General features: G+C 38.0%; 44 protein-coding genes (1 of these 44 cut by a window edge). 16 read left to right on the forward strand and 28 right to left on the reverse strand.

What is annotated here, in order from left to right; all coding sequences use genetic code 11:
• From ACINWC743_RS13445 to ACINWC743_RS13460, 4 genes are all read right to left on the reverse strand, one after another.
• Nucleotides 1-568: the 5' portion of a hypothetical protein gene (locus tag ACINWC743_RS13445; protein ID WP_009585832.1), read on the reverse strand. Its footprint begins 188 nt before the window's first position; the window shows 568 of its 756 coding nt (coding positions 1-568); its start codon is at nt 566-568; its stop codon lies off the left edge, out of view.
• Nucleotides 569-799: 231 nt separating this feature from the next.
• Nucleotides 800-1,585 (reverse strand): hypothetical protein, encoded by a 786-nt coding sequence (locus ACINWC743_RS13450; RefSeq protein WP_009585822.1) that lies wholly within the window; start codon nt 1,583-1,585, stop codon nt 800-802.
• 178 nt (nt 1,586-1,763) lie between these two features.
• The gene (locus tag ACINWC743_RS13455; protein ID WP_004828057.1) at nt 1,764-2,597 is read right to left on the reverse strand and encodes an undecaprenyl-diphosphate phosphatase; all 834 of its coding nucleotides are present in this window, start codon (nt 2,595-2,597) and stop codon (nt 1,764-1,766) included.
• Nucleotides 2,598-2,721: 124 nt separating this feature from the next.
• Entirely contained in the window at nt 2,722-3,414 is a 693-nt protein-coding gene (locus tag ACINWC743_RS13460) for a YggS family pyridoxal phosphate-dependent enzyme (protein WP_009585819.1), read from the reverse strand.
• 445 nt (nt 3,415-3,859) lie between these two features.
• Between ACINWC743_RS13460 and ACINWC743_RS13465 the strand changes: the two genes are divergently transcribed.
• Both ACINWC743_RS13465 and ACINWC743_RS13470 read left to right on the forward strand, forming a co-directional pair.
• Nucleotides 3,860-4,897 carry a type IV pilus twitching motility protein PilT gene (locus ACINWC743_RS13465; RefSeq protein WP_005030845.1) on the forward strand — a complete coding sequence of 346 codons (1,038 nt, stop codon included), beginning with the start codon at nt 3,860-3,862 and terminating at the stop codon, nt 4,895-4,897.
• 27 nt (nt 4,898-4,924) lie between these two features.
• Entirely contained in the window at nt 4,925-6,043 is a 1,119-nt protein-coding gene (locus tag ACINWC743_RS13470) for a PilT/PilU family type 4a pilus ATPase (protein ID WP_004828052.1), read from the forward strand.
• Between the two features lie 74 nt (nt 6,044-6,117).
• Here the strand turns inward: ACINWC743_RS13470 and fur are convergent, their stop codons facing one another.
• Nucleotides 6,118-6,555 (reverse strand): ferric iron uptake transcriptional regulator, encoded by a 438-nt coding sequence (fur, locus tag ACINWC743_RS13475; protein ID WP_009585810.1) that lies wholly within the window; start codon nt 6,553-6,555, stop codon nt 6,118-6,120.
• Between the two features lie 112 nt (nt 6,556-6,667).
• On the opposite strand from fur, the gene ACINWC743_RS13480 reads away from it, so the two are divergent.
• Nucleotides 6,668-7,066, forward strand: coding sequence for an outer membrane protein assembly factor BamE (locus ACINWC743_RS13480; protein ID WP_004828048.1), 399 nt, complete (start codon nt 6,668-6,670; stop codon nt 7,064-7,066).
• Nucleotides 7,067-7,147: 81 nt separating this feature from the next.
• On the opposite strand, the gene ACINWC743_RS13485 is transcribed toward ACINWC743_RS13480, so the two are convergent.
• The 10 genes from ACINWC743_RS13485 to ACINWC743_RS13530 form a co-directional block, all read right to left on the reverse strand.
• Nucleotides 7,148-7,471 (reverse strand): RnfH family protein, encoded by a 324-nt coding sequence (locus ACINWC743_RS13485; protein WP_009585850.1) that lies wholly within the window; start codon nt 7,469-7,471, stop codon nt 7,148-7,150.
• A 17-nt stretch (nt 7,472-7,488) separates the two neighbouring features.
• Nucleotides 7,489-8,571 (reverse strand): membrane protein, encoded by a 1,083-nt coding sequence (locus tag ACINWC743_RS13490; RefSeq protein WP_035301183.1) that lies wholly within the window; start codon nt 8,569-8,571, stop codon nt 7,489-7,491.
• A 201-nt stretch (nt 8,572-8,772) separates the two neighbouring features.
• A complete protein-coding gene (locus ACINWC743_RS13495) occupies nt 8,773-9,228 on the reverse strand; it encodes a bacteriohemerythrin (protein ID WP_004828043.1) in 456 nt (151 codons plus the stop codon).
• A 284-nt stretch (nt 9,229-9,512) separates the two neighbouring features.
• Nucleotides 9,513-10,361, reverse strand: a complete 849-nt coding sequence (locus ACINWC743_RS13500) for a class II glutamine amidotransferase (RefSeq protein ID WP_009585828.1) — start codon at nt 10,359-10,361, stop codon at nt 9,513-9,515.
• 209 nt (nt 10,362-10,570) lie between these two features.
• Complete coding sequence (locus ACINWC743_RS13505) at nt 10,571-11,356, reverse strand: GNAT family N-acetyltransferase (RefSeq protein WP_005030847.1); 786 nt, start codon at nt 11,354-11,356, stop codon at nt 10,571-10,573.
• A gap of 166 nt (nt 11,357-11,522) precedes the next feature.
• Entirely contained in the window at nt 11,523-12,431 is a 909-nt protein-coding gene (gene argB / locus ACINWC743_RS13510; RefSeq protein ID WP_004828038.1) for an acetylglutamate kinase, read from the reverse strand.
• Nucleotides 12,432-12,489: 58 nt separating this feature from the next.
• Nucleotides 12,490-13,929 (reverse strand): phosphomannomutase/phosphoglucomutase, encoded by a 1,440-nt coding sequence (locus tag ACINWC743_RS13515; RefSeq protein ID WP_009585847.1) that lies wholly within the window; start codon nt 13,927-13,929, stop codon nt 12,490-12,492.
• A 231-nt stretch (nt 13,930-14,160) separates the two neighbouring features.
• Nucleotides 14,161-14,613 (reverse strand): dUTP diphosphatase, encoded by a 453-nt coding sequence (dut, locus tag ACINWC743_RS13520; protein WP_005030849.1) that lies wholly within the window; start codon nt 14,611-14,613, stop codon nt 14,161-14,163.
• Between the two features lie 108 nt (nt 14,614-14,721).
• Nucleotides 14,722-16,761: a UvrD-helicase domain-containing protein gene (locus ACINWC743_RS13525; RefSeq protein ID WP_004828034.1), complete on the reverse strand. Its 2,040-nt coding sequence runs from the start codon at nt 16,759-16,761 to the stop codon at nt 14,722-14,724.
• A 432-nt stretch (nt 16,762-17,193) separates the two neighbouring features.
• Nucleotides 17,194-17,844 carry an OmpA family protein gene (locus tag ACINWC743_RS13530; RefSeq protein WP_004828032.1) on the reverse strand — a complete coding sequence of 217 codons (651 nt, stop codon included), beginning with the start codon at nt 17,842-17,844 and terminating at the stop codon, nt 17,194-17,196.
• A gap of 241 nt (nt 17,845-18,085) precedes the next feature.
• Here ACINWC743_RS13530 and ACINWC743_RS13535 point away from each other — a divergent pair, with 241 nt between their 5' ends.
• From ACINWC743_RS13535 to ACINWC743_RS13560, 6 genes are all read left to right on the forward strand, one after another.
• A complete protein-coding gene (locus ACINWC743_RS13535; RefSeq protein WP_009585838.1) occupies nt 18,086-19,003 on the forward strand; it encodes an acyltransferase in 918 nt (305 codons plus the stop codon).
• A 37-nt stretch (nt 19,004-19,040) separates the two neighbouring features.
• Complete coding sequence (locus tag ACINWC743_RS13540; protein WP_009585813.1) at nt 19,041-20,090, forward strand: hypothetical protein; 1,050 nt, start codon at nt 19,041-19,043, stop codon at nt 20,088-20,090.
• 141 nt (nt 20,091-20,231) lie between these two features.
• The gene (minC, locus tag ACINWC743_RS13545; protein ID WP_004828026.1) at nt 20,232-20,951 is read left to right on the forward strand and encodes a septum site-determining protein MinC; all 720 of its coding nucleotides are present in this window, start codon (nt 20,232-20,234) and stop codon (nt 20,949-20,951) included.
• 66 nt (nt 20,952-21,017) lie between these two features.
• A complete protein-coding gene (gene minD, locus ACINWC743_RS13550) occupies nt 21,018-21,830 on the forward strand; it encodes a septum site-determining protein MinD (RefSeq protein ID WP_004722761.1) in 813 nt (270 codons plus the stop codon).
• 2 nt (nt 21,831-21,832) lie between these two features.
• Nucleotides 21,833-22,105 carry a cell division topological specificity factor MinE gene (minE, locus tag ACINWC743_RS13555; RefSeq protein WP_004722763.1) on the forward strand — a complete coding sequence of 91 codons (273 nt, stop codon included), beginning with the start codon at nt 21,833-21,835 and terminating at the stop codon, nt 22,103-22,105.
• Between the two features lie 221 nt (nt 22,106-22,326).
• On the forward strand, nt 22,327-22,614 hold the full coding sequence (locus tag ACINWC743_RS13560; protein WP_004828024.1) for a PA4642 family protein: 288 nt from the start codon (nt 22,327-22,329) through the stop codon (nt 22,612-22,614).
• Nucleotides 22,615-22,989: 375 nt separating this feature from the next.
• On the opposite strand, the gene ACINWC743_RS13565 is transcribed toward ACINWC743_RS13560, so the two are convergent.
• The gene (locus tag ACINWC743_RS13565) at nt 22,990-24,594 is read right to left on the reverse strand and encodes an isocitrate lyase (RefSeq protein ID WP_009585812.1); all 1,605 of its coding nucleotides are present in this window, start codon (nt 24,592-24,594) and stop codon (nt 22,990-22,992) included.
• A 635-nt stretch (nt 24,595-25,229) separates the two neighbouring features.
• Between ACINWC743_RS13565 and ACINWC743_RS13570 the strand changes: the two genes are divergently transcribed.
• The 3 genes from ACINWC743_RS13570 (at nt 25,230) to ACINWC743_RS13580 (ending at nt 29,419) form a co-directional block, all read left to right on the forward strand.
• Nucleotides 25,230-26,219, forward strand: a complete 990-nt coding sequence (locus ACINWC743_RS13570; RefSeq protein WP_004722769.1) for a LysR family transcriptional regulator — start codon at nt 25,230-25,232, stop codon at nt 26,217-26,219.
• Nucleotides 26,220-26,362: 143 nt separating this feature from the next.
• Nucleotides 26,363-27,691: a hemolysin family protein gene (locus ACINWC743_RS13575; RefSeq protein ID WP_009585802.1), complete on the forward strand. Its 1,329-nt coding sequence runs from the start codon at nt 26,363-26,365 to the stop codon at nt 27,689-27,691.
• 387 nt (nt 27,692-28,078) lie between these two features.
• Entirely contained in the window at nt 28,079-29,419 is a 1,341-nt protein-coding gene (locus ACINWC743_RS13580; RefSeq protein WP_009585825.1) for a CitMHS family transporter, read from the forward strand.
• A 207-nt stretch (nt 29,420-29,626) separates the two neighbouring features.
• Here the strand turns inward: ACINWC743_RS13580 and ACINWC743_RS13585 are convergent, their stop codons facing one another.
• From ACINWC743_RS13585 to ACINWC743_RS13600, 5 genes are all read right to left on the reverse strand, one after another.
• Nucleotides 29,627-31,411: a cholesterol oxidase substrate-binding domain-containing protein gene (locus ACINWC743_RS13585; protein ID WP_228129111.1), complete on the reverse strand. Its 1,785-nt coding sequence runs from the start codon at nt 31,409-31,411 to the stop codon at nt 29,627-29,629.
• A gap of 464 nt (nt 31,412-31,875) precedes the next feature.
• Complete coding sequence (gene tatC / locus ACINWC743_RS13590) at nt 31,876-32,628, reverse strand: twin-arginine translocase subunit TatC (protein ID WP_009585818.1); 753 nt, start codon at nt 32,626-32,628, stop codon at nt 31,876-31,878.
• A 14-nt stretch (nt 32,629-32,642) separates the two neighbouring features.
• Entirely contained in the window at nt 32,643-33,017 is a 375-nt protein-coding gene (locus ACINWC743_RS13595; protein ID WP_004828011.1) for a hypothetical protein, read from the reverse strand.
• A 20-nt stretch (nt 33,018-33,037) separates the two neighbouring features.
• On the reverse strand, nt 33,038-33,202 hold the full coding sequence (tatA, locus tag ACINWC743_RS23940) for a twin-arginine translocase TatA/TatE family subunit (RefSeq protein ID WP_004828008.1): 165 nt from the start codon (nt 33,200-33,202) through the stop codon (nt 33,038-33,040).
• A gap of 163 nt (nt 33,203-33,365) precedes the next feature.
• A complete protein-coding gene (locus ACINWC743_RS13600) occupies nt 33,366-33,866 on the reverse strand; it encodes a hypothetical protein (RefSeq protein WP_004828006.1) in 501 nt (166 codons plus the stop codon).
• Between the two features lie 960 nt (nt 33,867-34,826).
• Between ACINWC743_RS13600 and ACINWC743_RS13605 the strand changes: the two genes are divergently transcribed.
• A complete protein-coding gene (locus ACINWC743_RS13605; RefSeq protein ID WP_009585840.1) occupies nt 34,827-35,837 on the forward strand; it encodes a zinc-binding alcohol dehydrogenase family protein in 1,011 nt (336 codons plus the stop codon).
• A 121-nt stretch (nt 35,838-35,958) separates the two neighbouring features.
• On the opposite strand, the gene ACINWC743_RS13610 is transcribed toward ACINWC743_RS13605, so the two are convergent.
• Entirely contained in the window at nt 35,959-36,951 is a 993-nt protein-coding gene (locus ACINWC743_RS13610) for an NAD(P)H-quinone oxidoreductase (RefSeq protein ID WP_009585845.1), read from the reverse strand.
• Between the two features lie 273 nt (nt 36,952-37,224).
• Here ACINWC743_RS13610 and ACINWC743_RS13615 point away from each other — a divergent pair, with 273 nt between their 5' ends.
• Complete coding sequence (locus tag ACINWC743_RS13615; protein ID WP_009585849.1) at nt 37,225-38,727, forward strand: outer membrane protein transport protein; 1,503 nt, start codon at nt 37,225-37,227, stop codon at nt 38,725-38,727.
• A 172-nt stretch (nt 38,728-38,899) separates the two neighbouring features.
• Entirely contained in the window at nt 38,900-39,448 is a 549-nt protein-coding gene (locus ACINWC743_RS13620) for a DUF2239 family protein (RefSeq protein WP_009585848.1), read from the forward strand.
• 110 nt (nt 39,449-39,558) lie between these two features.
• On the opposite strand, the gene ACINWC743_RS13625 is transcribed toward ACINWC743_RS13620, so the two are convergent.
• From ACINWC743_RS13625 to cysD, 3 genes are all read right to left on the reverse strand, one after another.
• Complete coding sequence (locus ACINWC743_RS13625) at nt 39,559-39,741, reverse strand: hypothetical protein (RefSeq protein ID WP_004827996.1); 183 nt, start codon at nt 39,739-39,741, stop codon at nt 39,559-39,561.
• A gap of 462 nt (nt 39,742-40,203) precedes the next feature.
• Nucleotides 40,204-41,817 (reverse strand): sulfate adenylyltransferase subunit CysN, encoded by a 1,614-nt coding sequence (cysN, locus tag ACINWC743_RS13630; protein ID WP_009585805.1) that lies wholly within the window; start codon nt 41,815-41,817, stop codon nt 40,204-40,206.
• Nucleotides 41,818-41,945: 128 nt separating this feature from the next.
• Nucleotides 41,946-42,854 (reverse strand): sulfate adenylyltransferase subunit CysD, encoded by a 909-nt coding sequence (gene cysD / locus ACINWC743_RS13635; protein WP_026040334.1) that lies wholly within the window; start codon nt 42,852-42,854, stop codon nt 41,946-41,948.
• A 149-nt stretch (nt 42,855-43,003) separates the two neighbouring features.
• On the opposite strand from cysD, the gene ACINWC743_RS13640 reads away from it, so the two are divergent.
• Nucleotides 43,004-43,450, forward strand: a complete 447-nt coding sequence (locus ACINWC743_RS13640) for a GNAT family N-acetyltransferase (protein WP_005030864.1) — start codon at nt 43,004-43,006, stop codon at nt 43,448-43,450.
• 76 nt (nt 43,451-43,526) lie between these two features.
• Here the strand turns inward: ACINWC743_RS13640 and ACINWC743_RS13645 are convergent, their stop codons facing one another.
• From ACINWC743_RS13645 to ACINWC743_RS13655, 3 genes are all read right to left on the reverse strand, one after another.
• Nucleotides 43,527-44,984 (reverse strand): capsule assembly Wzi family protein, encoded by a 1,458-nt coding sequence (locus tag ACINWC743_RS13645; RefSeq protein ID WP_035301184.1) that lies wholly within the window; start codon nt 44,982-44,984, stop codon nt 43,527-43,529.
• A 195-nt stretch (nt 44,985-45,179) separates the two neighbouring features.
• Complete coding sequence (locus tag ACINWC743_RS13650; RefSeq protein WP_004827988.1) at nt 45,180-46,805, reverse strand: inorganic phosphate transporter; 1,626 nt, start codon at nt 46,803-46,805, stop codon at nt 45,180-45,182.
• Nucleotides 46,806-47,305: 500 nt separating this feature from the next.
• Nucleotides 47,306-49,101 (reverse strand): YadA family autotransporter adhesin (locus ACINWC743_RS13655; RefSeq protein WP_035301186.1); only part of this gene is annotated, 1,796 nt, incomplete at its 5' end.

Raw genomic sequence — 49,101 nt, forward strand, 5'->3', positions numbered from 1 at the left:
CACTCTTACGGAAACCTTCGATTTTCAAGGTGTCATGCGCATGCAATACATAACCTGCATTGCTCCGAGAAGCTTCACTGCCATTAATTACATCAATACCATCAACACTGGCAACAATTTCAAAGGTCTTACCCGTATTATTTTCATACTGTAATTGATAACTTTGCCCTTCACGCCCTGACAAATAATATTTTTGCCCCACACGATACATGGGAATGAACTGACCATGATCATCGACCACAGAAAAACTAATTTTTCCTGCCGCCATTGAAATAGAATTCACTGATTTTCCTTGATAATTTTTATCAGCATATTGCACCATTGTTTCAGCAAATGATGTTTCAGATTTACGTTTTAACTGCACTTCCGTCACTTTGGAATCAATTTCATCACCCCACTTCGTACCCAGTTTTTCATCAGCGGAGACTTGGTTATTGGCAGCTTCAGCAGCAGCATCGGTACTGGTCGTTTCAGCCGATGAGTTGGATGAACTTTCATCTGTTTTTTTCGCACAAGCAGCAAGAAAAATACACAGCAAAAGGCAGAGAAATATATTTATATTTTTCATTATCAAACCTATTTTAAAGTAATAAGTTACGTTCCAATCATTATAATGTCTTGTATTTATTCAATAACATTGAACAATTAGAAAGATGTTTCAGTTAGATTATTATCAGCCACATCATAACTGAGCAATGCTTGATGTACTATTTTTTAATTATTGCAATTGTGTAACATTATAACATCCTAGCGCATTCTAGGATGTTATAAAACCTATAGTTTGCCTAAACTCAATCACTTAATCTGCTGGAAAAGCATTAGGAGCAGGTGCATAGCCATCCTTTGAATTTTTAGCAGGCTGATATTGAGGTGCTTTTAATTCATACACCACTGTTCCAATCACACCGGTATTTTGAATAGAGCCATTTGCTGAATTAGCTGCATATGCGTCTTTAGGGCGACTAAAAGTAAATGAAGCGACTGAAGAATTACTCTTTCTAAATCCTTCAATTGCAAATGAACTGTATGGTCGTAACACATAACCACTATTTGAACGTGAAGCTCGGCTGCCATCTAAAACATCTAAACCATCCACACTCGCGACAATTTCAAATGTTTGATTGCTGGTATTTGAATAGCGAAGTTGATAGCTTTGCCCATCTATGGCTGAAAGGTAATAATTTTGTCCATCACGATAAAGTGGTAAAATTCGACCACGATCATCTACAACAGAAAAACTTACTTTGCCAGCTGCCAGAGAAATGCTGTTAATATTACGTCCCGAAAATTGCTTATTGGCATAACGAATTTGAGTTTCATCAATTGGACGATTGCTTAAGCGTTTTAAATCTACTTGGGTCACATAAGAATTTAGATCATCGCCCCATTTTGTCCCCAAACGTTCTTCTGATCGCACTTGGTTTTGTTTGGATGTTGTAGTTGCAGGTCTAGGCGCTGGTTTGGCTGAAGGTACAGCTTCTGTCTCTAAACTTATGGCATCGTTTGATGGCGAATATTTTGTTGTACTGCAGGCGCTGATTAAAACACAAAGACACAACCACAATAACATTTTGGATTTATTCATATTCTATTTCCAGTTTCTAAATTTTATTTCACTAAGTATAGTCAACTTAACAAGTGCTGTGCATCGAAAATTGTAGAATATATTTTAAACGAGCTATTCAATTGTTTAGGACAAATATATTGATATAGTTATCCTAAACAAAAAACCTATTTTTTATTTTATCGTGATCAGATCATTGTTAACCTAGTGCCAAAACGACACCTGCAAAGCCAATACAATAAAAACCGAACAGCTGCCAACGTCCATGTTCTAGCCAGCTAGATAACCACTTTAAAGCAGCAAGACCTGCAATAAAGCTAAACACCATTCCCAATACACTCGGAAAAAGGAGTTGAGTTAAATGCATATTTTGAAAGTTCTCCGCATGCATAAGACGATAAAACTCTTTAACAATCACAGCAGGTGTAAGCACTACAGCCAACGCAAAACTAAACTCTTCCGCTTTTTGGCGAGCAACACCTAAAAATAATCCTGTTGAAATGGTGGCACCAGAACGTGAAAAACCTCGAAATGGTAGACATAAAGCTTGTATCGCACCGATCCATGCCGCACTTTTCAAGCTGATTTCACCAGTTTGTCCACGATCTAATCGCGCAGATAAAATAATCAATATCCCTGCTGAAACTAATGCAGCAGCCATTAATTTTGAATTACTAAATAACTGTTCTATTTCAAAGTGATTTGCCCCTGCAAAAAATACATGTTTAATCAAGGCTTGTAGGGTTAATCCAAGTATGCCGGTAATGGCTGTGGCAAGAATAATAAAACCTGCTTGTTTCTTAAAATTAGTGATGGATGAAAAATATGTCTTACGCCAAGATGCCCAGAAATAAACAATGACCGCAAACATTGTACCTGTATGTAGCATGACCAAGAGAAAAGTCATATCAGGTGCAGAAGGATCAAAGCCCATTAATTTTTCAGCCAAAATGACATGGGCAGAACTGGATACAGGAAGCAACTCTGCCAAGCCTTGAATAATGGCAAGAATAAGCACATGAAAAATAGTCATCAATGCTCTCAGGTTTAAAATGATGTTTGCCTTATACGTTTACAGCATTAAAACTAAATTAAAATAAACTTAAACCATTACAAATTCAGAACGCCAATTTCAGTATGAGAGCTTAAATATCTTGTTAGTTTTTATTGGAATAATCTCGTGCGCCAAATAATGCTGTACCAATCCGAACCATGGTTGAGCCTGCAGCAATTGCTTCTGCCAGATCTCCTGACATTCCCATACTCAGGGTATCCCAATCTTCAGGACGAACATGGAACACTTTGACTTGGTCAAATAACTGCTTGGCATCTTGAAATGCTTCAGTGTGATGTGGTGCAGGAATCACCATCAGTCCTCTTAATCTTAAATTCGGCAACAGGCTGATTTGCTTGACCAATTCAACAACTTCTTCAGGCTGACAGCCATCTTTGCTGTCTTGTGCATCAATATTCACTTGTAAACAGATATTTAAAGGGTTTTGAGTTGCATCTCTTTGTTTCGATAAACGTTCAGCAATTATAAAACGATCTACGCCATGCACCCATGCAAACTTTTCGGCAAGATGCTTGGTTTTATTGCGTTGTACATGACCGATAAAATGCCACTCAATATCCAAATCTTTTAAATCTTCAATTTTATCCAAGGCTTCTTGTAAATAGTTTTCCCCAAACGAGCGTTGCCCTGTGCTGTACATTTCTCGTAATAATGGACTTGGATGTGTTTTAGAAACCGCCAATAACTGGACCTGTCCCAGATCTCGATTTGCAGCCAAGCAGGCATCCTGAATTTGTGCTAATACATGATTTCGAGCTTGATTTAGATCATTCATTGACGGGGTTCTCATTTCATAAAAATTTCAGCTTCCAAGCAATTAAATTGTTGGTTATGCTGAGTGAAAAGCCTTATTATTCTACAAAATAATCAGGGTATGTTGATTGTTCATCAATGGCTTGTACGTGGCAGGCAAAAATTAAACAAACCATGAATGAAATATAAAGAATAGCAAAACTATTTTAAAATTTCATAACGCAGTTTGAAATAATTTTAGCCATAACTGTTGCAAGAACAAAGCATTACTTTGTTCTTAATGTATGACAAAACGAGAAACCGAGGTGTTTTTTACTGCTAAAACGTTACTTTGCGAAATATGGTTTCTCATCATTTAGAATAACGCCATTTCGTAGTTTCAGCAGAAGAACCAAAAACACTGAGATCGTCAGCAACATAGATGAACGCTCTTTACCTTAGGCTAAGAGATTTTATTCGGGGACATTATGGATATTACAGAATTATTGGCGTTTTCCGTTAAAAATGGTGCGTCTGACTTACACCTTTCAGCGGGTATGCCACCGATGATTCGTGTTGATGGTGAAGTCCGCCGTATCAATTTACCAGCATTGGAACATAAAGAAGTTCATAGACTGGTCTATGACATCATGAATGATAAACAACGTCGAGATTTTGAAGAACAATTAGAGACTGACTTCTCTTTTGAAGTTCCAGGCGTTGCCCGTTTCCGTGTTAACGCATTTAACCAAAACCGTGGTGCAGGTGCGGTATTCCGTACCATTCCATCCAAAGTCCTGACTATGGAGGATCTTGGTTTAGGACAAATCTTTAAAGACCTTTGTGACTTACCACGCGGTTTAATTTTGGTTACAGGTCCAACAGGTTCTGGTAAATCAACCACTTTGGCTTCGATGATTGACTTCATCAATGACAATCGTTATGACCATATTTTAACTGTCGAAGATCCAATCGAATTTGTACACCAATCTAAAAAGTGCTTGATCAACCAGCGTGAAGTGCACCGTGATACACATGGCTTTAACGAGGCGCTACGTTCTGCACTGCGTGAAGATCCAGACATTATCCTTGTCGGTGAGATGCGTGACCTTGAAACTATCCGCCTTGCACTTACCGCAGCAGAAACAGGTCACTTGGTCTTTGGTACGCTGCATACCACTTCCGCAGCGAAGACCATTGACCGTGTGATTGATGTATTCCCTGCTGAAGAAAAAGACATGGTACGTGCCATGCTTTCTGAATCACTACAAGCTGTTATTTCTCAAACCCTTTTAAAGAAAAATGGTGGTGGACGTGTTGCTGCACATGAAATCATGATCGGTATTCCTGCCATTCGTAACCTGATTCGTGAAAACAAAGTTGCACAGATGTATTCAGCAATTCAGACTGGTGCAAACTATGGTATGACCACCCTGGATCAAAGCTTAAAAGCGCTGGTTGCCAAAGGTGTAATTAGTCCTCAAGTTGCGCGAAATGTCGCAAAACAACCAGAATCATTTCTATAAGTAAGATGGACGATTGAGGCTTAAAAGATGGACTTTAATGACTTGCTCAATATGATGATTGAGCAGAAAGCATCCGACTTGTTTATTACCGCAGATGTAGAACCATCAATGAAAATTAATGGTCAAATCGTCCCTGTGGTAAAAACCAAGTTAAACGGCGAAATCATCATGCAATTACTCAACTCAATCATGAGTGAGAAGCAACGCAAAGAATTTGCAGATACGCGCGAATGTAACTTTGCCATTACCAACAGAGATAAAACTGCCCGTTTCCGTGTCAGCGCTTTTCAACAACGTGATATGCCAGGTATGGTTTTGCGTCGTATCGAAACTAAAATTCCAACCATGGAAGAGTTAAAACTTCCACCTATACTCAAAGATCTTGCCATGACAAAACGTGGCATCATTATCTTTGTTGGTGCGACAGGTACCGGTAAATCCACATCTCTTGCATCGATTATTGGCTATCGCAATCAGAACTCAAAAGGTCATATCATCACCATTGAAGATCCGATTGAATTTGTTCACGAACATGCTGGCTGTATCATTACCCAACGTGAAGTTGGTATTGATACTGACTCTTTTGAAATTGCCTTGAAGAACACCTTGCGTCAAGCACCTGATGTTATTCTGATTGGTGAGATTCGTTCCCGTGAAACAATGGATTATGCGATTGCCTTTGCAGAAACTGGACATCTGGTCTTTGCGACACTACATGCCAACAATGCCAACCAAGCCATTGACCGCATTATTCACTTCTTTGAATCTGACCGTCATAGCCAATTGTTTATGGACTTATCTCTTAACCTTAAAGCTATGGTCGCACAGCAATTAATTCCAACACCAGATGGTAACTCTCGTCGTGCAGCGATTGAGATTCTGATCAACTCACCACTCGTTTCAGATCTCATCCGTAAAGGTGATGTACATGAAATCAAAGATTTGATGAAACGTTCACGCGAATTGGGTATGCAAACTTTTGACCAAGCCTTGTTTGACCTTTATAAAGCTGGTCAGATTACCTACAAAGATGCGTTGAAACATGCAGACTCACCAAATGATTTACGTCTACAAATCAAATTGGATGAAGAAGGTGGCGCGCAGTTATTGAATGCCAACAGCAAATTGACTTTTGATGGGCAATAAAGCAACACAAAATCTTTAAAAATGAAAAGGGAGCTTCTAAAAGCTCCCTTTTCATTTGTTGTATTTATGTGATTTTAACGCTTACGATAAGCTTCCTGACATTCAGGCTCATCACAATAACCATATAGATTTAGAGAATGACCAGTTAACTGGAAACCATGCTTCTCAGCAACTGCATGTTGTTCATGCTCAATGGTATCATTAGTAAATTCAACGACTTTATTACAATTTTGGCAAACCAAATGATCATGATGATCTTCTTGCATAATTTCGAAAACAGAATGATTGTTTTCAAAATGATGACGCTGAATAATTCCAGCAGCCTCAAATTGTGTTAACACACGATATACGGTCGCTAGACCAACATCTTCACCTTGTTCGAGTAATGTTTTATAAATGTCTTCCGCGCTCAAGTGGTGTTGTCTTGAATTTTCTAATAATTCCAAAATCTTGATTCGTGGTAGGGTAACTTTAAGTCCAGCTTTGCGTAAATCTTGATTTGAAATAGGCATATAAAAAGGTCTCTCAACAAATTTTAAGTTGGAATATGCAACAGAGTTGAGATGCAGTATGATCTATCCTTGGATCAATTGCATCATAATTAATTTGGGATAGTGTAGCAAAATGCAAAAAATCATGCTGACGTTATTCGTCGCTTCTTTACTTGGTGGTTGCTCTGTATTTGGAGTATACAAAGTTGATATACCTCAAGGAACACCATTAACCCAAGCTCAAGCTTCAAAAATTCAAGTCGGTATGACCTACCAGCAAGTGAGATTCTTACTGGGTAGCCCAACAATTTCAGATCCAATGAATCCTGGACGTTGGGATTACATTTACAACTATATCCCTGGAACTTATGCAAAAAAAGCAAAAATTCCAGCAGCACATGGTCAACACTTAAAGGTTTATTTTGATCAATCAGGTATTGTAAACAAAATCGAAGGTTTGGAAACCATTCCTGAGTCACAACCCGGTTTACCCGCTTCTAAAGAAGCAATATTGAATGCGCCCCCACTATAGACATTTTGTCATAAAAAGAAACCCCTCTTTGAGGGGTTTTTCATATGCATTCAATTGTTTAAAGCGATTAGCTATAATCGCTTAAGATTTGAAGAGTAATTGCTGATAACGATTTCCACGGCAATAACGCCCAACAGGATTGGCTTTGGCGCGATTACGACGAATGTCTTTGGGATTAATGGTTAAAGCTCTATAGATTTCAACACGATCACCAGCTTCTAACAAATGTGCTTGATCTTTAATCTTGACACCAAAGATGCCAAAACTAAAATTTTCAGGCAATTCTACTTGCTCCGCCAAACCACTTTGGGCAATTGCATCAGCAACGCTCATGCCCGGAGAAAATTGTAACTCAATGTGAAATTGTTGCTTTTCGGTAGCATATGCTACCCAAATTTTATCCACTTGATTCACCAATACCCTTAAATAAATTGTCCGATATACGCAACCAATGCAATTAAAATGGCTAAAGGTAAAATGATACGCACTGCAATACGCCAAATATTATAAAAGCCTTCTGAACTGAAATTAATTGCTTTCCTTAAGTGACTGATTTTCATCATCCAACCCACAAAAATTGAATAAATCAAACAAATCAACAAACCCCAGATCATTAACAATGGATTAAATATCATCGCAATGTTTGGAATCGCCCAAATAAATAATGCCACCAAAAGCACTGCAAATTGAATTACCACAGCCACTTGGCGTTGCACTAGCTGTTCTTTGCTCAATTGTAATAATAGAGCAGCGGAAATGATCGCAGTAAATAACAATGCATAAGCTGGAATTTGTGATGAAACAGCAAAGAAACCAAATGCTATTACTGCAATCAATTGTGCAATCCAGATCGGTAAAGCGGTTTTACTTGCCTCATTGCGCTGTTGGACATTAAGCAAGCTTGTTTGCCAATACAGCCCAAGACCTAACCCTGTTGCAACTAAAGCTAAAATTGTGGCATTACCCCACTCTTTAAACTCAACAGGTGTCACATGCCAAGTCTGCAAACCTGTTCCAAAAAACTGAGCCAAAGCCAATGAAACCAGTACGCCAACTGTTGTTAAACCGACCAAGAACTGACGCGGAACAAAAGATAATGCAAAAGCAACCACAGCACTGCCAACAAAAATCAAATGTGGCGCAACTGGAAGTTGAGCAATATGTACAGCACTAGCACTAATATTTGAAAGTATGCCACCCGCTAAGAATGGAATAAAAATGACTGCCAACCATCCTACAATACGCCAGGATTGTGATGCATCTGCGTCACGAGTTAAGCTAGACAAGGCATTTAATGCGGTTGTTTTAGAGCGTTTTGCTAAAGCAACCTCTAAATAGGTAATCGGCAATGCCAAAATCAGCATTGACACTAACCACAATATCCAAAAATCAATTTGTCGATCAATTTGAATATCCAGACTTGGTGCTAAGCCTGCGATAATCATGAATGATAAACAAAATGCCATGAGCGGCGATAACCATCGTGACATAGAATTATCCTGCATGAGGTGTTTCGTAAAAAGTTCTGCTATTTTGCCTTTGTCGATGCTGAAAATCAAAGCTTAAAAGAAAAAAGCAAATCACCCCTCGATGATTTGCTGCGCTAGACTTTTTTTATAATCGCTCTTATTTCTTTTTATCCCCTCTGAATTTTTTTAATTAGAGAGCTGGTCATTTCCATAACTTAGGCTGAAATCAGCATGAGGTTATGAAAAAAATCGTGCAAACCAATTCTTGCCTTTTTTCTTTTCATTTTCTTTAATGATCCCCATCATATTTAATTTCACAGCTCCAACATAATCAGCGTCATCGTGCTGAATATGATTAATTAACCATTTAGACAAGACTTCATGTAATTCTTTTTCGATTGAATGACCTTGCTCAAAACTTTCACGGTAACTTTCTATACGCTTGATAAATAAATCATGGACACGTTTATGAGGAACACGATATTTATAACCTGCTTCTTCTTGTAAACTTTCTTCAAATGTAAAATGTGATTGCGTATAGTCGATAATATTATCGAGTATTTGTTTAATACGAACACGATCCGTTGCTATACCAATTTCATCAATTTCATTGATGTAATCCAAAATCCTTCTATGTTGATCGTCAATCACATCGATACCAGTATTATATTCTGGAATCCATTTCATCTTCATACGATCACCTTAAAAAATAATGTCTTGACCTTTAAAATCCATATTAACGAGAATCAAGTCAAATAAAAATGAACCGTATTACTCGGGATTCATTAAAAAAACCGTATTATTATTTAAGTTATTGTTTATATTAAATTAATATTATTAATCAAACTAAAAGAGTAAGATATTTTTTAACCAATATTAAAATTCAAATGATTTTATAGATGATTTAATTATCTATTTATAGGTTTAATTCATTAGATTAGATACATAGTAATTTCAACTCATCAATTAATATTAAACTAATGCTGATCTGCCTTGGTTATTCTGACTAAACTCGGGTCAGCTGCTTCACGCACCAAGCGCTCGACATGAGTGGTGGCAGTTTTTATCACCTTCCCCTCTTTAAATAAAATCATTTCACCTGGTTTATAAGCTGTCCACACTTCATTTTGAGTCAACGGTTCTGTTGTTATTACAGCTACACGATCTTCTTTGGTGGTAAATTGACTAAAATCGATATCGACATCAATATCAATTAAACGCGCATATTTAAAAGGATACTCTCTAACAATCCAATGCAGTTTGGTCGTCGCATAACTGAATAATGCTTGTCCATTGGAAAGACAGAAATTAAAAGTCCCGTATTCTGCAATTTTAGGAGAAATTTCTTCAAGTAAAGCAAAAATATCATTTAGACTTGGCTCAAAATAACCAAATCTTAAAACCAGCTGTTCGAGTAAATAGCAAAATGCCAATTCACTGTCTGTACTGCCTACAGGCGTAAAGCGCCCCGACAAATGCGGATGAAAATTAAGTAAGTCGCCATTATGTGCAAAAATCCATTGTCTCCCCCACAATTCACGAATGAAAGGATGCGAGTTTTCTAAAGTGATTTTACCTTGTGTCGCCTTACGAATATGTGCAATCACATTGCGTGATTTAATCGGATAATTACGTACCAACTCAGCAATTGGCGATACGACTGCAGATTGATTATCCACAAATAAGCGACAAGCTTTATCTTCAAAAAAAGCAATACCAAACCCATCAGAATGATCAGAGGTTATTCCTGCACGTTGAGAAAACCCACGAAACGAAAATGTAATATCGGTGGGTGCAGCACAGTTCATTCCAAGCAATTGGCACATAGCGTATTCATACAGCGTTTTATTTATAAGAATATTGTGCATGACTCCGCTTCCGCTTGCAAATCTCAATAACTGAAAATAACAGCATACAAGCGGATATTAGACCAAAGGAGTGAAATTGGGGATTGAAAGAAAAAAGGATATCTTTAGGTTTTCATACTTCATCGGCAAGTATAAAAACTTAGGCAGTACCCTTTGATCATTTAAACTTAGCGATTAACCATTTTATTGAGTACGAATTTTTTTGCGACTTCATTGACATCGAGAAATACAAAATAATCCAAGCAATTGAATGCTTCATCATGATATGCCTGCTTTGATAAGCGAGCATTCATTTTCAAATACACATCAAATAGTTTTGGAATTCTTTCATCTTGTGGAAAACTGTATTCTGGATGGCTGGGTTCAAAAGCGGGTTTAGCCTTAACATCAATTGATTGCTTAGCCGTCATTTTTTTAAGATGTTGGTGAGTATAGTAAGCACGTGCTTTATTGTCTTCCAAACGAATGCTGACACAGCCCATCAGATGTTTGGCTTTCATTTTCCAAAGTACTGTAGGAACTAGATTTAACCAAAGCATCGACAGCGCGCGTCCATTACGATAGCGAGGATGGACACAGGTACGCCCAATTTCAACAATATTTGATAGGTCTGAGAACTGTGAAACATCAAATTCTTGCGCGCTATAACTACGCGCAAGCTCATGACCTTGGATCAATTTTAAACGGGTATAAGCAACAATTTCATTGCTCCACTTATCTCTTAGTACGGCATGTTCACAATCAAGATCGTAAAGATCTTGATCTAAACCATTTTCAAAGTGGATACCAAACTGATCTGCAAATTGCACTGCGCGGAATTTTTGTACTTCTTTAAGCTGTTTAAGGTCTTCAACCCATTCAAATTTATATTGTGACTGTGCTTTTTTAGGTTTAGGCAAAGGTAAATTGAAGTTCTGGAAGTTCTGACGATACTGATTTAATTTTGCGAACATATTTTTAGACTCCTTGAGCTTTTACTTACACTAGGCAATCCACATGACACTTATATGACGAAAAAATGACCATTTCAAAACACACTACAAACGGTCATAGGGGATAAATCCCTCCCCCAATAAAAAACCAGTGTAAAAACACTGGTTTTGATCAGACAAAATAGATTTATGCGTGATTGGACTTTGAGCGGTTGGTAATCAAAGTACCCACACCATGATCAGTAAAGATTTCTAATAATGTTGCATGAGGTACACGACCATCAACAATATGTGCACTGACCACCCCACCTTTTACGGCATCTAAAGCACAGCCTACTTTTGGAATCATGCCACCATAGATCACCCCTGTTTCGATTAGGCGATCAACTTCTTGTGTACTGAGCCCAGTGAGTAGATTTTTATTTTCATCTAAAACACCGCTAATATTGGTCAACAAGATCAGTTTTTCAGCACCTAAAGCTTCTGCAACTTTACCCGCCACTAAATCTGCATTGATATTATAAGTTTGACCATCTTCATCCACACCAAGCGGTGCGATCACTGGGATAAAATCACTTTGTGTAAACATTTCCAAGACATCGGTCTTTACACCAGTCACTTCTCCCACAAGACCTAAGTCAATCTGAGTCACTGTACCATCATCTTGAGTTTTTTCCATCAACAGCTTTTTGGCACGTAATAAATTACCGTCTTTACCTGTTAAACCAATTGCGCGACCACCATGCTTATTGATCAAGTTGACGATTGATTTGTTCACGCTGCCACCTAAAACCATTTCAACCACTTCCATGGTTGCTGGATCAGTTACACGCATTCCATCAATACGATCAGACTCACGTCCTAACTGTTTTAATAATGAATCCACTTGCGGACCACCACCATGTACAACAATTGGATTTAATCCGACGGTCTTCAGCAAGACAATATCGCGCGCAAATGAACTTTCCAATGCAGGATCAGTCATTGCGTTACCACCATACTTCACAACTAGCGTTTTACCTGAAAAGCGTTGAATATACGGCAAAGCTTCTGTCAAAATTTGTGCTTTGTCGATGCCAGTGTGCTGGTGTGGCATTCGTCTCTCCTTAATGAGCTATAGCGGCTTGATCGATGAGTATGGATCGTGCAAAAAATCAATGTGCCTGTAAAATATCTTGGGCGATCATAGGATAGCGATCATGGAGCATAGACGCAAATGTCTGACGAATCTCATCTAAACGATTTTGACAATCGGCATCAAAACGAACGGTAAAATACTCCCCCGTATTGGATGCGCGAATAATGCCGAACCCATGTTCAAAATCAAGTCGAACCCCATCAATTTTACTTAATTCAGCACCATACTGATGACTGAGATGCTCAATTTCATTCAGCACAATTTTTGGATCTGTATGGTGGGTACTGATATAAGTATCTTCAGTATAAAAACGATCAGGATAAGAAGCTAAAATTTCTGACAATGTGGCTTGAGGAAAATGACATAAGTATTCCATCACACGCAAAGCAGCATATAAGCCATCGTCATAGCCAAGCCCACGCCCGTCGTTAAATACATAATGACCCGCATACTCGCCACCAAACACAGCATGTCCTTTCGACTGCGACATATACTTACGTAAAAAACTACTACCTGTACGAATCATTTTCGCTTGTCCACCTAAGTGCTCAACGACCTGACGCACCATAGAGGAACATTTCACATCAAAAACAATTTCATGTTGTGGATGATCTTTTAAACACATTTGTGCAAATAGAGCCAACAGTCGATCAGCCGAAATGATATGCGCATTTTCATCGAGTAAAACAACCCGATCTCCATCACCATCTAAAGCAATCCCTATATCCGCTTGATGATTGAGTACATTCTGACGTAATAATTCTAAATGTGTCGTTTGTGATGGATCTGGTGCATGATCTGGAAAATTACCATCCGCATTACAACGCAAAGCAATTACTTCGCAACCAAGCTTCTTCAATACAAGATTGGCACAAAACCCAGCCGATCCATTTAAACCATCAATCACCACTTTTAAAGGTCTGGTCAATTGAATATCGTTAAGTAGTGTAGATTGATAAGATAAACAGAACTCAGATTTAATGTGATGCGATGTTGTTTTAAACCCTGATACTGGCATACGCTCCACAGACTGGGTATTTTGCAGATATTGTGCGGCTTGAACCCCAATATGTTGGATCATTTCTGGAGATGGTGGCTCAGACTGAATAATCCATTTAATGCCGTTATCCGTTTTAGGGTTGTGGCTGGCGGTCACCATAATGCCATTTCCCTGCGTATTACGTGCGGCAAAATACAATTGTGGTGTGGAACAACACCCTATTTCAGTCACATCGATGTCTTTATGTTGAAATACTTGTTTGATAATTTGAGCAAAAACGGGGCTGCTCAAACGTGCATCATAGCCCAAAGCCACTTGTGATTGACCCTTTTCAATGAGTTGATTTGCCAAGGCATCAGCAATGCCCTGAATTAACTCAGGTTTCATCATTTCAACTTTTCCACGAATATCATATGCACGGAAAATTTGAAAAGGAAAATCATTCATTTTCATCATAAGCAAAAACTTCTATTTGCCAACCCTCTATTACTCAACTTTCATTTTGATCATGATGAGTAAACAATTCATTTATTTAAGAATTTATTCTAGGGCTCAATGCAATTTATCAACAAATTCTTCATAATATATTCAGTTTTCTACTTGGCTTTATACATACTTTTTGTTACATATCAAAAAAATACTTTAAAAAGCCTGATAACTCAGGCTTTTTAAACAAGTCTTAAACGATTAGTTTTTGCCTGTATGACCAAAGCCACCAGCACCGCGTTCTGTCGCCTCAAACTCATCCACAATATCAAATTGCGCTTGAATTACAGGTACCAACACATATTGTGCCAAGCGCTCACCAGGTTCTAAAGTGAACGTTGTTTGACCACGATTCCACACAGAAACCATCAATTCACCTTGATAGTCTGAATCTATCAATCCAACTAAATTACCCAACACGATACCATGCTTATGACCTAAGCCCGAACGCGGTAAAATTAAGCCTGCAAATTGAGGATCTTCGATATAAATCGCCATCCCTGTTTTTACTAAAACGGTTTGACCTGGTTCAATTTGAATCGCCTCATCAACACATGCGCGCAAATCCAAACCTGCAGAACCTGTAGTTGCATATGTAGGCATTGGCCATGCTTGACCTAAACGTCGATCAAGAACCTTTACTTGAACTTTCATATTGAAATCCTTGCTTAAATAAAAAAATTAAATGCACTTTGCGCTCTTGCTAAATTGCCTGTGTATCAACAGTCAGGCTACAGAACAAGCAAAGTGCATATTTCAAAATTAGCGTTTTAATAACGCTTTTAGATTCTGTAAATACTGTTGAGCCTGTTGTTTTGGATCAACATTTTCAGCAAGTTTTTTCTTACGCCCCAACCAATCCAGCTCATCCTGTGGCAGTTCATCTAAAAAGCGACTCGGCGTCATTTGCTTCATTTGCCCACCGTTTTTACGCTGCTCAGCCAAAGTTAAAGTTAAGCCTTGTTGTGCACGGGTAATGCCCACATACATGAGACGGCGTTCTTCTTCAATGGTTTCCGCGGCAATCGAGTTCTTATGTGGTAAAAGTTCTTCTTCCAAGCCCATAATATAAACAAATGGAAATTCCAAACCTTTGGATGCATGCAGTGTCAAAAGATTAACTTTGTCAGTGTCTTCATCTTCCTGTTGCTGCTCTAACATATCCAGTAAGACCATTTTACGAATTACACTTTCAATGTTCTTTTCATCCACATCTTCTGCACGATTGATTAAACTCTGGATGCTGGTATAAAGCATTTCGACATTATCCAGTTTGGTTTTTTCTTGTGCCGGCGTCGCCGCAGTTTCACGAAGATAATCAATATAGCCAGCTTCATTCATCATCTGACGAATTTTAGGAACAGGTTCATCGTCATCCAACAATTCACGAGTAAAATCATTGATAAAGCCTGCAAACTCAGCCAACTGTGTGGTTGCCTTTTTCGGCATCACCATTGTCAAACGCTGATCACTGGCTGCTGCCAATAAAGATAAATGGTTTTCCTGCGCAAATAGCCCCAATTTTTCCAATGTCACTGGACCAATGGCACGTTTAGGCGTATTGATGATGCGTAGGAATGCACTATCGTCTTCAGGGTTAATAATGACACGCAAATAGCTCATGACATCCTTGATTTCAGCGCGTCCAAAGAATGATTGTCCACCCGATAACTTATAAGGAATCTGCATTTGTCGAAGTTGAGTTTCCAGTACGCGAGCTTGGAAGTTACCACGATAAAGCACCGCATAATCCTTCCAATTCTTACCATTCATTAATTTATGCGTAAGCAAGTCTTTAACGACACGTTCTGACTCATCATCATCATTTCGGCAAGTAATCACTCGAATCACTTCACCATGCCCTTTATCACTCCACAATTTTTTATCAAAAATATGCGGATTGTTTTCGATTACATGGTTGGCTGCTTTTAAGATACGACTGGTTGATCGGTAGTTTTGCTCAAGCTTGATGACTTTTAAATTGCGGAAATCCTCTTTAAGTAACGCCATATTCTCAGGCTTGGCACCACGCCATGCATAAATGGACTGGTCATCGTCGCCTACAGCAGTGAATTGCCCCATGACCCCGACCAATAATTTTACCAAAATATATTGGGCTGTATTGGTATCCTGATATTCGTCTACCAACAAATAACGCACACGGTTCTGCCAACGATCACGCACTTCGGCATTCTCTTGTAACAGCCGTGTTGGCATCACAATAAGATCATCAAAATCTACTGCATTATAAGCACGCAGGTTTCGCTCATATAGCTGATACAAATGGGCAAATTGGACATCTTCGGGTGTTTCACAGGTGGTATGTGCTTGCTCAGGCACAATCAGATCATTTTTCCAATCAGAGATCTTCTTCATGGCTTTGGCAATCAAATCTTTACTTTCAGCACCTGACAAATTATCACGATGCATTAAGTCCATCAGGATTCGTTTACAGTCATCCGAGTCAAGAATTGAAAAATTATTTTTAAGTGGTGTATTTTTAAGCTCTATACGTAATAGATTTAAACCAAAGGTATGGAAAGTTGAGACTGAGAGCCCTTTACCTTCTTCTTTACCCAATAATTTACCAACACGCTCTTTCATTTCACGCGCTGCTTTGTTGGTAAAGGTCATTGCTGTAATTCGGTGTGCAGGAATACCACATTGCTGTACAAGATAAGCAATTTTTCTTGTAATTACTGAAGTTTTACCTGAACCCGCCCCTGCAAGTACTAACAAGGGTCCTTGAGTATATTTCATGGCTTCAAGTTGCTTGTCATTTAGTTGACTTGCTTTCGACATTGTTCATCCTCATCAAACTTCGAGCTCGATTATAGTCATCTAAAGTAGACTTGCAAAATGCTTAATTTGAATTTTTCCGACATAAAAAAACCACGTCTAGATGGTTTACTTTAAATAGCGTATTCGGTGATCTATTTTGCTTGTTGAGTTTCAATCACTACCTTTTTTATACAATCATTATGCCCATTTTAAATTGCAGTTGGTTGCTCAGCCATTTAAGACACTCCCTATTCTTTAAACAATCATCGTGGATTATTTTCCAAACAGTTTGCTTGAGTAAAATATAGGCTAGATACATCAGCACTTTTTTAGCATTAAATCATCATTTAATAGTCAATCATATGCTATATCAACCATAAAATAAAAAAAGGAATCATAAAATTATGATTCCTTTTCAAACACTTAAACCAAAAGAATAAGTATTTATCGTTTTTAGCTTGCAGCGTAAATGCTAATTTCTACACGACGGTTTTGTTCACGACCAGCAGCAGTTGAGTTATCTGCGATTGGGTTTTGTGAACCATAACCTTGAGTATCAATACGGCTTTGAACACCTTGACCTCTCAAATAATTTGCTACAGAAGCAGCACGGTTTTGTGACAATGGGATATTGATTGAATCATTACCAGTATTATCAGTATAACCAGTCACAAGAATTACACTCTTGTTGTCTTCTTTCAATGTTTGAACAACTTTGTTCAACGTACCGTAGAAGTTAGGTTTGATGTTTGCCTTGTTGGTATCAAAAGTAATGCTACCTGGCATAATCAATGCAACAGAGCCATCTGGATTACGGCTAACTTCTACACCAGTACCCTGCATTTGTTGACGTAATTTTTTCTCTTTATTGTCAAGGTAAAGACCAGCACCCGCACCTAAAAGTGCGCCAATTGCTGCTGCACGGTTGTTTTGTGCAGAACTGTTTGCGTTACCACGAGACAAACCATAACCTGCCGCCGCACCGATCAAACCACCTAAAGCAGATTTGTCGTATTCCATACCGCCGATGTTATTACCAGTCGTTTGACAGCCAGAAAGTACAAGAGCCCCAGCTGTAAGTGTTGTAATTAATAGTGCACGCATTGCATGCCTCCAAGTTGTGTTTTTTGTTAGACTAATTTTGGTATAAAAAACAAAGCGCCACTATAGACGTTTTGTTAAAATTCACATTTTTTTTAACATTTTGTAATATTTACAACAAAATTAACAAAACTGATCATCATAATTTATACATAGTCATTAAATGTACCTTTTTAAATTAAATCGTAACGACTATATTGTGTACTTTGAGCACACATTCACCATAAATCACTAGGACTGTTCTATGTCATCTCAGCAGCAGAAGCAACCTATTTTAAAAAAAATTACGAAAGGGCTAACCGTTGGTACAGTGATCACTGGGAGTACTTTTTTTCATGGTCCGCCAGTGCTTGCTTTAGGTCTGACTAAATTGTTTAAAAAGTCCAAGAAAGTGGATGAAACCAACATTAATATCACCAATAGCTGGCTAGCTGTAAATAACTGGTTGATTGACCATGTTTTACCAGAAACACAATGGGATATCAGTATTGATGACAATCTCGATCTGAATATGCAGGGACGTTATTTAATGACCTGTAACCATCAAAGCTGGGTAGATACCACAGTCAACCAATACTTCGGCTTAACTCGTATGCCTTTGACCCGTTTTTTCACCAAATGGGAACTTATATTTATTCCCTTTGTTGGGCAAGCCTTTAAAATTTTAGGCTTCCCAATGATGAAGCGACATAGTAAAGCGCAAATTGCAAAAAATCCAGAACTCAAATATCGCGATTTGGAGGAAGCACGAAAAGCCTGTGAACAGCTTCTCAGCCAGCCATTCACCCTATTAAACTATTTGGAAGGTACACGATTTACCCAACAAAAGCATGATCAACAACACTCTCCTTTCACCCATCTGCTTAAACCAAAAGCAGGAGGATTAGCGCTTGCTTTAAGTATCTTGGGTGATCAAATTGATGCTTTGGTAGACATGACCATTGTTTATCCAGATGGTGCACCTGGTTACGGTGAATTTTGGTTGGGTGAAGTGCCCCGAATCGCTGTAAATATGCGTAAAATTGAAATTCCAGATTGGGTACCGGGCGGGAACTATGAAGACGATGCGGAATATCGTCAACGTTTTCAAAATTGGGTGGATCAGTTATGGGCTGAAAAAGATCAGTTGATCAGCACCATGAAAGAAAAATATAAAAGCTAATCTCAGCTTTTTTGTAAATTCAATGTAAAGGATTGGCATGACAGAGCAAGTTAACGCCCCTCAACAAGAGGCACAACCTAAACAAGAGATGTCACGAGGATGGTGGATATCATTTGGTTATGACATCTTTATGATGTTTATCATTGTGTTTAACTTATTCTGTTTATGTGCCAATGCCTTTTTGATGAGCAATTTTGGCGATTGGTTGTTTAATGAAATTCAGCTTCCCCAAGTATTACAGTACTACAAAACGGATTTACATCCCTGGGTGATTAAAACAGAAAGTTGGTTTATTACTTTCTTGGTTGTTGAGTTGGGCATCCGTTGGTTGATTGCTATTGTCAACAAACATCATGCCCGTTGGTTCTTCTTCCCTTTTATTCACTGGTATGAAATTTTAGCCATTATCCCCTATCTACGTTTTTTACGTTTAATTCGGGCAGGCATCATTGCATATCATTTTCATGAATTAGGCTATAAGGTCATTCCTGACAGTATCATGAGACGTATCGTCTTTTATTATCGTGTACTGATGGAAGAACTTTCTGACCGTGTTGTCATCACTGTGATTGATGGGATCAAACATGAACTTGACACCAGTTCGAGTCATAAAAAGATCATTCATGACTTGGTGGATCACCACCGAGAACGTTTTGCACAGACTTTGGCTGAAATTTTACAGGAGTCTTTGGCTGTAGAATTAAAAGCACAAAGCACTCAAATTACCCACAATGTTGGGCAAATCGTTCGTCAAGCCATTGAAGATACCCCCCAACTCACTCAATTATTAAGATTGATTCCGATTGCAGGTAGTATGATTGAAAATCAAATTCAAAATATTGGACAACAACTGGGAGAAAACATTACTCAAGGCTTAGTGCAACCATTTACCCAAGGGAGTGTTCAAAATCCGAATGCAACTTATCAACTTATTTCTACCAAACTAAGTCAGATAAATATTGAAAATCAGCATCTTGAAGAATTAGTTGAATCTGTTGTCTATGAAAGTTTAGAATCATTGAGAAAGCAAGTGAAAGTAAAACAATGGCAAATTGAATTAGAAAAAAATGATCAGGTCAAAGATTGAGTGATTCAAAGAATAAGCAATTCATTGAAAATATTTGTATCTTTGCTAGAGAAATCATTGAATATGTTCTAGCATTTGCCCTAATTTACAATTTGACTTTAGATAGAAAAATTTAGGTCACAAGCCTTTTAAGGAACAATTATGGCTGATATACGGATTACAGGCAGAATGGTTAATTTTACCCGATTAACCTTCGATACTAATGATCATGATGCCATCCGCCAGCAATTAACTTCAATGATGAGTGAAACCTCTTATCAAGGGGCTTTGGTCATTATTGATACCACAGTTGAACAAGAGCTTATCGCCTTGATTCAATTGATTATCAGCTTAGATTTACAGCCAATGGCTGTGATTGATGGTTTGTTGGGTGATCAAGCCAGAGCAATTCAATTCCCTGTTTTGCCTGCCGATCGTCCTTTACAGCGGATTAAACCCACTAAAGAACAAGTGGTTGAAACACCTGTAAAACAGCCTGATCAACCAACAAAAACTACAACAGTGAATACGCCTAAAACATTAAGTCATGCAACCTCATATCATGATGAAATTTTAAGAACTGGACAATGTATTGTTCAAGACCACGGCGATGTCATTCTAAATGCTGGTATCAATAGTGGTTCAGAAGTCATTGCTTCAGGAAATATACATATCTATGGCAGTGTTCGTGGTAGAGTCATCGCTGGTGCAGGTGGGAATACCACTGCAAGAATTTTTTGTCATTCATTAGAAGCCGAATTGGTTTCTATAGCAGGAACATATTGTGTAGCAGATGACATTCCGCAAGATGTCATAAAAAAAGCTGTACAAATTTACTTGAATGATCAGCAAGAGCTAGTATTTGAAGCTTTGCAATTTTAAGGTATAAATTAAACACCATATAAAACTCGTTCAATCGAGTAAATGACCATAACAGGAGTGGATTCGGTGGCCAAAATTGTTGTCGTTACATCAGGCAAAGGTGGCGTAGGTAAAACTACGACGAGTGCATCTTTTGCAACAGGATTAGCCCTACGTGGTCATAAAACTGTTGTGATTGATTTCGATGTGGGGTTGCGTAATCTTGATTTGATTATGGGCTGTGAACGTCGTGTTGTTTATGATTTTGTTAATGTCATCAATAACGAAGCGCGCTTACAACAAGCCTTGATTCGTGATAAAGATATTGAAAATTTATATATTTTACCTGCATCACAAACACGTGATAAAGATGCCTTAAGCGATGATGGTGTCGCACGTGTAATTGATGAACTTTCTCAAGAGTTTGATTACATTATTTGTGACTCACCTGCTGGGATTGAACGTGGTGCGATTTTAGCCATGTATCATGCAGATGAAGCCATTATTGTGACCAACCCTGAGATTTCTTCTGTTCGAGATTCTGACCGTATTATTGGAATGCTCGACAGCAAAACGAAAAAAGTTGAAAACAACGAAGGACGTGTTCGTAAACATTTATGTATCACACGTTTTAACCCTGAACGTGCTGATAAACAAGAAATGTTGACCATTGACGATATTTCTAAAGATATCTTACGTGTGCCTACTCTTGGTGTTATTCCAGAGTGTCCAAGTGTGCTTCAGGCATCGAATGAAGGTAAACCTGTCATTCTTTACCAAGAAGCTTCTGCTGGACAAGCGTATGATGATTTAGTTGCTCGTTTCTTGGGTGAAGAACGTCCTTATCGTCACATTACAGTGAAACCTAAGGGTTGGTTAGCACGATTATTTGGAGCGTAGAAATGGCAGGATTTTGGAGTAAACTTTTTAGCAACGATGACAAACCATCTAGCGCCCAAACTGCTAAAGATCGCTTAAAAGTTATTGTTGCTTCTGAAAATGGTTTGGGCAAACGCCTGAGCCAAGACAAGATTGATCAAATGAAAAAAGAAATCATGCAAGTGGTCAATCGTTATGTACGTGGTGTGGATGAACAGCATATTCAAATGCAAGTTCGTTCAGAAGCCAACATTGAAATGTTGGAAATGAATATCAATTTACCTGAAGAACGATAATTTCATTATTGATTAGTCAATTGAATTGATTCAGGGCAAAATATGTCGCGGAGTTAGAAAAGCATTGCTTTTACTCTTGCTAGATATTTTGCCCTTTTATTTTAGATTTTATTCAGCTAAATATTGTATTTATCCGTATTAGCGTAAATATCAATAGCTTTTATATAATGCTGCAAACTAAGATAAACAATTAGATTTAGATTTTTTGAGGAGATGCTGTTATGGCACTTTCACAGCCAGCAACGTTCAATGAAGAATGGTCAGACGAGCGTGTATTTGCCTATTTAGATCAACTTCCTCCTGAAGGAATCAACACAGATTTCCATGTGTTGTATCATGCTTTTAAGCATATGCGTCCTTTTGATTATGAACGCTTATTGACTAAGTTTGTTGCTGATGGTCGTGACATCAATGCAACCAATCCTGAAGGTCAGCGTATTCATGACGTGATTGCTGAATACCCGCGTCAAAAAGAAGGTTTCTTAGAAGTATTGGCAAAGTTTGCTTAAACACTCAAAAGGAATAGTGACGAACTTTTAAAAAGTTTAGACTTATTTGATACAAACGCTCGATGAATATCATTGGGCGTTTTTTATTTTTTCTGAATAACAAAGCTAAAGCAACGAATACATGATTGTGTACTAATTTTTTGTATTAGATATAAATATTGACGATCACCAAACATTAAAGATTTCAGGATAAATGTTGGGTGACTTTTTTGTGCCCTTATTCTCCCTCTCATGAAGATCCATTGTTGAAGTTAAAATATAGAGTTATTCAAAATAATCACCAGTTTACTTCACAAATACACCTTGAAAGATATAACTTATCATCAAGCATAAAAAAACCCAGCTTACGCTGGGTTCTTCGAATCAAGTCAGTGCTTAGTGAGCAGCGAATTGGTTCATTGTGTTTTTAGCATCGTCATGCGCTTTAAGTGCATTGTCACCAGAGAAGATTTCTTTGTGATCATCACCGATGTCTGAACCAGCCATTGCTTGGTGTTTAACACAAGCAATACCACCGCGGATTTCTTTACGCTGTACGCCAGCAACATAAGCCAACATACCTTCAGAACCGAAGTAACCTTGTGCAAGCTCATGAGTTGAAAGCGCAGCAGTGTGGTAAGTCGGAAGTGTGATCAAGTGATGGAATACACCTGCTTCACGAGAAGCATCTGCTTGGAAAGTACGGATTTTTGCATCAGCATCAGCAGCTAATTCAGTGTTATCGTACTCAGCGCTCATTAATTTAGCACGGTCGTAAGCAGAAACATCTTTACCTTCAGCAACCCAACGATCGTAAGCTTGTTGACGGAAGTTTAAAGTCCAGTTGAATGATGGGCTGTTGTTATAAACAAGCTTCGCATTTGGAACTGTTTCACGTACACGGTTAACCATGTGAGCGATTTCTTCAACGTTTGGAGTTGCAGTTTCGATCCAAAGAAGGTCAGCACCATTTTGTAAGCTAGACACACAGTCAAGTACAACACGGTCAATTTGAGTACCTTCACGGAATTGATATAAGCCAGAAGCTAAACGCTTAGGACGGTGTAATTTACCATCACGTTTGATCAAGATTTCATCTTCTTGAGCATCAGCAATATCAATTTCCTGAGTATCTAAGTAGCTGATATATTGAGAAGCAATGTCACCTGGCTCTTTAACCACTGGGATTTTTTGAGTCAAGTCAGCGCCTTCAGAGTCAGTACGTGCAACGATGATACCGTCATCAAGACCCATTTCTAAGAATGCATAACGTAATGCATGGATTTTAGCGATGAAGTCTTCGTGTGGAACTGTTACTTTACCAGCTTGGTGACCACATTGTTTCGCATCAGATACTTGGTTTTCGATTTGAAGGGCACAAGCACCAGCTTCAATCATTTTACGCGCAAGTAAATAAGTTGCTTCTTCGTTACCGAAACCAGCATCGATGTCCGCAATAATTGGCACAACGTGAGTTTGGAAACCATCGATATGAGCAGTAATTTCAGCAGCTTTTGCAGTATCACCTGCTTCTTGAGCTTTTTTAAGCGCACGGAATAAATCGTTTAATTCTTTCGCATCAGCTTGACGTAAGAATGTATAGATTTCTTCGATCAATGCAGGTACAGAAGTTTTTTCGTGCATAGATTGGTCAGGAAGAGGACCGAATTCTGAACGAAGTGCAGCAACCATCCAACCAGAAAGGTAGATGTAACGTTTGCTTGTTGTACCGAAATATTTTTTGTTCGCGATCATTTTTTGTTGCGCGATGAAACCATGCCAGCAACCTAATGATTGAGTATATTTGCTAGAATCTGCATCATATTCAGCCATATCACGACGCATGATCGCAGCTGTGTATTTAGCGATATCTAAACCAGTTTTGAATTGGTTTTGCATCTGCATACGAGCAGCATCTTCAGGGCTAATATCGCGCCATGTGCTTCCGAATTTTGCTTTTAATTCACGGATTGCATCAATCGCTGTTTGGTATGTAGTCATGATATGTTCCTGTAATAATATTAGGATTTCATCAATCGAAGAGCCAAATCCACTCGGTATTTGATTGTTCAGATTTAGAACACTTCGTTGTTATGAAGTTAGCTTAGATTGAGTGCCTGAATTAATCCAATATTTTGAGTTAATTTTCAGTATTTATTTAAAAAATATATAGATCAAAGTCGTATTATAATTATGTAAGAATTTTTTAAGCCTTTATTTTTTCTTTAATTTTAAATTATATCAATCAAAGAACTTTGATTAATTATGCACCAAAATGCCCAATTTATATTTATTAGACTTAAGTCTGAAGTTGTTAAAAATATACTTGACGCTGTTTTTTTTGATGTAAAAATATACAAACACTGAACTTCTTATGCTTTAAATGAGTAGGATATTTGCTGTTTGGAAGGCGCATAGCTCATTACAAAGTACACTTTCATATAGAATCTCAAACTTGATGATTTGTATTTTTGAAAGTGTTTAACCTATCCAATACAATTACGCATAGAACCACCCCTAAAAATCTCATAATCAGTAATATCTGTTGTTGTTTTTTCATCTACTTTTTACACAAAAGCATTTCCTTATGGCATAATCCCATGTGATTTCTAAATTTTATTTTCGGTATTTTTTTTATGAATCTGGAGCGGGTCGATCTTAACCTCTTAATTTACCTTGACGTTCTTTTACGTGAAAAAAATGTGACTCGTGCAGCTGAACAGTTGGGTGTAACGCAACCAGCAATGAGTAATATTTTACGTCGTCTGCGTAATTTATTTAATGATCCTCTTTTGATTCGCTCATCGGAAGGTATGACACCAACAGAACGTGCACTGGAATTACAACCACGTATCCGTGATGCACTCTCTGACTTATCGATGATTTTAGAACCACGTACTGAATTTCGACCATATACCAGTAATCGTGTCTTTCGCATCATGACTTCAGACTATGCTGAGGCAACTTTAGTTCCTCGTTTAGTTAAAGCACTACGCTCAGAAGCCCCGAATGTGGTTCTTGACTTTCTTACGCCAAGTGACGTGTCTTACCGAGATATGGAACAAGGTAAAGTTGATTTAGCGATTAACCGCTTCAATGAAATTCCACAAAGCTTCCACCAAGTTTTAGTGTGGCGTGACAGCTTTTCTTGCCTACTCAATAACAAACATCCTGCTTCAAGCAACTTAAATCTTAAAAGCTATTTAGATGCACAGCATATTTGGGTTTCAAAAACGGGAATGGGTGTAGGATTTGGAGTAAACCCTGAAAAACAAGCTGGATTAGGTTGGATTGATCAAGCCTTAGAACGTATTGGTCAAAAACGTAAAATTTCTGTGTTTACCCGCCATTATCAAATGCCAGCATTATTGGCATCGAATGTAGATTTGATTGCCACTTTGCCGACGCGTATTGCGCGCTTACAAGCGAAAAGCCAGAACTTATTAATCAAAGATCCTCCATTTTATATTCCTGAGTTTGAGTTAAAAATGGCATGGTGTCCTTTACTACATCACCACCCTGCTCATCGTTGGTTACGTCAACTGATTCTTTATGTTGCACGCCAAATGATTGAAGAAGAAAACCGTGAATTCATGCAAAATAATTCACATTTTTCGCAATATTAAGATAAATTTCTTAAATTCTTATCATTTCAAGCTTATACTCATTCCAAATCGGTAGTGGATTTCTTCACTACCGCCCCTTTTTATGTGTTAATTTATTATGTATTCATAACTTCTCATAATAATGATGATCCACAGGTGGATTCGTGAGCCTCTTCCAGAATATCCTAATTATCGCAGTACTCATTGCAGGAGCTGGTTTTTTATCTTTAACTGAAATCGCACTTGCCGGTGCGCGTAAAGTTAAACTCAAAATTCTTGCCGAATCTGGCGATGAGCGAGCACAAAAAGTCTTAGACTTACAGCAAAACTCTGCCGATTTCTTTGCTGCCTCCCAAATCGGATTAAATGCAGTCGCTATTCTAGGTGGTATTTTAGGTGAAGGCGCATTCCGCCCTTATTTCTTTGAATTTGTTTCTCGCTTTTATGTAGGTCCGTGGGCTGAAACCATCAGCTTTGCACTGTCCTTTACTTTAGTGACCTCGCTATTTATTCTTTTTGCAGATTTAATGCCAAAACGTATGGCAATGATTGCACCTGAAAAAATTGCAGTTGCAGTCATTAATCCGATTCAAGTTTTTATCGTCATCTGTAAACCTTTGGCTTGGTTTATCAATGCAGTTGCAAACCTATTGTTCCGCCTGTTCAAAGTGAATACCACCCGCGAAGACAACATCACTTTCGATGATATTTCAGCAGTGATGGATGCTGGTGCTCAAGCAGGCGTGCTACAAAAACAAGAACACCATTTTATTGAGAACGTGTTTGAACTTGAAGAGCGTAATGTTCCCTCAAGTATGACACCACGTGAAAATGTGGTGTTTTTTACATTAAAAGAGCCAGAGGAAAGCATTCGTCAAAAGTTAGCGGAATATCCCTATTCAAAATTTTTAGTTTGTAATGAAACGATTGATCAAGTGATTGGCTATGTGGATGCTAAAGATATTTTAGTTCGCATTCTCAACAATCAAAAAATCAATCAATTAAACGAATCGACCATTCGTACTGTGTTGAGTATTCCAGACACGCTGACTCTTTCTGAATTGCTTGACCGTTTCCGATCAAGTAAAGAAAAGTTTGCTGTCGTGTTTAATGAATATGCATTGGTCGTCGGCGTGATTACCCTATCGGATATCATGATCACGGTAATGGGTGATTGGGTAACCCCAATGGACGAAGAGCAACAAATTATTAAACGGGATAATAATTCGTGGCTGATTGATGGAAGTACGCCAATTGAAGACTTGAAGCATGCGCTAGAAATTGATGAAATGCCGGATGATGAAAATTATGAAACTCTGGCAGGTTTTATGATGTATCAATTAAGAAAGATTCCGAAACCCGCAGATACCGTTATTTTTGGTGGCTATAAATTTGAGGTAGTCGATGTCGATCATTTCAAAATTGATCAGCTTTTGGTGACTCGCTTACTTGAAAGACCAGTAGCACCGCCATCTGAAGAAAACCCTTCCTAGCTATTTATTTACACGAAAAGCTCAGTATCCTTACTGAGCTTTTACTACAAAAGATTCCCTTTATCACAAAAGCTTTGCTCTTTTATGTTATTCCTATCACATTTATTCATAATATTTTGAAATATGAAAATTACCATGAATCCCTCATTCAAAAACAATATTAAAATAAAAATATATAAATCAATGCATTAAATTTTATAACCATTTTGGTGCAAAAATGAATGACGTTTTTAAATATCTGTTTTAAATACTCTATTTATTAAAAAAATAGTCACTCATTTAATATTTCTACAAATATATTTAAATTTAATCAAATAACTATTAGCATTCTTCTGCTTAAAAAACTAAAAGACTTCTGCAATAAAAGTCTCATTCAAGGATTGAACTATGCTAACCGTATTAGGTTTAGGCATGATTTTATGCTTTATGTATTTAATTATGTCTAGACGAATGACTGCACTTGCTGCGCTCACACTTATCCCAATTCTATTCGCACTCATCGCTTACGGTCTTGGCTTCTACGTGGACAGTCTAGGGCATATTGAAATCAAAGAACTTGGCGAAATGATGTTAGAGGGTGTTAAAAAGCTTGCCCCTACTGGCGTGATGCTATTATTTGCCATTCTCTACTTTGCCATCATGATCGATACAGGTCTGTTTGATCCTTCAGTCAAATTCATTTTAAGACTGGTTAAAGGTGACCCGTTAAAAGTCGTCATTGGGACAATTACTTTAACCTTAATTGTTTCTTTAGACGGTGATGGCTCAACCACCTACATGATCTGTGTAGCCGCAATGTTACCACTTTATAAACGATTGGGTATGAGCCCACTGATCATGGCATGTTTAATGATGCTTGCCAGCGGAATTATGAACCTAACTCCTTGGGGGGGCCCAACTGCTCGTGCTGCCAGTGCATTACATGTAGAAGCAAGTGATATCTTTGTCCCGATGGTCTTACCGATGTTAATTGCCATTCTATGGTTATACTTCGTTGGTTTTATGTATGGACGTATGGAACGTAAGCGTTTAGGGATTATCGAACTTGATGTCAGTCATGGTGATGACATTCAGATTTCAACTAATCCTGAAGCAAACCGTGCACATTTAAGATGGTTCAATGGTTTATTAACCGTTGTATTAATGATCTGTTTAGTGAAAGGTATTTTACCTTTACCTATTCTATTTATGATAGCACTTTGTATTGCACTGGTTGTGAACTACAAAGATATAGATATGCAAAAATCTTTAGTCGCTCATCATGCAGGGAGTGCGCTAAACGTTGTCGGTATCATTTTCGCAGCAGGGATCTTTACGGGGATCTTAACAGGAACAGGCATGGTCGATGCCATGTCTAAAGAATTGGTGGCGATTATCCCACAGAGTATGGGTCCATTTTTAGCACCCATTACCGCTGTGATTAGTATGCCGTTAACCTTCTTTATGTCAAATGATGCGTTCTACTATGGTGTATTGCCGATTCTTTCAGAAGCTGCAAGTCACTATGGGATTACACCCGTAGAAATGGCACGTGCTTCAATTGTTGGGCAGCCTGTACATTTACTCTCACCACTGGTTCCATCCACTTATTTATTATGTGGATTGGCTGGGATTGAATTTGGGCAACATCAAAAGTTCACGATTAAATGGGCGATTCTCACCTGCTTAGTCATGCTCGTTGCAGCAATGTTACTTGGCGTATTCCCGTTATATTCAACCATGCATTAAATGTCATACATGAATTAAAAATGCACAAAAGCCGATATTAATATCGGCTTTTGTGCATTTAGTGGTATAAGCACATACCCAGCTTAAAAATATTCCTGACTTTTGGCGCTATTTATATAAATAGAAGTATTTGAATCAAACAAAATTGCCTAAAATTCATGAAAAATTGTATGTTTTTAGACTAAAAAAACGATAAATCATTTCAATCTATTTAAAAATTTTTTCAAGAAAAGGAGATACAAATAATCCTTTTGGATCATATCGTTTTAATACCTGTCCTGCGGATTGAATCGTTAAATCATTACTTTGACCATAGGCATGTACTTTAGGTAATTCATTTTCTAAGTAATTTACATTGTCCCATGCCTTGTCATAGGTATAAGCCCATCCTTTTGACCATTCAGGACGAACCAAACAATCTCCTTGATAGTGCTGAGTCATCCATGATTCGATTTCAGCATAGAACCTTGCTGCAAAAGGCGTACCTGGCAAAGTTAATATATCAAACCAAACCGCACAGTCCCATTCTGGATGATCAGGACATGGCTTTATCGCAGATAAAGCGGCAGTTTGTGCATTGGCAAGTATTGAATCAGCGGGATGATCCAATCCAGTAACACGTATCTCAACGGGTCCATTCACTGGGTAACGATTTATTCGTTGGTATTGTTTTAAACGGATTTGATATTCTGAACAGAAATCAGCAATCACACGTTGCACATTCTCTCGACTGGCCAGTACAGCATAACCATTTGCAGTGACCCTTAAAGTTGTTGGTTTTACATAGAGTAAAGTGTTTTTAGAGGGTCCCCATAAATCAGATGTTTGTGTTGCAGCTAAACCATGCGTAAGGATCGTCGTAATACCTGAAAAAATTGTCCCTTGCAGCCCCAATGTCGCAATTTGTAACTGCATTTGTCCAAATGCAGGCGTTAAATAATGATTCTTCTGAATGACAATTTTTTGAATCAAATCTGCAAGTGGTTTAGGTAAATTATCTGAAAACCAAAAATTAAAAGGATGGAATGCAATACGAGATGTCAGTGGTCTACGTGGAGTCACTGACCAAACTTTCAACCAAGGATAATCGGTAAACGGAAACCATATCGCTTCAACTCGACCAGACTGATCAAGAAATTTAGAGAAAGTACGCCCAGCATCTTTATTGGGTGAAAATAACTCTAATTGGTGAATATCGGTAATACTTTCACAGCGTAAATATTGATTTGCTCCTGTTTGCAATTGTACAGATAACACAAATGCACGACCAAGATTCACCAAGAAAGCCCGAATATCTGGATTGTTCCGATAAAAAGTTTTTGCGACATATTTCTGCTGCTGTGCATCAAAGACAGCGACTGTCATTGAGACGACCAAATTACTGATCGAACCAAATGTTTGTCCTGCAACTAAAGTTTCTCCCTTGGCAGGAACACCCGTACCATGACCATTAATTGCCAAAACACCACCCAATGTTAAATCACCTGGTGCTGGTATTGAAACAAAGCCACGCCCATTGTCCTCCATGAACTTTAAGAGTGCCTCCATTTGAATTCCCGCTTCAGCAGTGACCACCCCATCAGATTCAATAGACATTCTATTGATATGAGTCGGCATATCGATCAGAATCACTTTCATGACTTGATCGTGGTCATCTAGCATTAAAGGCGACCAATTATGCGACATACCTTTTGCCCGAACTTTATATCCATTTTCAGCAGCCCAATTGATCACCGCTAAAATCTCTTGTTGATTTTTGGGTACAGCAGTCCATGCATTTTCATATTTTGATTCACCCGACCAATTTTCATAGCGTTGCTTATGAAGACGTATTTTCGATGGAAAATTATTTAATCGATCATGGTGTTGAAATATCCAAGCCTTGGCACTTTGAACAGGCATCCATGTAGTCACGGCACCAAATGCAGCAAGGCTTCCCATTGTTTTTAAAAAATCACGTTTTGCTGGATCGAAATCAACTTTCTTATTCATCATCATCACTCTTTTTCAAGGTTTATTTTTATCAATCAGCTGTAAATATGAAGATTTACAGACCAAATCAAAAGTTCGCACTAGGCGCAATTTAAATCATAAATACATGATATTTATAAATATTAAATAAATTACAAACAACGTTTTTAATCACGTTGAAGAATGTACAAGAACAAATGAAATCTATATTTAAATTTTGAAGTACCCTCCGCCTTTCAAAACTAAAAAGGGGCTTAATTGTGTTCATAAAATTTACTTACTCAACATAATGTTATGAATTCAATCCCCACAGCGCATATATCAAATGGACTTGGTACTGTTTTGCTTGAATTAAAATCATATGATTTCCCTCTTTTATTGAGTTTATTGTTAAATGGTTATCTTAAATTATTAAGAAAACCTTAATCTATCACGATTATTTTTCATTCGCAAAAAAATTATACAACAATACGATATTTTCTGATTTATTCAGTTTCTGTATTACGAAATAAAATAAAAGAAATCAATAAACCAAGCTCAAATAAAAAATACATAAAGCAACCAGCAATTGCCATCGAAAGCATATCTGGCGGCGTGATAAACATGGCAATAAAGAAACAAAAAACAAAGATAAATGATCTTTTTTGTTTTAACACGTTTAAATCAATTAAATTAAAATATACAGCAAGTACCGTAATGAGCGGTAATTGAAAAACAACACCCAAAACGACAAAAAGCTTTATCGAAAACATTAGATACTGATTTATATCCGTCATGGGAAGAACAACATCTGGAGCAATCCCCATAAAAAAACTTAACACCTTAGGTAAAATAAAGTAATACCCAATCAATATTCCTAAATAAAATAAAATAACGCTAGACATAAAAAACAAAGACAACACCCATCGCTCCTTTTTATGAAGTGCAGTATTTAAAAATGAATAAACCTTATAAAAAATAAAGGGCATTAATAAAATCAGCGTAATAAAAAAAACAAGCTTAAAGGGTGATAAGAATGTAGATGTTACATCGGTGGCAATCATATGTGCAGAAGGGGGCAACTTTAACTGTAGAGGTAAAGCTAGAAAACTATAAATTTTCGCTGAAAATGGCGCTAAGCTTAAAAAAATCATTAAAAAAAGAATAGACAGTTGAATGACAATTTTTCTTATTTCAATAAAATAGAGTAAAAACCCCTTTTCTTTTATGATTGGCTTTTCTGTAAGAACGTTATTCAAAACTTCTCCTCTTTTTAAATCTTAAAACAGTTCCACAACATCAGATGCTCTAGAACAAATACTGTATTAAAAGGTGCTTTAAATTGAAAATGATCGATTGGATAATATTTTATATTTTCTTCCTTATCTTTATTTTCCATATAGTTTAAATATTCATATAATTTTTCCTCTAATTTTTTTATATTACCCATTTCATGTGTTAATTCACTTTTTAAATCATTTAAATCTAATTGCTTTTGAATAGATTGATGAAATTCACTTTTAAAATGACTTAATTTTCTTCTTGCTTGAATAATATAATTTATTGCTTCAGATGCTTTATTTGGTCCTAAAACAATAATTGCAACAATGATAAGTAAAATTAGCTCACTAAAACCAACATCGAACATAATTCTCCACCACGCTCAATTTATTTCAAATGTGTAGAGTCTTGGTCATCTTCTTTGATTGCTTTTCTAAAATCTTTGACTGCACCACCAACATCTTTTCCAAGATTCTTTAATTTGGCAGTACCAAAAATAACAAGGATAATGATTATAAATAAAGCAATATGTCCAATTGACATTCCCATCATTATTTTTATCTCTCAAATGTAGTTTTGTTAAAATAAGCAGTATAAAACAATTATTATTATTGACGAATATAAATTGTTAAACAATTGTTAAGATTTTCTTTATTTTTATATTTTCTAATCAGCAACAAAACCTTTGCTTGTGCTGATTAGCGCTTTTTATAATTCAAGGATGAATTAAGACATCGAGTAATGCTTGATAGTGGATTGAAATATCATCTTCTAAAATTTTATAAGCACTGTCGAATTGTACCATTGGCCAACCTTCTTTCCAGAATGGGAAAATATTGTGCAAATCATGTGTCACAATTGCATCTTCACGAACAATTGCCTGCGCGACTTGTGACAATACTTGCGCTGTTTCAGCACCATCAATCGCTAAATAATCAATACCTTTGGCTTTTAAAATACGAACACGGTCTTTTTTGTAACGGATTTTCTTCGCTTGCGCTTCATTCAGATTTAGAGCCAATGTAACCGCTTCAACAAATTTATCTTCAAAGCTCTGGTTTAATGCAACCAATGCCTGTTTATGTGCTTCTTGACGCCCTGCTTTTCCACCCTCACGAATGATTTTTTTTGCATCAACATTCAATTCATCCGATTTCATCGACTGAAGAATGTCTAAAATTTCAATATCACTTAATGATGCAGAAGAATCTGTCATGGGAGTCCTAAAACAAAAAATAAATAGAATCGCTATTTTCGCATAATTTTGAAATTAAATCAGAGTTAATCTTAATTTCAGATCCATAGAAGATTGGCTTCAAAATATTCATCTCACAATCATTCTTAAACTGCCTCTATTTGCAATTTTTTCATTGTATAAACATATATTTAACCAGACACCTCTTCTACTATTGTTTTGCTTAGCCACCATCTGTGTACTTTTCGCAATTCTCTCAAGCATTGTTGTTTATATCTATTCCATTAAAAATAATGACAAAGTGGTGGTAAAATTTTAATCATATCTTCGCTTTATACCCTACTTTTACAGTTCATGAATTTTCTTCAATCTAGTTTTGATTTTTTGTGGTCGAATTTTTTATTAAAAATAACGTGAGTTCGATGCAATTAAATATTCAACTCATTGAAAAATAATAAATCTCTATGGATTCTTGCTACCTTTTCATCCAATTTTAGAATGAGGAGCGGAGCTCCGCAAGCGCAACCATCAATAGCGTTTCATTTCTCTTGATCAATAAAATGAAAGCGATCAATAGATTGTTTGATGATCTAAAGCTTGCACTGCCACGCTTTACTTCTAAAGTTTAAATTATTTTGCGTAGTCGATGCCTCACTTTTCAGAGATGAAAAGTGACAAAAATCTTTCGTTGAGCGAGGGGTACACCCTCATACCCCCGCTCAACATGGCGACATCCATATCGCCTCACGATCGCAAGACCATCTATGATTCAAAAGTACAAAATAAATGAATCATCCAAAACACTTGTATGAATAATCAGGCGGTTTGGCTGTATCATCTTTCATCAAGGATTTTTATCGAACTCAGGTTAAAGATACTCATTTAAATTTAAAGGATAATCATCTACTCACAAATTTATGCTTTCCTCTACGCTTTTTTTTTGCTATTGATTTGATAACGCAATAAAAAATAGTGAACCTCATGAAAGCTGTTGCCTATAAAAAACCTTTAGCAATTACTGAAACCCATGTTTTTTCCGAAATTGAAATTGATACCCCAGTCGCAACTGGTCACGACCTATTAATTGAAATCAAAGCGATTTCAATTAATCCTGTCGATATCAAAATGCGTCAACGCACCTCACCGGACAATGAAGCATGGAAAATTTTGGGTCATGATGCAGTCGGGATTGTTAAAGCCATTGGTGACAAAGTTCAAAACTTTAAAGTTGGTGATGAAGTCTTTTATGCAGGCTCTAACCAAAGACAAGGTTCTTATGCAGAATATCAATTGGTAGATGAACGCATCGTAGGTTTAAAACCTCAATCCATTAGTAATGCCGAGGCTGCCGCTCTACCTTTAACGTCGTTAACCGCTTATGAAATGTTATTTGATCGTTTAAAAATTCAAGATACCAAACAAGAAAATCCTATCATTTTAGTGATTGGCGCAGCAGGCGGTGTCGGATCAATTACCGTTCAACTGCTCAAAGTATTAACTGAATTTACTGTAATCGCCACTGCATCTCGACCAGAAACCAAAGCTTGGCTAAAAGAAATTGGCGCGGATTTTATCGTAGATCACAGTCAACCCTTGGAACAGCAAATTTTAGACCTCAATATTGGTTCACCGCATTATGTATTTTCAATCAATGGCACTGGACGTTATACACAGGCAATTGCAAATTTAATTGCACCACAGGGGCATTTTGGTTTGATTGATGACCCTGAGAACTTTGTTATTAATCCTTTTAAAATCAAATCTGTGTCTATTCATTGGGAGTCAATGTTCACTCGTTCTACATTTCAGACCAAAGATATGGCACGACAAGGTGACATTCTCAATAAAATTTCCAAATTAATTGATGACTATAGGATTAAAACGACGTTGGGACAAAACTTGGGCACAATCAATGTAGAGCATGTAACTCAAGCACACAAGATGATTGAGTCGGGACAAAGCATTGGTAAAATCGTTTTGGAAGGTTTTTGATTTTCTGAATCACGCTGATTTTTATTGATCGCTTAAATCTATGTGCAAGGATTTAAGCGATATTAATCAACTACTTTTAAATCATCAAAGAGACTAAAATGATGATACTCATCATAAAGTTTTAAATGACTTCTACGACAACTTTACCAATATGCTCACCCGTATCCATTGATGCATGAGCAGCTTGAATTTGATCAAATTGAAATGTTTTATAAATCATCGGTAAACATTCACCTTTCGCCCAAAGTGGAGCAACATGGGTCATTAAGCCTTGCGCAATTTCAGCTTTTTCAGCTGTATTGCGTGCGCGCATCGTCGATCCTGTAATGGTGAGGCGTTTCATCATGATTTGTCCCAATTTGACCTCTTTAGCTTTAGCACCACCGAGAAAAGCGATATAGACCAAACGTCCATCTTTTCGGAGCAAGTTTAAATTTTGCTCCAGATAAGGCGCTCCGACCATATCAAGAATAATATCAACTCCTGCATTTTCAGTCTTTTCGAGAATCACTTGTTCAAAATCTTCGGTTTTATAGTTGATCGCATCCGTTAAATGCCCAATCGCTTCGACTTTTTCATCAGAACCAACGGTCGCAAAGCTTTTCAAACCTAAAGATTGCGCTAACATTAAGGCAGTCGTACCAATACCACTTGCCCCACCGTGTACCAAAAGTGTTTCACCTGCTTTGGCATGTGCCATTTGAAACACATTCGCCCATACGGTAAAGAAGGTCTCAGGTATTGCCGCAGCTTGAACAAAGCTCACCGCATCAGGAATCGTAATGGTTTGAGATTCTGGTACAACACAATACTCTGCATAGCCACCACCATTGGTCAGTCCGCAGACCTTATCTCCAAGTTTAAATAAGCTTACATCTTCTCCAATCGCAACAACCTCGCCAGCAACTTCTAACCCTGGCACTGGTGTAACCCCTTTGGGCATTGGATATAAGCCTTGTCTTTGTAAAATATCAGGGCGATTAATCCCAAAAGCATAAACCTTTACCAAAACTTCATCTGCTTTAGGTTGCGGAACTGCCACATCTTCATATGCGAGTTTTTCTACACCGCCCGGCGCTGTAATAATGATCTGTTGCATAGACTTTGTAGACATATTTTTCTTTCCTAGTTCGTGAATTTAATGCTCTCGATATTTGAACATAAACCATCAAATCTGCAAATATTTCTCCACCAAGGTCTACAAAGATCATCATTGAAACTTATTAGAGAAAATAAAAATACTTTTTATCAAAAATTTATCATTTAGTACTTGATTCAAACTCTAATTTTGATATGTTCAAACTGATCATAATGAATATGATTAAGCATTAATCAATAAAGCGCCATAAAAATAATTTCAAAGTATATTGTCAAGGAGACGATAAATATGCGAATCAATAAAGTACTCATCGCAATGATGTCTATTTATCTTCCCAGCTCTGCACTGTACGCAGCAGCTCTAGATAGATCAGGACAATCTATGTCAGCATTTTTACAGCCAGGTAATTATTTTGAAGCAGGTATCTCTGTTTTAGACCCCACTGTAGAAGGGCGTGAAGCGGACACATCAGAAAGTCGTCGACATATTTCAGACATGGGAGATGACTATTACTTTCCATCCGCAGCAATCAAGTTACAAGTCACAGACAATGTTTCATTCGGTTTGTTATATGACCAACCTTTTGGAGCAGATGCAGCATACAGTGGTCAAAATGTCTTTGTTTCATCTCCAAATGATACGGTATTACCACAGGCACGTTTAAGCGCATTACGAACCAGTACAATTAACTCCACATTTAATAACATGTCTGTACAACAACGTGTTGGTCTTGTTTTACAAGGTCAGGGGGAGGATCTTTCCACTCCTGCTGGGCAAGCTAAATTGCTTGAAATGATTAGCCAATACAATACTAACTCAACAATCAAAGCAGGCGTTGATGCCGTAGTACAAAATGGTATTACCAATAAAGTGGATCAAGGTATTGCAGCAGCCAATGCCAGTCTAGGTAAAGGCAATACCAAAGTAGAAGTGGATTCTCAAAACTTATCGATGGTTTTTGGTTTTCAACCCAATAAAAACTTCAATATTTATGGGGGTGGTGTTTACCAAACTGTAAAAGGTTCAGTCAGTCTTCGTGGTCAAGCTTATAGTGTATTTAATGGCTATGACAACAAGATCAAAGAAACCAGCGGTGTAGGTTGGTTAGCAGGTGTCGCTTTCCAAATTCCTGAAATTGCATTAAAAGCATCTGTCACTTATCGCTCTGAAATTGATCATGATACGAATGTGCAAGAAAATATTTCAGCATTAGGTGCGCTGGCTTTACTTCCAGGAGGACAAGCTGCGATTAGTAAAATCCAGAATGCCAGTGGAAAAACGCGTATTACCACCCCTCAATCAGTCAACTTAGACTTCCAAACAGGAATCATGGCAAATACGGTGGCTTTTGCAAATCTACGTTGGGTAAACTGGAAAGATTTTGTTATTCGCCCAGTTAAGTTTGGTGCAGTTTCTGAAGCAGTAGGACCTTTGGTCGGAAAGCCAAATGGATTTAATTTAGCAGATTATTATGATGATCAAATCTCGGCAACAGTGGGTGTCGGTCGTAAAGTCAATGATCATTGGGCTGGGAATGTTTCAGTGGGTTGGGACTCTGGAGCAGGTAACCCAGTCACCACTTTAGGACCCACTGAAGGTTATTGGAATGTTGGCTTAGGACTTCAATACAGTCCAACACCAGCCACCTTTATCGCGGGCGGCGTAAAATATTTCTGGCTCGGCGATGCTAAAGCACAAACCTCTTCACAAGTCGGTACTGATGCACATGTGGCTGAATTTAAAGACAACAATGCAATCGCTTATGGTTTAAAAATGGGTTATCGCTTCTAAGCTATTTCATTTTAACAAGCATGTAATTCTTCAAGTTTTACATGCTTTTTTTATGGTCTAAATTTGGGACATCTCAAAACTTGGTTATTTTTTGATTGCTATTTGTATTTTACCCTGATAATATCCAATCGTAAATTATTTTTACCCAGATAAAATACCAATAGGTTTTAAAATGAATACTGAACTAACCTACACAGCCTTTATCGGTCATCGGCAATTAATCAGTGATCAACTGCTTAATGTCGCACTGATGATCAAACAACAAGGCAATATCTCTACACCAGTTCTGATTTTTAATGATCAGACAGGTCAGCAGATCGATGTCAATATCATGGGTTCTGAACTTGATATCCAGCAACGTTATGGCGAGCCTGAAGTGATCAAGAAAGTGGGACGACCAAAGTTGGGAGTCATCTCTCGTGAAATCACCTTGCAAGAAAAACATTGGAATTGGTTAGATCAGCAAAACTCGAGTGCATCAGCGGTGATTCGAAAATTGATTGATCAAGAACTCAATAATCCGCATTCTGAAAGTAATAAAATGATGGTAAAACAAGCCATAGATCGCTTTATGTCTGCTATGTCGAGCAATATCCCCAATTATGAGGAAGCCGCTCGAGCTTTGTATCGAGACAATCAAGAAAGCTTTGTTGCTTTAATTGAAAATTGCCCTGAAGATATCAAGACATATTTATTGGCTAAATCAAATTATGCATTTTAAGGAAAACATCCTTAAACATTCTTAAATGCTCTAGGTCCATTGGACGAGAGCATTTTTTTATGAGCTATTTTTTTCAAAGTATTTGTGTTACCGTCATATACAACGCATTGTTATCTCTGATTTTCTGAATCATCACAAGCCTGTTTTAAGCGTTGCATCGCCATTGGATCCATCGGTGCTGTCATCATTGCATGATAATGACGACACTCTTTGGTCGGTTCATATATTTTAGATTGATTCGACGCACAAGCTGTTAATCCAGAAACGATCATGACAAGGAACAATACTTTCATTACATTCTATCCACTTAGAGCTTAAGCTAAATTAAAACTAAATTTTTTAGGTTTTACTGTACTTACTCTGTTTTTGTTCGATTTCATAGCGGTGCTTATATGATGATCATATTATTTGCCCACTTACATGATCAATATAGCCAATCTGCTAAAAACTTATACAGTAAATACAATTTCTAAATTAATAGAATCAATGCTCTGTTTTTGCTCAAGTCAAAGGGGATATCCATATCACTCTTGAGCGATGGCGACATCCATGCCGCCAATCGTGATAACGACATGAGATAAAATTGGCTGATGAAAAAAGCAAAAACTCATTCATTGATATTGAGTGAATAATATTGATTGGTATAAGAACAGCTATTCTAGATAAAGATTGTTTTGTGTATTAAGCGTACCCTCTATCATTTCTTTCAAAATAGACCCGCCATAAGGCGGGTCTATTTAAATATATTTAAAGAATTAAAGGCGAACCAATTCCACAATTTTCTCAGCCAATTCTTCAACTGCTTCTTGAGCAAATGCTACATCAGCACCCTGTTCAACATCAGTCACCACCACAACACCTGTTTGACGGAGTAAACTAACTTGATCACTTGATAGCCCTGCTTTTGCAATCGCAACAACACCTTGCTGAATCAACAAGCTTTCGAGTGCTTGTGCATTTTCAAGTGCTTGTGCAGATACTGCAACAACCGCTGGTTTTTGACCTAAACGTGCAGCACGTGCTTCAGCAGTCACAGGCTCATTATGTGCAGTCCACTCAACTGCCGCTTCGACCATACCCGCACCGACAGTGACGTTGCTTAAACGATCAATAAAAATGAATGAACCTGTATAACGACTGTCATGATAACGATCAAATACAACAGGCGCATCAAACTCGATCGTTACATCAGCAATCGCATTTAAATCAAGCTGTTCAACTTGAATTTTTTCCAAGGTATTCACATTGGTACGATAGTTAATTTTTGCAACTTTCGCAGGAATCGTTTGTGTACCGAACTTCACATTATAAAGTTTGCCTAAAACTAAAGGCTGGTCAGTCATCCATACGACCGTCGCACGAGCAGAACGTGAAATGAGCGGTTGCTCGCCTGCTTTGACCAAAACATTACCACGAGAAATATCGATTTCATCATTCAAGGTCAAAGTCACTGCTTGACCAGCAATTGCATGTGTTAAATTACCATCAAAAGTGACAATTTCTTTCACTGTTGATTTCTTGCCTGAAGGTAAAGCTACAATTTCATCGCCAACCTTCACTTCTCCTAATGCAATCGTACCGCAGAAACCACGGAAGTCGAGATTGGGGCGATTGACGTATTGCACAGGGAAACGAAATTCATGTTTGCTAACGTCATGGCTAATTTCAACCGTTTCCAACGTTTCCATCAAAGTTTGACCTTGATACCACGGCGTATTCGTTGATTTGTTCACAACATTATCACCGTTCAACGCTGAAATTGGCGAGAAGATGATATTGGCAGGTTTACGATCACCCAATTGATTAACGAAATTGTTGTACTCAACTTGAATTTCATTGAAACGTGCTTCAGAAAACTCAACCAAGTCCATTTTGTTAATCGCAACCACAATATTGCGAATCCCTAAAAGACTTGCAATAAAAGTATGACGGCGAGTTTGTGTTTGCACACCATAGCGAGCATCGATCAAAATGATCGCAAGGTCAGCAGTCGATGCACCTGTTGCCATGTTACGCGTGTATTGCTCATGCCCAGGTGTATCGGCAATGATGAACTTACGTTTTTCCGTTGAGAAATAACGGTAAGCCACATCAATGGTAATTCCCTGCTCACGTTCCGCTTGTAGACCGTCAACAAGCAATGCCAAGTCTGGTGCATCACCTGTTGTGCCTACTTTTTTAGAGTCGCGTGTCACGGCTTGTAATTGATCTTCGTAAATCAATTTTGAGTCGTAAAGCAAACGACCAATTAACGTTGATTTACCATCATCCACATTACCGCATGTTAAAAAGCGCAGTAAGTCTTTATTTTCATGCTGTTTTAAATATGCCAAGATATCTTGGCTAATCAATTCTGATTGATGAGACATTGCTCAAAGCTCCACAATATTTTGAAATCGGTTGCTATATTTTTAAATCCTCCCAAATCCTCCATTTTCTTGCTGGAGTTCCCCCTCTTTTATAAAGAGGGGTTAGGGGGAGATTCATATAAAAATACTTAGAAATAGCCTTCTTGCTTTTTCTTCTCCATCGAACCAGCCTCATCATGATCAATCATACGACCTTGACGCTCTGAGCTCGTCGCTAGAAGCATTTCTTGAATAATTTCGGGCAATGTTGTTGCAGTTGATTCAACTGCACCTGTTAATGGATAACAGCCTAAAGTACGGAAACGTACCGATTTCATTTGTGGAACTTCACCTTCTTTTAAGCGCATACGCTCATCATCCACCATGATCAGCGTACCACTACGTTCAACCACTGGACGTTCAGCAGCCAAATATAGTGGCACCAAAGGAATACTTTCTTGATAGATATATTGCCAAATGTCTAACTCTGTCCAGTTTGACAATGGGAAAACGCGGATACTTTCACCTTTATTGACTTTACCGTTATAAAGATTCCAAAGTTCTGGGCGTTGGTTTTTAGGGTCCCAACGATGTTTCGAATCACGGAAAGAATAAACACGTTCTTTCGCGCGTGACTTTTCTTCATCACGACGCGCGCCACCAAATGCCGCATCAAACTGGTATTTATCCAAAGCCTGCTTTAAACCTTGGGTTTTCATAATATCGGTATATTTTGAACTACCATAATCAAATGGATTTACGCCAGCATCTTTACCTTCTTTGTTTTGATGCACAATCAGGTCAAAACCGTGTTCTTTTGCCATGTTGTCACGGAATTTGATCATGTCCTTAAACTTCCAACCTGTATCGACATGCAACAGTGGGAAAGGAAGTTTTGCAGGATAGAATGCTTTTAAAGCAAGATGCAGCATGACAGCTGAGTCTTTACCAATTGAGTAAAGCATCACTGGATTTTCAAACTCAGCAGCAACTTCACGGATAATATGAATACTCTCAGCTTCAAGCTGTTTAAGATGAGTAAGTCTTTCCTCAGATATAGGCATTGACAGCACCAGCTCACAAAAACGTGTACTTATTACACATATTAAAATTTATATTCATTATAGTGATTTACACGCTAACCCTTTTGCTTGTTTTTTTATATTCATATATAAAAACATCATAAGCAAAAAAATATGAGATCGCGATGTCTACACAAATTATTGCCTTAGAAGAAGTTCACTTTGAGCAATGGCTCCCCCTTTGGCAAGGCTATTTAAGATTTTATAATGCACAGATGAACGACGAACAAATAAGATTATCTTGGAAGCGAATCACAAATCCTGATCAAACGGATATGTTTGGCTTTGCCATCAAAGTAAATGGTCAGGTGGTTGGCTTTGTACATTTGATTTCTCATCCAAGCATGTGGACGAATTTACCCTATTGTTATTTACAGGATCTTTTCATCAAAGAACAGTTTAGAAATCAAGGTTTAGCCCAACAATTAATTGAGCATTGTTATCAGGTCTGTACTGGAAAATTTGATCGCATCTATTGGCTGACTCAAGCATCTAATATCACTGCTCAATATCTATATGATCGTATTGCAACTAAAACAGGGTTTATTCAATATAAAAAAGCATTAGCTTGATCAGATTATGGGTTTATTCAACTTATTGAACTGTATACCTCAAGAACCAATGGTATACAGTTCAAATCAAGATAAATTAATGCCCCAATATCGATTTATCTAAAGGAATTTCAATTCCTACAGAAGCACCAGCATCGTTGCCGTGTACATCCGAATCGCTGACCCAGCCATTAATTTTTAAAGGCATGGTCGGTTTAATATAATGCGTCCATGTTAAATCTAGAGCTTTAATCTTATCCTTTTCTAGAAATGCGAGATTGATTTCATGATCGCCAAATATTCCAGCTGATTGATTTACTTTGGCATAGATTAAACGTCCTGATAAGCGATTCATCACATCAAAGCGAATATTACCACCTAAGGAAATCATTTCTCCATCCCCACCCATTGCATGTCCAAGTGGGAAACCTTGCTGATAATAACCATCTCCATAGATTCGATGACTATAAGAAATTCCGAGTGGATCACCATTCGTGGTTGTATCAGCCCATTCAGCATAAAACTGAACCGGCATATTTTTAAAACTTGTAGAGTAGTCTACGCCTGCTAAATACATTTTCTTAGAAGGCAAAAATCCTGCTTCATCTTCACCCACATATTGCCCATAAAAACTGACTGGAACATTTAATAAGGATTGAAGGTTTAAACGAGCATCAAAGCCTGCGATTTGATTGGATTTATCTTCATCACCGTTTTCAAAGTTATCATTCCCTTTGATTGCATTCCAAAGTGAGCTCCAACTTTCTGGACGTCCGTCACCGCCCCATTGCAAAATACGCGAAGCCCCTAATTCTAAATAAGGTAAAGGCTGAGCTGTCAAACGGAATCCTAAAAGCTTAGCATCAGGCACGGCTTTATAATCTTCTAACTGTCCAGCAAAAGCTTGATATTGCCAAGGTCCAATCCAAGATAACCATTTAGATTCAAAAGCTTTTTGTTCAGCGCGTTGCGCGGTAAAACCGTAGACTGGACGGCTGGCATCACCACGAATCAAACTTCCATCATGCCCAGGTCCCCAATAAGTTGGAATTTGACCTGCAATCACCCATTGATTCCACAATTTTCCAGCAATGTATGAGCCTTCAACATTGACATCACGGCGATTGTCAATCTGAGGATCTTTTTCGCCATTCACACGCAGCTTGGCATCCCAGTTTTCACCACCACCATTAAACTCAAGTGACCCAACATATTGTGCTTTTTCACGATCGCCAAAAGCTTGCGGAATATTTTTCTGATCTGTTTCTGCAAATAAACCCAGTTTTGCTGTTTGATTATCAGCTTTTAATGCATTTTGAATTGAATCAATAACTTTTTGTTGTGTGTTGTTCGAAATCTTCGCTTGAGATAATGCACGTTGAATTTCATCACCACTCATTGGCCAAGTTGAAGTGCTGATTTGAATCACACCTTGTTGATTTAACCAGTTTAAATCTGTACGGATATCTTGATTATTTAATACAATTCCCTGAGCCAAAACAGGTAAAGACATTCCAAATAACACAGCAGCATACAGTGCTTTTCTTAAATACATGCTCATTTTTCTCAAGTGTGATTTACTGCCACACCATAGTTATTTTAAAAGTTTTTTTCAATGGTGAAATTGTGTTATTCGCATTGCAAAAACGCATACATCATTCGAAAAAAAAGTGTACCGAAGTACACTTTTAAATATTTTAAATGCCAAGACAGCCAACATTCTTTTTCAGAAAAATCAATACGACTGCTTTTAATTAAAGACTTTTAACAATAACCAGAACAATCCACCTGATAAACAAATAGTTGCAGGTAAAGTAAAGATCCAAGCAGAAAGAATGGTTTTGACAGTCGCAAAATTTAACCCAGATTTGTTGGCAACCATCGTTCCTGCAACCGCACTATTCAGGACATGGGTTGTTGATACAGGCAAACCAAAACCATCCGCAGCAGCAATGGTTGACATTGCTACCAGTTCAGCAGACATGCCCTGACCATATGTCATATGATGCTTACCAATACGCTCACCCACAGTCACCACAATACGCTTCCAACCCACCATCGTACCTAGACCTAAAGCCAAGGCAACAGCAACTTTTACCCAGTTTGGAATATATTGTAAGAATGAATCGAGATTCTTGCGGTAATCTTTTACAACTTTAGCTTGAGCTTCATCCATTTTTGGAAGTTGATCGGCTTTATCTAAACGTTTAAATGCCGTTGTACTTAAATACATATCATTACGTAAAGAAGAAACTTCAGCTTCTGGAATATCCTGAAGATTTCCAAACTGACCTACACGCTCACCCAAATGATCGGTCAAACTTGCTAAAGCAGGAACAACCGCAGGATTTAACTCTTTGGTTTGAATAAACTTCGTGATCGTTGCACGAGCTTGCTCATCTGGAATATCAGCATGTTCTGCATAAATCGCTGTTGCTGTTTGACCAGACAATTGTGAGAATGACTGTAAATGCTGTTGGTCCAAACCACGGTTTAAAGAATAAGCCAAAGGCACAATACCAATCAAAATCAGCATGATCAGTCCCATACCTTTTTGACCATCATTTGAACCATGCGCAAAACTTACCCCTGTACAGGTAAAAATAAGAATTGCACGAATCAAAGGTGGTGGTGGTTTATTGCCTTCTGGTGGTTGGAACAATTCAAGTTGCTTTTTAAACAACTTTTTAACAATCAGGAAGACCACTGCTGCAAAAGCAAAACCAATTAAAGGAGAAAACAACAATGCTTTACCAACTTTAATGACCTGATCCATATCTACACCGCTTGCACCACTGGATGCGTGCAAAATGTAGTTCATGATTCCCACACCTAAAATTGAACCAATCAAAGTATGGGAACTCGATGCAGGAATCCCTAAAAACCAAGTTCCTAGATTCCAGAGAATTGCAGCAATGAGCATTGCAAAAACCATTGCAAAGCCAGCACCACTCCCCACATTCATGATTAATTCAACAGGAAGTAATGCAATAATCCCGTATGCAACAGCACCACTTGCAACCATGACCCCAAGAAAATTACAGAAACCTGCCCACATCACTGCAACTGGTGCAGGTAAGGCGTTGGTATAAATCACGGTAGCCACAGCATTGGCAGTATCGTGAAAACCATTTACAAACTCAAAGCCTAAAGCAATGAATAAAGCAGTCGCTAAAAGAATGACTGAATAAAGACTTAAAGGTGGAACATGTGCTAAATCTGCACTAACTTGCACCCCGATATAAATCAAGGTTGCAATAATAATCGTCAGAAACACCGGCATAAAAAACTTCGGTGTAGGTACATGCACATTCGTCGATTTAGCAGCTTGAGACGATGATGCAGAATCTGAGACGGGAGGTAAATTCGAATTCATGCAGAAGGTAAGCGAATATTAGAATGCGCTTATTGTTCAATTAAATTGTGACAATTATATGACAAATAGCTCCCCAATGAAGTGAATTTTTTACTTTTTTCACTTCAGTATTTCGCAATACTTGCGACTCAATCTATATTTTTATTTATTTTATTCAATGATTTAAAATAATTAAATAAAATTAATTTGATTAAATTTTTACATTTCACTCTGAAATAATATTTGTAATATTTCCGTCAAATATGACAGGTGACCAATATTTCCACTCAGTATCTGCGATATTTGTGACAATTTGATGAAAAAACAAACACTATTTTTGAATAAGCTTTGCTTAAATTTCGACAATACAATTTAGCGTTATACAAAATACAAAGGTGCAAATTTAAAGCCAACTTTCGCTTAGACTCGAAAAATATAACTATAAAAAACTCAGTCCCCGAAGGGACTAAGTTTTAAGAGCGTCACATGAAAAATGCTGAAATCAAAACTTCCTGTTTAGATTATTTCCATTGGTAGCCTACCGATACAGCACCGCCGATATTGCTACGACTGTCTGCAGACGCCCCCATTTTCCAAATGATCTTGTTGCTGTCGCTAATCGCACTAATACCCACTGCAACGGCTGTTTCACCGCGATAACCTGAAAGCCCTGCACTCATCATGCTCATACCCGCTTCAGTCGGTTGCGGTAAATTACCCACAGCCATTGCACCTGCAATCCCTGCATAGGTATCGTTGCGTAAATCATCTACATTTTTGTTGGTGTTGTAGAATGCTTGTTCAAGGTTGCTAACACGTGTATCGACTGCACCCAATGCATCCCCTACATTATTATAGCTTCCACCCGCTACATTATAGGTTGGCGCTTTGATTGAGCCATCTTGGTTCAATGTTGAGCCACCGCCGAGGTACTGTGCAACATTGCTATTGGTTTGGTGCAGTTGTGAACCATTAATCGCATCTGTAGAGTCTTTGCTAATCGTACCATTGGCTAAACCACTGACTTTATTACTGGTCCCATCAATAGTCACTTTACCGACATTGACCTGATTTGCCATGACTTGATTGGCAATCACTTGGTCTGCTTTTACCTGATTGGCTGTAACTTGATTTGCAGTCACCGAGTTCAAGTTAATGTCATCTGCCAAAGCCACTTGATAATTATTTGATCCATCTGCATTGGTGCTACTGTTCACCACAGTATTTTTACCCGCAGAGACACTGGTCTTAGAACCTGCTACCTGCCCTTGTAATGAAGCAATAGCATCATGCACATTGTCTTTACCTGTGTTGCCGATATTGCTGGTGCTGACAGTACCATCTGCATTAACTTTTGCATTGCCACCCAAAACATTGGCAACACTTTCAGCAGTCCCATGGAGTTGGCTACCATTAACAGCTTCATTGGACGTTGCACTCACTTCACCATCAGCCAAACCAGTGATCTTATTTGTTTGCGCATCTGCTTTGATGTTACCTACGGTGACTGAGTCAAAGCTCACATCATCTTTGGTTGCGACTTGGTAATCAGTTGAACCATCTGCATTGGTGGTTTTAGTGATGGTGGTATTTTTGCCTTCAGTTACAGTACTTTTTGCGCCACCCACTTGACCTTGTAATGATGAAATTGCCTGATTGGTCGCATAGAGTTGTGAACCATTGACTGCATCGGTACTGGTTGCACTGAGTTGCCCCGCTGCAACATTGATGATTTGACGTTCACCGCCGACTTTACCGACACTGACCACACCATTACTCGCAGAGCCTACACCGGCAAAGGCATAGTCCTGACCAAGAATGGTCACTTTAGATTCGGAAGTAGCCGCACGATCTGCGGATTCATTTCCGATTACCACACTATTGGCTTGAGTGGTGGTGATCGAACTACCTAATGCAACCGTTTTATCTTGTGCAACATTGTTGTTATAACCAATCACTACAGCATTTTCACCTGCTGCTTTACTCCCTACACCGACTGCCAGTGCATTTTTACCAGTTGCACCGTCATTGTTGTAGTTATCTGCTTGTACACCATCATCATTGACACTGACATAATGGGTTTTACTGTCTGCGATGGCTTTATTAGTCGCATAAAGTTGTGAACCATTTATCGCATCTGTACTGGTCGCACTGACTTCACCCGCAGTCAAACCTGTAATTTTACCTGTTGCGCTGTCGGTGATCACCGTACCCACTGTAGTCTTGTTAAAACTCACTTCTTTCGCAGTTGCAACGTTGTAAACACTTTGACCATTTTTACCTTGGGTTTCGGTCACAACAATGTTGTCACCCTGTA

This window comes from Acinetobacter sp. WC-743 (assembly GCF_000335555.1).
Lineage (GTDB): Bacteria > Pseudomonadota > Gammaproteobacteria > Pseudomonadales > Moraxellaceae > Acinetobacter > Acinetobacter bereziniae.

Bases quoted from the DNA above. Each gene is read 5' to 3' on its own strand.
- ACINWC743_RS13450 (WP_009585822.1), bottom strand. From the start codon at position 1,585: ATGAATAAATCCAAAATGTTATTGTGGTTGTGTCTTTGTGTTTTAATC.
- ACINWC743_RS13455 (WP_004828057.1), bottom strand. From the start codon at position 2,597: ATGACTATTTTTCATGTGCTTATTCTTGCCATTATTCAAGGCTTGGCA.
- ACINWC743_RS13460 (WP_009585819.1), bottom strand. From the start codon at position 3,414: ATGAATGATCTAAATCAAGCTCGAAATCATGTATTAGCACAAATTCAG.
- ACINWC743_RS13465 (WP_005030845.1), top strand. From the start codon at position 3,860: ATGGATATTACAGAATTATTGGCGTTTTCCGTTAAAAATGGTGCGTCT.
- ACINWC743_RS13470 (WP_004828052.1), top strand. From the start codon at position 4,925: ATGGACTTTAATGACTTGCTCAATATGATGATTGAGCAGAAAGCATCC.
- fur (WP_009585810.1), bottom strand. From the start codon at position 6,555: ATGCCTATTTCAAATCAAGATTTACGCAAAGCTGGACTTAAAGTTACC.
- ACINWC743_RS13480 (WP_004828048.1), top strand. From the start codon at position 6,668: ATGCAAAAAATCATGCTGACGTTATTCGTCGCTTCTTTACTTGGTGGT.
- ACINWC743_RS13490 (WP_035301183.1), bottom strand. From the start codon at position 8,571: ATGCAGGATAATTCTATGTCACGATGGTTATCGCCGCTCATGGCATTT.
- ACINWC743_RS13495 (WP_004828043.1), bottom strand. From the start codon at position 9,228: ATGAAGATGAAATGGATTCCAGAATATAATACTGGTATCGATGTGATT.
- ACINWC743_RS13500 (WP_009585828.1), bottom strand. From the start codon at position 10,361: ATGTGCCAATTGCTTGGAATGAACTGTGCTGCACCCACCGATATTACA.
- ACINWC743_RS13505 (WP_005030847.1), bottom strand. From the start codon at position 11,356: ATGTTCGCAAAATTAAATCAGTATCGTCAGAACTTCCAGAACTTCAAT.
- argB (WP_004828038.1), bottom strand. From the start codon at position 12,431: ATGCCACACCAGCACACTGGCATCGACAAAGCACAAATTTTGACAGAA.
- ACINWC743_RS13515 (WP_009585847.1), bottom strand. From the start codon at position 13,929: ATGATGAAAATGAATGATTTTCCTTTTCAAATTTTCCGTGCATATGAT.
- dut (WP_005030849.1), bottom strand. From the start codon at position 14,613: ATGAAAGTTCAAGTAAAGGTTCTTGATCGACGTTTAGGTCAAGCATGG.
- ACINWC743_RS13525 (WP_004828034.1), bottom strand. From the start codon at position 16,761: ATGTCGAAAGCAAGTCAACTAAATGACAAGCAACTTGAAGCCATGAAA.
- ACINWC743_RS13530 (WP_004828032.1), bottom strand. From the start codon at position 17,844: ATGCGTGCACTATTAATTACAACACTTACAGCTGGGGCTCTTGTACTT.
- ACINWC743_RS13535 (WP_009585838.1), top strand. From the start codon at position 18,086: ATGTCATCTCAGCAGCAGAAGCAACCTATTTTAAAAAAAATTACGAAA.
- ACINWC743_RS13540 (WP_009585813.1), top strand. From the start codon at position 19,041: ATGACAGAGCAAGTTAACGCCCCTCAACAAGAGGCACAACCTAAACAA.
- minC (WP_004828026.1), top strand. From the start codon at position 20,232: ATGGCTGATATACGGATTACAGGCAGAATGGTTAATTTTACCCGATTA.
- minE (WP_004722763.1), top strand. From the start codon at position 21,833: ATGGCAGGATTTTGGAGTAAACTTTTTAGCAACGATGACAAACCATCT.
- ACINWC743_RS13560 (WP_004828024.1), top strand. From the start codon at position 22,327: ATGGCACTTTCACAGCCAGCAACGTTCAATGAAGAATGGTCAGACGAG.
- ACINWC743_RS13565 (WP_009585812.1), bottom strand. From the start codon at position 24,594: ATGACTACATACCAAACAGCGATTGATGCAATCCGTGAATTAAAAGCA.
- ACINWC743_RS13570 (WP_004722769.1), top strand. From the start codon at position 25,230: ATGAATCTGGAGCGGGTCGATCTTAACCTCTTAATTTACCTTGACGTT.
- ACINWC743_RS13580 (WP_009585825.1), top strand. From the start codon at position 28,079: ATGCTAACCGTATTAGGTTTAGGCATGATTTTATGCTTTATGTATTTA.
- ACINWC743_RS13585 (WP_228129111.1), bottom strand. From the start codon at position 31,411: ATGAATAAGAAAGTTGATTTCGATCCAGCAAAACGTGATTTTTTAAAA.
- ACINWC743_RS13595 (WP_004828011.1), bottom strand. From the start codon at position 33,017: ATGTTCGATGTTGGTTTTAGTGAGCTAATTTTACTTATCATTGTTGCA.
- tatA (WP_004828008.1), bottom strand. From the start codon at position 33,202: ATGATGGGAATGTCAATTGGACATATTGCTTTATTTATAATCATTATC.
- ACINWC743_RS13600 (WP_004828006.1), bottom strand. From the start codon at position 33,866: ATGACAGATTCTTCTGCATCATTAAGTGATATTGAAATTTTAGACATT.
- ACINWC743_RS13605 (WP_009585840.1), top strand. From the start codon at position 34,827: ATGAAAGCTGTTGCCTATAAAAAACCTTTAGCAATTACTGAAACCCAT.
- ACINWC743_RS13610 (WP_009585845.1), bottom strand. From the start codon at position 36,951: ATGTCTACAAAGTCTATGCAACAGATCATTATTACAGCGCCGGGCGGT.
- ACINWC743_RS13615 (WP_009585849.1), top strand. From the start codon at position 37,225: ATGCGAATCAATAAAGTACTCATCGCAATGATGTCTATTTATCTTCCC.
- ACINWC743_RS13620 (WP_009585848.1), top strand. From the start codon at position 38,900: ATGAATACTGAACTAACCTACACAGCCTTTATCGGTCATCGGCAATTA.
- ACINWC743_RS13625 (WP_004827996.1), bottom strand. From the start codon at position 39,741: ATGAAAGTATTGTTCCTTGTCATGATCGTTTCTGGATTAACAGCTTGT.
- cysN (WP_009585805.1), bottom strand. From the start codon at position 41,817: ATGTCTCATCAATCAGAATTGATTAGCCAAGATATCTTGGCATATTTA.
- ACINWC743_RS13640 (WP_005030864.1), top strand. From the start codon at position 43,004: ATGTCTACACAAATTATTGCCTTAGAAGAAGTTCACTTTGAGCAATGG.
- ACINWC743_RS13645 (WP_035301184.1), bottom strand. From the start codon at position 44,984: ATGTATTTAAGAAAAGCACTGTATGCTGCTGTGTTATTTGGAATGTCT.
- ACINWC743_RS13650 (WP_004827988.1), bottom strand. From the start codon at position 46,805: ATGAATTCGAATTTACCTCCCGTCTCAGATTCTGCATCATCGTCTCAA.